This window comes from Mesorhizobium kowhaii, from assembly GCF_042431665.1.
GTDB lineage: Bacteria > Pseudomonadota > Alphaproteobacteria > Rhizobiales > Rhizobiaceae > Mesorhizobium > Mesorhizobium kowhaii.
Genome location: NZ_JBHLYT010000041.1, coordinates 1 through 57,671, shown reverse-complemented (window position 1 = coordinate 57,671; position 57,671 = coordinate 1). Strand labels below are relative to the sequence as shown.

Sequence of the window (57,671 nt, the reverse complement as noted above, 5' to 3'; positions counted from 1 at the left end):
TGGCGATATCATGCCGAGGACCATACGCGCGATCGTGCTTTTGCCCGCGCCATTCGGTCCCAGAAGGCCGAAGCACTCTCCCGGTGCAACGGTGAACGACAGCCCGTCGACAACGATTTTGTCGCCGTACGACTTCTTTACCCCGGTGAGTTCCATTGCAAATTTAGACATGCGCTTACGTCAGCCTTCGAAAAGCTATTCGGCCTGTGAGCTCCGCATGCTCGATGAGAAGCTCGGCTCGTCTGGGGTCAGAGCTTCTAGTCTTACTCGTCGCGGCAAATGCCGCCACACGTCGCCAGCCCCGCAGAGCATTGCGAAGGATCTTCCCTGTCAGTTGACCCAGTAATTGCGAGACGTGCTGTAGTCTTTGATACAGCAATCGTGATTTGCACGATGAATTGCCTGTTTCTCCTGTTTTGCACAGTGCCAATTTTGCGTGACAACCAATCACTATTGCTCAACGTACACAGCGCGTAGATTTTCACCGGAATTATCAGAAAGATTTGGATGAATGTGTGAAGAGCAAAGCCGAAAAATCGCAATTCACGTGCACGTAACGCTGCCACGCTGCAGCGAATCAATGTCATCGATGCGATCACCAGGACCGTCCACCACGGCATTTGGCCCGTGAGTGAGAGCTGCGCGATCCCTGTTAGTACTGAAACGGCGAGCAATAGCGGACCTAGATTCTGTCCGACCACGTCTAACGTGAGGTAGCCATTGAGGCTGGGCAGGAGGGGCAGCCCTAGCAGCGTGTCTCGAAAAGTGCTCCGCGCCCAGCGGAGTTGTTGGCGCAAATACGGCACCAGCCTGTCCGGAACGACTGTTGCGGCGATGGCGTCCGAAACGTATTCGGTTTGAAAGCCTGCTTTCAACATGAGGATCGTTAGATGACGATCCTCACCGAAGTCGCTCGGCTTCCCTCGAAACAGTTGCGTCTCGTACTGATCCAACAGGGAAACGAGCGCGGAGCGGCGGTACATAGCACATGGGCCGCAGCAACACATAACCGCACCGAAGCGAGCCTGTGCGGCGCGTTCCGTGTTGCAAGCCAGCCAATACTCCATATCGATCAATCGGGTCAACCAAGTGTCCATCCGGTTGCTGGCCGTCAACTGCCCCATGGCCGCCCCGATCACTGGATTTCGCATCTTTCGTGCAAGCTTGGTGATGACGTCGGATGCGATTGTCGTGTCCGAGTCGATGTTGAGCACCAAGTCTCCTGATGAGCGGCGTATCGCCGCAATCTGGGCCTTGCGCTTTCCGACATTTTTGGGAAGAAGAATGAAGTTGAATCTCGGGTCGCGCGCATAGGTATCGTGTACAGGTACGACGGCGTCGCAATTTGTAGAACCATCATCAACCACATAAACTTGCAGTTTTCCGGCGTATTGTTGGCTTGCGATGGAAGCTAGGCATGCCGAGAGCGTGCGCGGGTCCTCGTTGTAGCAGGGTACGATGACATCTACGCTCGGCCAAGGGTCGGGGCCGACCAGTTCGTCCGATGCTGACGAACCGTTTGTCCGCAGGGCATAAACCGCCTGCAAGCCTTCATATGCGGCCGAGAACAGCGCATAAAAAGACACGACGAAGGTACTGACTGGAGCTAGCAGGTCCATAGGATCTCATTGATCAGTGATGTTGTGGAAGGGAGCGAATTTCATATCCGCGGTCGTGTAACGCCGGAATCAAACGGGACAGCGCCGTTGTGGTCTGGTCACGCAGATAGGCGTAAGCGCCAAGAGTCAGCTCGTCGGGAGGGCACCCGTCGTGCAAGAGCACTATTGCGCCAGGACGGACTGAGGTGAGCACTGCATCGACGATTGCATCGACGCCGGGGCGAGACCAGTCTCGTGGGTCAACCGACCAATGAAGGGGGGTCAGCCCAGCGATCTCCGAGGCAGTGATCACCTCTTGGCTCCAGGCCCCGTATGGCGCGCGAAAGTAGCGCACCGAGGCCTGCGGGCACGCCATCATGATGGCCAGGTTCGCGTCAAATATCTCACGTTGTACTTCCTCGAATCCGCATCGGGACAGATCCGTATGGGTCATCGTGTGATTGCCTACCTCATGCCCCTCTGCGATCATTCGTTGGATCAGTTCCGGCTGCTCTGCGGCGTAGGCACCGATGACGAAGAAAGTCGCCGGCACCCGATGTTGCGCCAGCACGTCGAGGATCTGCGGTGTGAAAAGTAGGTTAGCACCGTCATCAAACGTCAAATAAACGCTGCGATCGCTAACGCGGTCGGCGAACTCAAACGGCACTTCGGACAGATAGTTGGGGTTCATAGCTCTGGCCCGTTCCTGTCAATTATTGCACCCGTCGGCCAATCGCTCATCGGCCGCGTAACCGGTAAGACCACAACGAGCACGTCCTCAAGGCGCGTCGGCGGGAGGTCGGGATATACCTCTGCTTGGGTCGACCGTACGCGAACGCCCGACACAATGGTCGCCAAGTCGTCTCTGAAGAATCTTACAATATGGTTTCGCAGCGCGTGCCGAACCGTGCCGAAAGCGAATGGAACGCCAAGCTCCTGCAGCACTGGATAGACGACTCGGAACGAAAGGCTGATTCCGAGTCCTTCAAGATCCGGACGCACCCCGTACAATCCGAGTTCGCCCACCAGTTGATCGACTTCGCCAACCTTAATGAAGCGGCGTAGTAAGCCCATATGAGCCGCTACACCGCCCGAGTCATAGCCGATTGCACGCAACTCGGGTCTTGCTCCGGCCCAACTCCGATTGCCTGCAAATGGCTTCGCATTGAAGGCCCCAGTCGGTCCATAAGTCTTTCGGAAGAAGTCGGCGAGTTCGATGTGGTCGGCCAGTTGCAACTCATTTTCCCAGCACAACCTCCATCGTAGCTGTGAGCGCATGGAAGCCTCATCTTGGTTACGGTTTCTCGAGCTAAGCGCCCACGCAATTAGCTTGTCGCGCCGAGCCGCCGCGACGTAGCTTGCGCAGATCACCGACAAATCTGGTCGCAATGGACATGCGACGCGCTTGATGTTCCGCCCACATCAGAAGGTTTAGGGCTTCCATCCTTGGATACCCTATGCAAGGTTCTGCAAAATCGGTACAATCGTTTGTTTAGATGAAGCGCATACACGCTTTGGATGGCTTAAGACATGCGTTTCAAGGGTCTTGATCTGAATCTGCTCGTGGTGCTTGACGCGCTGCTGACCGAACGCAAGCTCACGGAGGCGGCACGCCGCATCAACCTAAGTCAGCCGGCGATGAGTGCGGCCGTCGCCCGGCTGCGCGATTATTTCCATGATGACCTATTTATCCTGAGCGGCCGCGTACGTATTTTGACACCGCGTGCGCAAGCGCTCGCCCCCGCAGTCCGTGACGCACTCCTGCAAATCCAGCGCTCGATTATTTCCCAGGACCCGTTTATCCCAGCTCAATCCGATCGGCGCTTCAGGATCATTCTTTCCGATTTCATCACACTAGTATTTTTTGGGAAGGTCGTGGAGCGTGTTGCCCGGGAAGCACCCTCCGTCAGCTTCGAATTGCTGCATGTCGACGACGAGCCGGATGAGCTTCTCCGGCGCAGTGACATCGATTTTGTAATTCTTCCGGATTTGTACACGTCGAGCGCGCATTCAAGAGTGGCGTTGTTCGACGAGAGGCTCGTGTGCGTGGGCTGCCCTACGAACAAACAGCTACCACGGCAGGTTACACTCGAGAGATATTTGTCGATGAGGCACGTTGCGGTCAGGTTCGGGCGCGCGCTGAGGCCCTCTATCGACGAATGGTTTTTCCTTGAGCATGGTCTTAAGAGACGTGTCGAGGTCGCCGTGCAGGGCTTCAGCATGATTCCGCCCATGGTGTCAGGCACAGATCGTGTAGCGACCATGCCGTTACGGCTGGTTAAGCATTTCGAAAAAACGTTCCCCCTGAAGATCATTGAACTCCCGCTGCCGCTTCCCACATTCACCGAGACCGTCCAATGGCCCGCCTTTCACAACAGTGATCCGGCAAGCATCTGGATGCGGGAGATGATGGTGCAGCAGGCGTCCCGGATGGCTACTCCAACGTGAGATCACGGGAGGTCGCAGAGTTCCTGGGTCTACTGAGCGTCTCCCACCGACTCCCGGGTCATAGCCCATGTCGGATGAAACCGATGCTAGCGGCAAGTGCGCCCGCGAGGTCGTCTAGCGCCGAGTTTCCTCAGGAAGCCAATCATCTCCACCACGGTCGTCTCTGCCGTGGCCTGTCAGGCGCCAGGCCAAGGCCTTCCTTTAACCAGAGCCACTCCAGCGAGACCCGGGCCTTCGTTCCGAGTGCGTACGCCCCTTTTTCGAGTCCTGGAGCGGATGCCGTTATGGCGCAAAATGGGCAACTGCCAAGAATATCGTATTTTATCTGGGGAGAGACTCCTCAGCGTTGCGCCGGCGGCTTGACGTGCCGGAACTGCATAAGCAGCAAGATTTTGAGACCGACAAGAGAAATGTATTGACCTGATAGAATTCTATCAGAGCGCCGAGTATCCTTTCACAAATGAAAGGATAGCTCGATTGACTATCCTCCCTCGATCCGGTCACTTCGTCAACGTGCGGTTGCGCCTGACAGAAGCCGAGATGGCGGCCCCGCCTTAAGAGGAAAACCAAGACATGCGTCAGGCAATGCCCCGCTTGGCGGGCAATCGGATGGTGGCGCCCCAACTTCATGTCAGGGCCATTTTCGCGCTTGTCCGAAACGTCGCAGCTGCACCCTGCAACGGGCATTGTTTTCAAAGCGCGAGATCGAGGACGACATGCATCACAACATCGGCAAACCCGAACAAAGGGCCAGGAAGACGCCGTCGTGCGACAAGGACGCGCAAGGGGCTAACGCAAAGCCCGAGAAGAACGACGTGATCCCTGGTGTGCAGCCGTACGAAAGCGCGTTTACCGGGATCTCCGAAATATCGAAAGTACTCGCCGCTCCCTCCCGACTCGAAGTGGCTTTGGCCAAAACTCTCAAGCTGCTGCGCTCGTTTGTGCGGATGCAACACGGCATCATCTCTTCGTTCAACGGTGACGGCGTACTGGACATTGCCGTAAGCACCGAGTGGGACGAGAGCAGCGATGAGCGCTACCGCAGGCGCCTGCCGCGCAAGGCAATCGATCAGATTATGACGACCGATACGCCGCTCGTCGCCGAGAACATAGCGCTGCATTTGGCCTTCAGTGCCGCCGATATTGAAATGCTCGGGGCCTCAGACACCGTAGCAGTGTCGTTCATCGGCGTTCCCATTCGCGTGGATGCGAACGTCGTGGGCACCCTGACCATCGACCGCGCCCTGGACAATGGGCCAAGGTATCCGCCCGATTGTGATGTCCAGCTGCTCACCGTTGTCGCCACCCTGGTGGGACAGACCATTAAGTTGCATCGTTTGTCCCCCGGCGACCGCGCGCGACCGATGGCGGAGGGGGAACGGTTGCAAAAGCAGCCTGCGCGGGAGCGTAAGAAGGTTTACGTCAAGGGGATGATTGGCGACAGTCCAGCGCTAAACGCGCTGCTTGAGAAGATAGCGGTGGTTGCCAAGGCAAAGAGCACGGTTCTGATACGAGGCGAATCCGGTACCGGGAAGGAATTGGTTGCCAGGGCCCTTCACGAGTTGTCGCCGCGCGCCAAGCGACCCTTCGTCAAACTTAATTGCGCGGCATTGCCTGAAACAGTCCTGGAATCCGAATTGTTCGGCCATGAAAAGGGTGCCTTCACCAGCGCGTTCAATTCGCGCAAGGGACGGTTTGAGCTCGCTGACAAGGGAACGTTGTTCCTCGACGAAATCGGCGAGATCTCGGGGTCGTTTCAGGCAAAGCTCCTGCGCGTTCTCCAGGAGGAGGAGTTTGAGCGCGTCGGCAGCAACCAGACCGTTAAGGTCGATGTTCGCGTGATTGCCGCCACGAACAAGAACCTGGAAGAGGCGGTTGCAAGGAACGAGTTCCGCCGCGACCTCTACTATCGCATCAACGTGGTTCACCTGCAGGTGCCGGCGTTACGGGAAAGGCGCAGTGATATTCCGCTCCTCGCGGCTGAGTTTCTCAAGAATTTTAGTGATGAGAACGGCCGTACGCTGACCTTCGATCCGAGTGCGATTGAGGTACTGAAGAACTGTGAATTTCCCGGCAACATCCGTGAGCTCCAAAATTGCGTGCACCGGGCAGCGGTCTTGGCGGCGGGCCCATCTATCTTCAGAAAGGACCTTGCCTGCTGCGACGGTCAGTGCTTTGCCGCGGCGCTGTGGAAGGCCTCGCTGCAAGCTGGGCCGATCGTCCCGGTGCCAGTGAAGTCGAGCACGCCGCCGGCCGACGCCACCGGTTCGGCCGCCCTTGGGGTCCCGCCTCCCATAGGCGAGCTTGCGCCGTTAGCGCCTGCCGGCCCAGCCTACTTAAATGGCGCGAGGGTGACTGATGCCGATCGTGTCATTGCGGCTATGGAAAAATGTGGCTGGGTCCAGGCAAAGGCGGCGCGCCTGCTTGGGCTGACGCCGCGCCAGATTGGGTACGTGCTGAGGAAATATGGCATCGAGATCAAGCGTCTGTGAAAGGACTTTTAAGCGAAATCGACAAATCAAGCGTTGGTGGTTTGGGGAAGCCCGAGCCGCTCCATCGCGTGCATTTGAAAAGGTCTGCATGCTGAACCAATTGAGGGGTGCGCGTCATGATCGAGGGCGCCGCCACGGCACACCCGCATCCTTCAGGTCCTGCATAATCCGAGATATGCCGGCGCCTTCGTCTACGGTCGAACGCGTGGACGGCCCCGGGCCGGGCGGTGGCGTTTCGCAGATCAAGGTGGATATGGCTCGGTTCGTCATCCCCGACATGCATCCAGGTTATATCGCCTGGGAGTGCTTTAGGGCCAACTAGGAGCGTCTCACCACCAATGCACAAGCCTATGGAATGCAGCGCCGCGCCGGACCGGTGCGCGAAGGCAGCGCCTTGCTCCAGGGCCGCGTTCTCTGCGGCCCTGTGCGGCGAGCGCATGGGAGTTCATTATAGCCAAGAGCACGGCAAACCCGTCCCGACCTATATCTGCCAGGAGACCGCCACCCGTCGTGGCGGCAAGGTATGCCAGTCCGTGCCCGGCAAAGTCGTCGACCCCGCGGTGGGTGCATTGCTTGTCGAGCTGATGACGCCGATGACCCTTGACGTCACCCTGGAGCGGACGCGTCATGACGCCGAGCTCGCCCGGCGCAGCTACATGAAGGTCGATCCCGCCAATCGCCTCGTTGCCGACACTATCGAGGCCGAGTGGAACGAGAAGCTGCGGCTCCACACCGACGTCGTCGAAGACTATGAACAACGCGCGCCCGAGCAAGCCGCTGCCCTCGATGCCGAGACGCAGCAACGCGTCCGCGATCTTGCCGAGCAGCTCCCGCGGATCTGGAGCGATCCCCGCATCGACATGAGTGAGCGCAAGCGCATCCCGCGTCTGCTGGTGGCCGACGTCACCCTGGTCAAGGCCGAGAGGATTATCGCAAACGTGCGACTATCCGGCGGGGCGACCCGCACCTTGACGCTGGACCGGCCCTTGCCGATCGCCCAGATCCGCAAGTTCAAGCCTGAGCTCGTCGCCGACGTAGACCGCTTGCTCGACCGTCATTGCGATCGCGAGATCGCCGATATCTTCAATGAACGCGGTCTGCGAAGCTGGGAAGGCAAGCCGTTCAACTCAAGAAGATCGCCTTCATCCGTGGGGCCTACAACCTGCCCGGCCGTCGCCAGCGCCTGCGGGATTGTGGTCTGCTCATCACCCAGGAAGTGGCCGAACACTTCGCGATCGCCGAGACCACGGTGCATCAATGGGGGCGCCAGGGCTCATCACCAAAGTCTGCAGCGACAATCTCAACCGTGGTCTGCGGGATACTCCTTCCGGCCTCACGATTATCAAAGGCCGCCCGGGTCCGAACGCCGTTCCCGCCCGCCGTGCCTTAATTACCGCTCCATCAACCGGACAGGACTCATTATGAAACATTCAACCCAGCGCTATTTGCAGATGACGCCGGATCTCCTCGAGGCGGCCAGCGAGCGCTTTGCACCGTACGCGATGGAGGCCAACCATGACGGATAAAAACCTCCTTGGTCCGTGGATTCGTCGGTTTCTACTGGAACATCTTGTCGCAGAGCGCAATCTTTCCCGCAACACCCAAGCCAGCTACCGCGACACGCTGGCTCTGTTGCTGCCGTTCGCTAGCAAACAGGAAGGCTGTGCCATCGATTGCATGACCGTCGAAGAGCTGACGCCGGAAGTCGCCCGTAAGTTCCTGGACCATCTGGAACGTGATCGCCGATGCAGCGATGCAACCCGCAACCAACGGCTTGTGACCATTCATTCACTGGCTCGCTTCATCGGCATGCGGTCGCCGGTCCACCTGGCCTGGTGTTCCGAGATAAGGGCAATCCCATTCAAGAAGACCGCAAAGGCCGCGATCGGATATCTCGAAGAGGCCGAGATGGATGCGCTTCTCGGTCAACCCGACAGGCGTACGACTCTGGGGGCGCGCGACCATGCTCTGCTGCTATTCCTGTACAACAGCGGTGCTCGCGCGGATGAGGTAGCAAAATTGACGGTCGGCAATCTTCAACTGGGCGCGTTTCCTTCAGTGCGTCTTCATGGCAAGGGGAACAAGATCCGGATCTGCCCATTGTGGCCAGCGACGGCAACATCGCTGGCCCGCCTGGTGATCGATCGGGATAAAAGCGATGCAGTCTTTCTTGGGCGGATGAAGGAGCCTCTGACGCGGTTCGGAATACACCGCGTCGTGACGCAATATGCTGCCATGGCAAGCAAAGCCGTTCCGACCCTGACCAAGAAGCGCGTCAGCCCCCATACGATTCGGCACACGACAGCCGTCCACCTCCTGCGTGTAGGTGTCGATATCAACACGATCCGCGTTTGGCTGGGCCATGTGTCGTTGGACACCACGCACATCTAAGCCGAGGTGGATCTGCAAATGAAGGCCAAGGCGTTGGCCAAGGTTGATATCAGCAGCCTGAAAAAGCCCCCACGTCAACGATTCCCTGCCGTCATTGATGGCATTCCTGAAAGCATTTGTAGTGCAATCGCCATCGCCGTTCTTCTTTATGTGGCGGCTTGGGCCGAGGAAATCACCGAGAGCCTTGGCTCACCCCTGCAGCCGCAACATAAATCTGGCCGCAACATAACGACTGCAGCCATAGCCGCCGGGATGGACGGCGCGATACGGCGAGCATTAGCGTGCCCCGGCTTCTTCAGTTCCAGCGCCAGCCCCGCCCATTCGGCTCCGGAAGCCGCCGCAGGCCCTGCTTGAGCCCGCCCTGGCGAACAGCCGGCGCTCAAGCGCGTCGTCGGTCAGCTCGCCCGGCAGCGGCCAGTTCAACCCCGCCGCAGCTGCACGCTTCAGATTATTATCCTGCACGGTGCTGCGCGCTGTGCCGAGCCTCTGGGCGATCTCTCGGGCGCTCGTTCCGTCACCCGCAAGCCGCAGCATCTGTCGTAAATGTCTCATGGTCAGCCTTCTCTTTGCCGGCATTACGCGTCTCTTGTTCCAAAGGACCGTCATGCCAAAGTTGCTGACCCAGGTGCTCCTTCTCAGGCTTCAAAGTGGCCGGATATTAATCGGAATGGTGGCCAGCTTCACGTCGGAACGGCGGCCGGCTTCAAGCTAGAATGCCCGGCCGGATATGTCGGAATCTGCACGTAAACCTTTCCGTCGTCGGTGCGCTCGATGATGCCCCAATCGATCAGCCCGGACAGATCGTCATGCACGCGCTTCAGGTGCTCGATCAGCTCCCACCGCTTGGGGCTGATCACCGTGAACAGCTGCGAGGGCGAACTGAATGTGAAGGTTCCGAAGGGATACCCGTTCGCATGGCCTTCTTTGCGCGCTCGATGGACTCTACCAGAACGGCATCGGCATCGCTGCGGACCTGGATACGCGCTGTTTTCATGACTGCTATCGCCTCAAAGAAGCCGCTGAAGCCTTTGCCCGGGAAACAAAGTCAAACTAACAAATCCACATCTGTCCTGCCTTGCGGGTGGAGGAGTTTGACTGACCTTAACCGGGGGAATATTGAAGTGACCCGCAGGGACACATCGCGCATGGTCCAGCTTCGGGATGGACTGCTGTCGAGACTGATCAGCCCGGAGACGCCATCGCGAATCTGCGAGATAGATGCGACGCAGCCTGGCCGCCGAGCCCGATCATGTAGCGCGGCCGCCGACACTATCGCCGACGAGCACGCCAGGTCCAACGATCTCGTCGGCCTCAACCAGATGGAACGGTTGAGGCCGACAGCGGCCGACTTTACATCAGGTCCGGGACCCCCCTAGTGCGGTGGTATCGAGTTTTTCTTCGGGAATGTCGTCGAAGGATGCGTAGTTAAGATTGTAGAGTTTGGAATAGAACCCACCCATGGCCATCAGTTGGTCGTGGTTGCCGGTCTCAATGACCTGGCCATTCTGAAGTACAATGATGCGGTCGGCACCACGGATTGTTGCAAGGCGGTGGGCGATGACGAGGCCAGTGCGGTCTTCAAGAAGTTTTCTCAGAGCCTTCTGGATCAGGATTTCCGTGTAGCTGTCGATGTTGGCGGTGGCCTCATCAAGAACCAGGATCTTGGCGTCGGCAACGAGAGCGCGGGCGAAACTGATGAGCTGGCGCTGGCCGAGAGAAAGGTTGCCACCGCGTTCTCCGATTTCGGCTTCATAGCCGTTGGCAAGGCTCATGATGAAGTCGTGGGCGCAGACCGCCTTGGCGGCCTCGATGACCTTGTCGCGCGTGGCGTCGGTCTTATGGTAACGAATGTTATCGAAGACCGTCCCCGTGAATAAGAACGGCTCCTGCAGCACCATGGCGATTTGGCCGCCGAGCGATTCTTGGGTGAGATCGCGCACATCATGTCCGCCGACCAGCACCTGGCCCTGCTGAACATCATAGAGGCGGCGGACGAGGGCCATCGCACTCGATTTGCCAGAACCGGTTGGCCCGACCAAGGCGACCGTCTCGCCGGGATCGACCCGGAAGGAGACATTTTTCAGCACCGGATGGTTGGGTTCGTAGCCGAAGGTGACGTTCCTGAATTCGACCGAGCCGCCCATTTCCGGCGAAAGCACCCTGGCACCCGGTTTGTCCTGTACCTCGATCTTGACGTCGAGCACATCGGTCAGGCGCTTGCCGGAGGCCATGGCACGCTGCATGACCGAATATTGCAGGGTAAGTGAGCGAATTGGGTCAAAAAAGCGCTGGATGTAGAACAGGTAGGCGACCAATACGCCCACATCGATTCTACCATTCATGACCATGGAGCCGCCGACCGCGATCATGACGGCCATGGCCAGGCCGGTGAGGCCATCGACGATCGGGACCATGACCTGTGCACACCTGGCAGCGATCAGGTGAGCCCTGAGGTTGGCATGTGACTTATCGTCATAGAGCATGAAATTTACCTGCTGACGGTGCATGGACTGTATGGTACGCACGCCGTGAATGGCTTCGGCTAGCGCGCCATTGACGACCGAATTGGTCTCATGTGCGGCCATGAAGGCATGGCGGGCACGCGGCAACCAGACGATGCGGATGATCAACAAGGCCGGCAGGACAGAGAGCGTCAGGAGGCCGAGGCGGAAGTCGAGGTACAACATCACGAAAACAATGCCGAAGAGAAGCGCAAAATCGGCTACGGAATAGATTGAGGTTTCGAGGAATTCGTGGATGGCGTAGACGTCGCCTTGAAGGCGGGACATCAGGCGTCCGACCTCGGTCTTGTCCATGAAGGAGAGCGAAACCTTCTGCAGATGACCAAACATGGCGCGGCGGATATCGAAGAGGACGTTCTCGGTCATTTTCCCCACCGCGGTTTCCTGTGTGTAGGCGGCGCCGAAATTAACCACAATGGTGAGGCCGAACGCCTCGGCGGCCGCAAGCAGGGCGGAGCGATCAGCGCCAGCCGAAGTCATGGCGTGGTCGATCGCGTAACGGATGATAAGCGGCATGAGAAGCTGCGTACCGGTGAAGATCATCAATGCGGCGACGGAGATGATTACCATAGCGCGGTAGGGGCGGACGAAGGCCCAGATGCGCCGAACGATGTTGTTGTCGAAAGCCCGGCCGAACATCTCCTCCTCGATGCGATGGGAGCCGACGACCGCGCGCGGGGGGCGCCTGCCGTCATTGGTTTCGGTTTCGGGTTCGCTGACATGCCCCTTGGCCATCAGGTCACGCCTCCATTCGCGATCGCGATGTCATCACTGGCGCGCAACTGGAAATCGTGCAAGGCGCTATAGCGTCCTCGCTTGACCAAGAGCTCTTGATGGGTACCGCGCTCGACGATCTCGCCGTTGTCGACAAAAAGGATCTGGTCGGCGTGCGTGAGCAAACTCAGCCGGTGGGCGATGATGATCGTAACCCTATCCTTGGCGAAACGTCGTATCGCCGCGCGGATGCGCTGCTCGGTGGCCCCATCGATCGCGGCCGTTGAGTCGTCGAAAACGACGATTGATGGGCGCAGCATCATCGTGCGAGCTATCGTGAGACGCTGGCGCTGGCCGCCCGAGAGAGAGGCGCCGCGTTCGCCGACGACCGTCTCGTAGCCTGATGGCAGGCTAAGGATGTAGCTGTGCAGCTGGGCGGATTCGCTGGCGCGCTCGATCCGCTGTTCCCTCGCCCAGGGATCGCCGTAAGCGATGTTGTTCTCGATCGTCGTGGTGAAAAGGAATGCATCCTGCTGTGCGACGGCGACCATCTTGCGAAGCGTCGCGAGGGTGACCCCGCGGATGTCATGCCCGTCAAGCGTGATGGCGCCCCCGCTCACGTCGTAAAAGCGGGCAATCAGATGAGCCATTGTCGATTTGCCGGAACCCGGCGGACCGACGATCGCGATCGTCTCGCCCCTGCGGGCTTCAAAGCTGATATTCTTCAAAATGGCGCGGTTTTCGGTACCGGGATATGCAAACGAGACATTGTCGAACCGCAGAATGCCTTCACTGATCTCGAGCGGTCTGGCGCCGGGAGCATCCCTGATCGTGATATCCTGGTCGAGGAGAGCGAAGAGACGCGAACCGCAAGTCGAAGCGCGGGCGAAGGCATTGACCATCAGACCGATCTGGCGGACGGGCATTTGCAGGATCGTCATGAAGGTCAGGAACGTCGCCAGCGTCCCGACCGTGATATCGCCGGCGATGAGCTTGTTGCAACCGATCCAGAGCACCAACCCCATGGCGAAAAAAAAGGAGAGGGTCATTGCCGATGTGTTGGGCACGGAGACGTCAACCTGGTGGTGTGCGCGGTCGAGCGCGTTCTTCGAGGCGCGGTCGAACTTCAGCATCTCATAAGCCTGTGCCGAAAAGGCGCGGACGACCCGGATGCCTGCGAGATTTTCCTCCATCACGCGGCTCAGGACCGAAAGCCGCTCCTGCAGGTCTAGCCAGGTGGCGCGCAGCCTAAGGTGTGTGACCGACGAGCGCCAGGCGACGAAAGGTACGAAGCTCAGCGCGACCAGGCCGAGCACCGGGTCGGTTGAGATCATAGTGTAGGCGCCGATCCCGATCAGCATGCTGAGCAAGAGCACGCGAACCAGTGCGTTGGAAAAATACGTCCGCACGCCGTCAAGATCGAGAATGCCGAGCATGATCAGATCACCTGAATGCACGCGATCGTGATAGGAAAAGCTGAGACGCTGGATCTTGTCGTAACAAGCGAGCCGCAGTTCGTACGCGACTTGATGCCCGACGGCTTCGGCAAAATAGTTCTGCGCCATCGTGAAGAGGCCGCGTAGCGCGCTGACACCGAGCAGCAGCAGAGCCGGGGTCCAGAGCGCTTGTTCTGCCGTGGTCCCCGTGACACCGTCCCCGATCGCTATCTGGGTCTGGTCGACAGCCCGCCCGAGAAGCTGGGGAATGAGCAACTGGAGGATTACTGCTCCGATCGTGGAACCGAAAGCGAAGGTGACCTGCCGAGGGTGCCGCAAGTTCATACGCGTAATGCGCAGCAGCGTATTCAAGCCTCGCCCCCGGCGGGTCGCCTCCGCATGGGTGGCCGAATTCAGAGCGTTCGTTGCTGTGCCAATGGCATTGCTCACGGGTGTGTTCCCGACTGAATTTTGCCCCCTTGACGGCAAGCCGGACGGCTTTCCATATCAAAGGCGTCCGCGAAGTTGATCCTGGCCATCTGCTGCAGTGCGCGCTCCGACAAGCCGAGCCACCGCTTCGCTTGCTGACATATCGATCACCGTGATTCCGCTTGCCGCCAGAAAACGGGCTTCGTTTCTGGTCAGCGTTTGCGCATCCATTACCGTGCAATGTGGGCCTATGGAGCGCTTCAAGATCTGCCTGGCATAGGTGCGCAGCATCTGATCATTGAAGCGGCAGCCGAAAAAGAAAAGACCCCGATCGTTGCGCCGTTCCTTCACCGCGTCTGGGATCGGGGTCTGAATATCGATTTCGGTAAGGACTTCGACATAGTCGGAATCCGCCACTAGGAAATTTGCCGCCGGCCTAATGCTGCCGTGAGGTGTATAGAGGACCGTCTTTGCCACCGATCCGGATTCGAGTTCGTTGCCGGACAAATCATACGTTTTCGTCCAAATGTCACCGAATTCGTTCGCCCGAGTTACGCCTTGTATCTCGACGACGTCCGTTCGGCCGGCATCTGCGAGGGCCGCCCGCATGGCGCCGTCGTACCAGCTGTCGATGATGAGGGAGAGCGGCAGCGTTGCGAGCCAGGCGTGGAGGACAGTCGGCGCCGCCGGCGCTGCGAAGATCTCGGCCATCCATGTTTGAAGTGTGCGGCGGTGCCGGCGCTGTTCAATAAACTGCGCGACCGACCACATATTGGTGCGGATCTTGGAAGGTGCTGGCATCCTCGTGTTGAGCGCCGCGGCGACGGCTTCCGAGGTAAACGGTACAGTCGGCTCCGCGGAGCTCAGCCGGAGAAGGCCCGGACCGAGATACGGGATCACCTGATCGGCGGCTAGCGCTTGCTTCGCAAGCTCAAGCAGCTTTTCGGCAAAGCTGTCCCGGACAATGACGAGGTGCCTCGAGGGTGGGATCGTGTTCATGCTCGCTTCCTCTGGTCGCGCTCTCTATCAATCCGCGGCATTAGTCCTCGTCGGAGATCTTCCTTGCCTCGACGGTGATCGGCAAAGGCGTATCGCGTGGAAGGTCGGGTAAAACGAATCGCCAGCCGTTTTTGAGCGTCACGGCCCCGCCCCACAACGCTTCCTTCTCGAGTTTGACGATCGGCTCTTCGAGATCCTTCTTGGGGATATACGCCGACAAGCCAGCGCCGGTCCTGCGGATCATTACTTTCATCTGGCCGTTCCTTCATTCACAGTGCTGTCGGTCCTGCTCGGAGCCTCGACCTTGTCGAGGCTCATCAGTTCACGCGCTCGCATGCCGACCACCGTGCCACGATCGATCCACTCGACCGCGTAGATGAAGAACTGCTGGAGAAAGGTGCCAACATCGCGCACATAGCCCTCGTCGCCCTTCCGCACGAGGTTTTCGCCGATCTGCCTGCCAGGAAAGGTGCCGTCATTCTTTATGTGGCGCGTGGCACGGACCCGCTCACCCGGCTCAAATCGTGGAGGTTGGTGGATTTCGACCTCCTGTTCGCGTCCGAGCCCCATGGCCGTTCCTTCCTTCTTGAGGTGTCAGTTTGTTGATAAAGGCGTTTCAGGCCACCGGATATCAAGCAGGAACGCAGGTCTTCGGCATAGGGCACACCGAGGCGCATTGCTGCGTATCGAAGGCCCCCTCGCATTCGGTGCACTTGTCCCGCTCGATCACGTAGCTCTCGCCCTTGAATTCGATCGCGCCTGAGGGACATTCGAACTCGCAAGCGCCGCATTGAGTGCATTGGGATGCGATGATCTTAAAACTCATTGTAACTCCTGGTTCGGTTGGGAATGAGACGGCTCAGGCCGTCGCCGCCAGCGGTTGGACGCTAAGCTCGGCGGCGTAAAGCGCGCTGATTGCCGTCTCGATGTAGTCATGCCCGTAAGCGTCGCTCGCTCGGATTCCAGCTTCCGCGAGTTGATCCTTTGGACAATCTCCGATCTTGGCGCACAGCACGATGTCTATGCCCCCCAGAGCAGCGATGATTGCTGCGAGGGTGCCTTTTTCGCCCCAGCCGCCGAGGCAATACTGCTCGACCTTGCGATGCCCGACGAAGGTGATCCCGCGCGGCGAGGCTTCATAAATCTGGAATTCCTTCGCATGGCCGAAATGATCGTTGACACGGCCGCCGCCCTTGGTCGCAACTGCCACAAGAAGGGACTTGCCGGAACCTGCTGCCTTGAGCATTCCGATCGCCTTGCTTCTGGCCGCCATGTGATCGCGGCGCTCGTGCGCGACCACCTCGCGATAGGCCTCGCGCTTGCTGGCGTCGTAGGTGACCTCGGTGGGAATTCGGTCGAGTGTGAATTCCTGGCCATCATCCTCGCCGATCAGGCCGACGGCATCGGCCCGGCATTGCCGGCAATGGCGCATCAACTTGGCGCCGCCTTCGAGACGATCCTGGAGGGCCTTGAGCTCCGTTGCATTGGGGCCGCGTTGCCCGGTCAGGCCGTAATGCGTACCGTGCGCGGGGTCGGAAATCAGGGGCATGACATTGTGCAGGAACGCCCCGCGCTCCTTGACCCATTTATTTACCTCGATCAGATGCTCGTCGTTGACGGCGGGGATCACCACCGAGTTGATCTTGGTCAGGATGCCGCGCGCGCTCAGCATTTCCAGACCCAGCATCTGCCGCTCGTGCAGGATCCGGGCGGCTTCGATGCCGGTGTATCGGCGGTGGCCGTGAAAGATCCAAGGATAGATCTTTGCACCGACTTCCGGATCGACCATGTTGATGGTGATCGTCACGTGATCGACATTCATGTCGGCAAGCTCGGCGACGCGATCCGGTAGCGCGAGTCCATTGGTCGATATGCACAGCTTGACGTCGGGGATCTCTCTGGCGACTCGCTCGAACGTTGCCTTTGTCTTCTTCCAGTCGTAACAGGCGTCGCCCGGTCCGGCGATGCCGAGTACCGAAAGCTGCGGCACTTCGTTGGCAACCGCGATCACCTTGCGTAGCGCCTGGTCGGGAGTGAGCTTTTCCGAGACGACTCCGGGCCGGCTTTCGTTGGCGCAGTCATATTTGCGATTGCAATAGTTGCACTGGACATTGCAAGCCGGCGCGACCGCAACGTGCATGCGCGCAAAATAATGGTGGGCTTCTTCTGAAAAGCAGGGATGATCCTTGATTCTCTCCCAGACAACCGGATCCAAGTCGTCTGGCTTCTCCGACGAGCCGCAGGATGGCGATGTGCAGCCAGCCGATTTCGCCGTCGCCAGCAATTGGTCGAAAGTCGTCGTGCTGGTCAGGGCCTCAAGCGAAACGATCGGTGCGGGCATCGAACGGCTCCGTTGCTGGTGGACGTCGCAGCTGGAAGCGCAAGAGCCATGCCAGCTCAAAGAGCGGTTTTAATTCACGAATTGGCTTTCCGTGTCGAATTCTGTCGTTTTGTTCGGACAGCGTTTTGTCGGCATTCCGACAGGCGGACAAGCGGATCGGGGCCGCGAAGGCAAGCGTGTCTGAGCCACAGTTCAGCAGCGCTGATGCAGCCCGCCATTGCAGGTCATCTGATCTCTGGAATTTCTTCACCTTGATGCCATACCGGCGCAGAGCGTAGCCGATTTGCCGCGGCGTGAGGTCGAGGATACGGGCGGCCTTTGCCTGAACCCAGCCCACCTTCTCCATAGTGTCGATCAGCCGGTCGCGCTCTGTCAGACGCAGGGCTGTCGCTGGGCAAGCAGGGACGATACCTTGTCGTGTGGAGTGCCGATGCGGCTGGCCAGCAGCCCTGATCCAGCCGGCAAAATGTTGCTGCGTGACAGCCCGTCGATTGCATTGGCGCCATGCGAACTCTCGGCTGCTTTCCACAGGAGCGAAGAAAGGCATTGACTATTCGTGCAGGCGAAGTCCGACGAAGTGATTGTCCATGACCGAGCAAGTGTAGCCGTCCATTGCACGCAGTTTTCCAGCTCGCGCACAGCAGTGTCCAGGACAACCACTGCTGCGTGGCGCATTTGCAGAAAGGACGGGAGGACCTTCACAACGTTGGCGAGCGTAATCTCCAGCGGAGCTGGCGCAGTCAGAACCTTCGATATCTCATAAATTCCCTGAGTGAGAGATCGGCTTTGTGCATGGTTTTGAGGGCCGGTTCCGGCCCGATGTCCGGAGGACCTCCTTCATCGAACCGATCCCGCAGCATATGGGCCATCGAAACACCTCAGCGGTTATCCAGGATACTCCTCCCAAGCGCGCCTTGGTCGTTTGAACTCCAGTATTCATTTGAACAGTGCGGGCGCCGCCGATCATCCGAACTTGAAGAGGACACCGAAGCCGCCGCGCGGATAGTTCCACTCGATCTCACCGCTGGCCTCGCACAAAATCCGGCAGGTGCCGCACTCCATGCAGCCATCGGGGGTGATCTCCACTTGGCCTGCGTCGTTCAACTCATAGCATTTGGCCGGGCACACGCGGGTCAGGGCGAGAAGGTTCGGGCTCGGCTTCTCGTGCGGTCGCACTTTGATATGCGGGCGGCCAGGATCGACCAAGTAGCGGTTGTGGTAAAGCTTGTCCTCGACGCGTAACTTGGTCACTGCCATCGTCATCTCTCCCTCAGCGCCACGCGCATGCTAGGCGGACCGCGTCGCTGACCAGCCCCCAGCGCGAACGAGCCTTGACGAAGGCGGCCGTGGTCGCTTTTTCCTTGTCGATCTTAGGGGTGCCGTCGACGCGCAGGAAGTTCTGCGCGGCCTTGGACAGCAATTGCGGATATGTGGTGAAGAAATTGCACGAATTGGTATGAAGCAAGGCTGGCATGTCCTTGTATTTGCGCAGATCTTTGACCACGAATGAATTGTCAAGCATGATCTTGTAAAGAGATAGGTTCCGTTTAGTCATTGGATGACTGCGCCTCTTGAGCTGAACGATTGCCTCAGCCGCGATACGGCCGGAGGTCATGGCGAGGTTCGAACCCTCGCGATGGATGGCGTTGTTCAACTGCGCGGCATCGCCGACCACCACCCAGCCGTCGCCAAAGAGCTGCGGAATCGCCTTGTAGCCACCTTCGGGAATGAGATGCGCGGCATATTCTTTGACCTCGGAGCCGGCGATCAGCGGCCGGATCGAAGGATGGTTTTTGAAGGCGTCAAGGAGAGCGTAAGGGCTCTCCATCGCTGCGGCGAAATCGGAAACGAGGCAGCCGACGCCCAATGAGATTGACTCCTTGTTGGTATAGAGGAAGCCGAGCCCGGCCATGCCGTGGGAGATCGTGCCCACCGCCTCGATCACACAGCCTTCATCGCCGTTGAGGCCGAACCGCTGCTCGATGACCTCTTCGGGCAGGAAATGCATCTCCTTGACGGCGAGCGCCACGGTTTCTGGTTTGGGCATCGATCGCAGGCCGGCCCGGGTGCCAAGCAGCCCGCACACACCTTCTGCGAGAACGACCACGTCCGCGCCTATTATTCCGCCGCTCCGATCTGTGCGGACGCCGATCACCCTATCCCTGCCATCTCGGACGAGCTCCGTCACGGTCGTCTCACAAAGAACCGTCGCGCCAGCCTCGCGCACCTTGCGCGAAAACCATTTATCGAACTGTGCGCGGATGATCGTATAGCGGTTCGGCTTCGCCTCATTGAAGTGGTCCGACCGGTGGTGAATCCCGGTGTGGGAGGTGTCGTCCATCACCCAAAGCCGCTGTTCGACCAGATGCCGCTCGAGAGGCGCATCGTCCCGGAAGTCCGGGATGATCTTCTCCAGCATGTTCGCGTACATGATGGCACCCTGGACATTCTTGGAACCCGGATATTCGCCGCGCTCCAACTGCAGCACCTTCAGGCCGTGGCTTGCCATGGTGTAAGCAGCCGCGTTACCGGACATGCCGGCCCCGATGACAATGGCGTCGAATTCTTCCTCGATCATGTCCATCTTCCTTAACTCGCTAGCTTGTCGCGACTATGCGGCGACAGCCGCCGGGTGAAGGCTTCCGTCAGTGCGGGCAGGAAGCGGATCGCATCAGTGACGATTCCAAGGTGGGCAAAATCGAAAATCGGCGCGTTCGGATCGGTGTTGATGGCGACAATGAGATCGGCGCCCTCGACGCCAACGCGATGCTGGATGGCGCCGGAAATCCCGGCCGCGATGTAAAGCTTCGGCCGGATGGTCTTGCCGGTTTGGCCGATCTGCCGATCAGCCGGCATCCAGCCCTTCTGGACCAGCGGGCGCGAACAGCCATGTTCGGCGCCGATCGCGCGCGCGAGATTCTTCACAAGCTGCAGATTCTCCGCGCCGCCGAGACCAAGGCCTCCCGCAACCACGACATCGGCATAGGCGAGATTTGCCTTTGCCGACTGGCTATCCGGCAGGAACCCGAGGACCTTGGTGACGATCTCATCCTCGGCTAACCACAGCTTGTGCTCGATGACACGACCTACCGGCCTTTCGGCGCGCTGCGGCATGGGCATGACCCTGGGACGCACTGTCGCCATCTGCGGCCGGCAATTGAGCGTATAGATCGTGCATAGCAAGGAACCGCCGAAAGTCGGACGGGTCGCGGCGAGCGATCCGTCTGTATCCACGTCCAGTTCGGTGCAGTCGGCCGTGAGCCCCGTATGTAAAGTCGTCGCCACGGAGCCGGCAAGATCCCTGCCGAGCGTGGTCGCGCCCAGCAGAAGGATCTCCGGTTTGTGGGTATCGACCAGATCCGTCATCGCCTTGGCGAAAGGCTCGTTCCGATAGTCGGCCAGCAACGGTGCCTCGACGAGGTAGACCATGTCGGCTCCATAAGCGAAGGCCTCGGCAACGGCGTTGCGGGTGGCTTCTTCAGGCGGTCCGAGCACGACGCCCGCAAGCTGGACGCCAAGCTTGTCTGCTAGCTTGCGGCCTTCGCCGAGCAGTTCCACGGATACGGGATGAACCTGGCCGCGTTCGAGCTCAATGAAAACCCAGACATGCCGATGGTCCTTGAAACGGTCAGGCAGTTCCTTCTTTATGCCGGCACGGCCGGCGGCAGGGCGAGGGGTTTCTCGGTTCGGGGTCGACATCGTCTGCTCCTTGCCCTCACGCGTCGTTGTTGAAGGCGAGTTCGTGTGCCAATTCCGGCTGCCGGGTGAAGAGTGCGGCGACGAGTTCGTCAGCGAGATCGCGCGGCGTCTTCTCCGCGGTTTCGATACGCTCCGCCTTTTCCGCCCGTGGGGTCGGGGCGAAAACACGCTTGACGACCGTCGGCGAGCCGCGCAGGCCGCATCTGGTGAGGTCCTCAATGCCGGCCTCGGCCGCACTCCACTTCACGACTTGGCTGCGCGCTGCGCACAGGGCGTCCTGAAGCGAACCCCGGCGGATCTCGTTGGTGCCTTCCAGCATGGCGACAAGGCAAGGAAGTCTGCTCTTAAGCAACTGCATGCCGCCTTCGCAGCGGCGCTCGACATTGATCTCGCGCGCAGCGAGATCAATGGAGGCGATCTTCGCGACATAGGTGAGTTGCAAGAGACCGAGGCGCTTGGCGATGCCGGGTCCGACCTGGGCGGTGTCACCATCGATCGTCTGCTTGCCGGTGAAGACGATGTCTGGCGTGCCGAACGTCTCGCCAACCTTGGCGATTGCTTGGGAAAGAGCGAAGGAGGTCGCCAACGTGTCGGAGCCGGCAAAATAGCGGTCGGTCAAGAGCACCGCGCGGTCGGCCCCATAACTGAGCGCCTTGCGCAGCGCGTTCTCTGCCATTGGCGGACCCATACTGAGCACTGTGACCTCGCCGCCATAAGCGTCGCGTAGCCTGAGCGCTTCTTCGAGGGCGAACAGGTCGTATGGGTTGATGATGGTCGGCACACCCTGACGCATGATCGTATTCGTCACCGGATGGACGCGTATCTGTGCCGAGTCCGGCACCTGCTTGATGCAGATTACGATGTGCATTGGCGGTTTCTCTAGGCTCCTGTCCGGATGCGGGCTTTGCGGTCGTCTCCTTCGCGCATCATTCATGCCAATCATTTGCGCGCCGCTCTTGCCGGAAATTCGGTTGGTTGCTTCTGAAGGCTTCGTCGTGATGACCCCCATTTGTCGACTTGGCGACATTGTTGCGTCGCATCCGTGTCGCGCTCATTCCTTCCCGAACCGTTTCAGCATGGACTCGAACGGGACGAAGGTGCGGCCCGGCGTAGCAGGTTTGTCCGGATCGTGGTCTTTGAGCACCTTGAACACCCTGTGCGTGAGCGGCGAGGAAATCGCGAAGTCCTGGTAGGCGCGCTCCAGCGTGCCGCGGACCCGCGCAGCGATCACCGAGTCGGGCAGTTCGGAGAGATCTTCGCTCGCAAGGTATTGGCCCATCCGCCTCATGATATGGAGCCGCGAGACATTGAGCACCTTGGGGTCATAGGAAACGCCAAGGATGGCGAAGAATTCCTCCGCAGCCGACAGGCCTTTCAGCCGCGCGAGGATATCCGTGAGATCGAAGGGACGGCCGTCAGCGGAACAACTCATTGCATTCTCCAAGGTCGGAAATTGTGTGCGATGGCGGAGCGGCTTTTTGCGCCGCAAGCCGCGGCTGCTATCCTGGCGGAACGGATGGCGAGGAAAAACGACATCGTCCGCCTCAGTGGAATGCAAGGCTTCGGCCAGCCGTCTCGCTGCGCAGTCTATCGTAGGGCTCGACCAGTTGAGCTGCGGTGACGGTCGATTTGATCTCGGCTGCCATGCGGCGGACACGGGCAACCATCGCGGCTGCCAGATCCGGGTCGAGATCGCGGCCGCTTTCGCCCAGCACATGAGCAATCGCGGTGGCGCCGGAATGCTTACCGATGACGATACGCCGGCAGCGGCCCACGAGAGCCGGATCCAGTCCCTGATAGGTACGCGGGTCCTTCAGCATCCCGGCGACGTGAATGCCGGATTCGTGAGTGAAAACATCGGCGCCGACAACCGGCTTGATGGCTGCTGTCGTCCGCCGGGCGACCTGCGTCACCTGGGCCGCCAAGGCGGGCAATGCGGCCAGCTCTAGGCCCGTGTCTGGGCCGCCGAGGACCGCCATCGCGGTAGCCACCTCTTCCAGCGCGGCATTGCCGACGCGCTCGCCGAGCCCGAGAACGGTGACGGAGGCATGGCGCGCGCCGGCGCGTATCGCGGCCAGCGTGTTGGCGGCAGCGAGGCCGAGATCGTTGTGCCCATGAAATTCTATATCGATAGGAGACTGCGCCGCGACCTGGGCGACAGTTCGAAAATCGAAAACGGATCGAGAACGCCGACTGTGTCGGCCAGCCTGACACGGCTGGCGCCGGCGCGCGCGGCTGTTTCGACAACGCGAGCGAGATGATCCCGATCGGCCCGCGAGGCATCCTCGCAGCCCACGGCGACGAAGAAACCGCCGGCGGCTGCGCGTCCGACCATATACTCGATGACCTGAAGCGCTCCTGCATGATCGAGACCTAGCTTTGTGGCGAGTTGGATGTCCGATGCAGGCAGCGACAGATCGATGGCGGAGACGCCGCTCTCGATCGCTGCATCGAGATCCTGCGACGTTATCCGGCACCATGCCGTTAGCCGAACCGGGAGACTCCGCGCAACCGCGGCGCGAATTGCTTCGATCTCGTCGGCGCCCATGACGGGCGTGCCGATCTCGATTTCTGGGACGCCGGCTGCGGCGAGAGAATCGGCAAGCTCCAGCTTTTCCGCCTGTCGTGAAGGCGACGCCGGGTGCCTGCTCACCATCGCGCAATGTCGTATCGCTGAGAAAGATCCGACGGTTCATGAGCTGCCGGTTCTCGTGCTGCCCAGGCATAGACCGGATTGACGGTCTTCAGCGCTTCGCCTGCCGGGCCCACGCAGCCTTTCCACGATTGCGGGCACGACCTCGAGCACCCGATCGACGTCCGCTTCGCCATTCTGGCGCCCGAAGGAGAAGCGGACTGTTGCGTATGGCATTTTCATCGCCCGCAAGACATGGCTCGGCTCCAGCGATCCAGAGGTGCAGGCAGAGCCGGAGGAACAGGCGATGCCGAGGCGGCCGAGAAGAAGTGGGATTGCATCGCCTTCGATATCTTGGAAGGCAATGTTAGCGGTGTTCGGCAACCGTTCAAGCGAATCGCCAGCGACGAAGCTGTTTGGGATATGCTGGAGGATCCCGTCCTCGAGGCGGTCGCGGAGCGACTTTACCCGCGTAGCCTCGTCCTCCATGAATTTCAAGGCAAGTTCGGCCGCCATCCCCAGCCCGACGATGCCCGGCGTGTTCTCGGTGCCCGCGCGCCGGTCGCGCTCTTGGTGCCCCCCCTTGATCAATGAGCAGAAGGCCACGCCGCGCCTTACATAAAGCGCGCCGATCCCTTTCGGCCCATACAGCTTGTGGCCGGAGAGCGACAGCATGTCGACTGCCGTCGATTTCAGCTCTATCGGGAGTCTGCCCACCGTCTGCACGGCATCGGTATGGAAAAGGGCGCCGACTTCCTTGGCCAAGTCGGCAAGCTCGGCCACTGGAAAGATCGTACCAGTCTCATTGTTCGCCCACATGATCGAGACGATTGCGACTTTTGGCGTGAGGGCGACCCTGTAGGCGTCCAGGTCGAGCCGGCCACGGCGATCCACGGGGATTGTGTGCACCTTGACGCCGCGCGTCCTCTCAAGGTGTGCACACAGCGTCAGCACGGCCGGATGCTCGACGGCAGAAGTCACGATCTCTGCTCGATTGGGCATCACTTCGAGCGCCGAAAGAATCGCGGCATTGTCGCTTTCCGTCCCGCCAGAGGTGAAGATGACCTCATCGTCGAACTCCGCGCCGATCAGCGCTTGTACCTGCCGACGCGCCTTTCCAACCGCTGCACCGACCGAGGCGCCAAGACTGTGCATCGACGAAGGGTTGCCAAATTGCTCCGAAAAGAACGGCAGCATCGTTCGAACGACATCAGGGTCGACCCGCGTCGTTGCGTTGTTGTCGAGATAGACAGTCCTCATGCGCACGATCCACAGTCGATCGGAATGATGCGAAGCGCGAGCCACGTCGCATTGAGCTTCTGGCACACGTGGTTGATGCTGACGGCGAACCGGCCGCCGCTGCCGGTGCCCGTCAGTTTGTAAATGGCTTTGACCTTACACAGTGCAGTGGCTGTTTCCAGAATGCCGGCATTCTTCGGGACGAAAAAGCATCCCTTGACCTTGTCGCTAAAGCATCCCTTGACCTTGTCGCTATAGTCCAACATGCCTCTTTTCCTTCTCTGGGGCGATCAGCCGAAGGACTTGCCGCAGCCACACTTGTCCCGCGCGTTGGGATTATCGAAGACAAAACCGGAGGATTCGATCTCCGTAACGAAGTCGACGGTCATACCGGCGACGTGGGGTTGGGAGCCTACGTCCACGAACACCTTGACCCCATCCGCCGTTATAATGGCATCGCCTTCGCGCTCGACGCTCTCCAGGCCCATCAGGTATTGGAAGCCGGCGCAACCGCCGGCCTGGACCATGATGCGAAAGCCTTCAACCGGCTCGCTGGCGCGGGAAAGTGCGGCCTTGACGGCGGCAACGGCGTTGTCGGTGAGCGTAATCATGGTTCGATCTCTCCTCAGTCCGTGACGTACTGCGGATCATCATGCATGGACCGTGCCAAAGGAAAAAAACCGCTTCAAACAGTGCGATATCCCTGACTCTGCCGTGAATCTCGCGCGCCATCGTTGGGACGACGTTGGGTAACCGACAGGTCCCCGTCAGGTGTGTCGAGTAAGGCACACAGCGATGTTCGGCTTCAGATCCGGCTGCGCTTGCACGTAAGCCATTGACGAGCATGCCGAAGATCCGTCCTGCGCCTGCTTCCGCGCAATTGGCACGACTTTTGAATCTGCCCTTTCGGCGAGGCCCAAGACTGGTCGACGGATATTCATCTCTTGGGTAGCCTCGTGATCGATGCCAGGAAGGAAAGCAACATGTCAGGTCCGAACCAGCTCCGCCTTCAATGGGAATGCAGCACCGTCCGTAGAATCCGAACCCCTGATCGGCCAATTGGCGTCGGCATCCACAATCGCTCACCACCGGCTAGTGGCCGTCGACTGAAGTGAGATGGGACCGGCATGTGCCTGTCGGCCATCGTCCGCAGTTCAGTTGGTACGCGCGCGCGTTTCGAGGGGTGCCGGACGGCTCTCCAGCAACACTCTGTTCTCGGCGAGCACGAGACCGGGTCGAGCATCAAGGCGCGCCCCGTCGGCTGCAGATCAGCCGGCAGGGCATCGATGATCAAAACGTCTATGGAAGCAGGGGATAGGACATGGAGCAGCGCGAGAAGCCCTCGCCCGAGCAAATCCGGCGTGCACGCAAAGACAGTCCGAAAATCCGCGAGCCCGATCTCGCCGCCCAATTGGGGATTTCGGAAGCCGAACTGGTTGCCGCCGATTGTGGTTTCGACGCGGTTCGCATCGAGCCGCGCGTCAACGACCTGTTGACCGGCCTCGAAGCGGTTGGCGAGGTGATGGCGCAGACCCGCAATGAAAGCGCCGTGCACGAGAAGATCGGCATCTACGACAAGGTGGTAACCGGCAACCACCATGCCATGGTGCTTGGCGATGAGATCAACCTGCGCATCTTCCCGAAGGTGTGGGAGCACGGTTTTGCCGTCGAAAAGCGCGATGGCGGCGACATCCACCGCAGCCTGCAATTCTTCGATGCCGACGGCAAGGCGGTGCACAAGGTGCACGTCAGGCCGGCCTCCAACCTCTATGCCTATCAGAAGCTGGTGGCGCAGCTCGAATCCTCAAACCAGGAGCCGATCGTGTCGGCTAAGGCGAGCGAAGCTGACGATGCTGAGATTCCGGACCAAGCCGCCACGGTCGAGGATCTACGCGACCACTGGAGTCGGCTGACCGACGTGCATCAGTTCTTCGATATGCTGAAGACGCTGAAGCTCAGCCGCTGCGAGGCGATGCGGATGGTCGGCCAGGAATACGCCTGGCTGCTCGACAATGCTGCCATTGGCGCCATGTTCCAGTGCGCGGCCGAAGACGAGATGCCGATCATGTGCTTCGTCGGAAATCGTGGTTGCATTCAGATTCATTCCGGTCCGGTCAAGTCGGTCAAGCCGATCGGCCCGTGGATCAATGTGCTCGACGCGACCTTCCACCTGCATCTGAGAACCCATCACATCCGCGAAGTCTGGGCCGTGCGCAAGCCGACCAGGGACGGTCATATCACGTCGCTCGAAGCCTATGGCGCCGACGGCAGAATGATCATCCAGTTCTTCGGGCAGCGCTATGAAGGCGACCGCGAACGCGGTGACTGGCGGTTTCTGGCCGAGAACCTGCCACGTATCCCAACCCCCGTCAGCAGCGTGAGATAACGACCATGTGTGTTGCCTTCCCTTTACGCTCCCTGCTCGCGCTGATGCTCGGCCTCCTGCTGGCCGCCGCGTTGCCTGCTGAGCGCAGTCAGGGCGCAGCTGTCTTTTCCGATCCGCTGCGGATCACCTCGATCGGCGGCTCTGTCACCGAGATCATCTATGCGCTTGGCGAGGAGCGCCCCCTCGTGGCTCGCGATTCGACCAGCTACGACCCGAACGCTTCACTGAAGCGGCACATTGTCGGCAACGTGCAACGGCTGTTGGCGGAGGGTGCTCCGTCCGTCGGTCGGTCCGGCGTTCTGGCCGTCCACGGCAGCCGCCGAGAGGACGCGATCGATGCAAAGTGGCGTACATACTTTGATCAAGCTGCCAGAGGACGGTCGCAACAAAGGTATCCTCGAATGATATACGTCGTCGGCAAGGAAAGGCCGGGAAACTGCCCGCCTCCGGCAGCTGCATGACACCGCCTGCGGCGGCATCATGCAGCTGTCGTCCGGCGACGACGAGGCGGAAATCAGCAGCTATCTCGACGATGCCTGCGTCCAGCGCTAGCAGCCTGAAGCGCTGCATCAGCGCCGCGACAGAGCCAGCACGGCAATCTGCTGCGCAAAACCCCGAAGCAGCAGGACCTATCGTCCAGTCTGTGCATGACAACCTGCGCATCGGCCGGCTGGATCGCGTGATTGATGGCCTGCAGACGATGCAATATCTGAACCGGGTCAGAGCCCGATTGAGACCAGTTCGGGATTCCGACATAAAACGTCCCTGGCCTTCATCGCTGTTGATATGGCGGGAACGCAGCGCTCATCTTACTACTCGGCCGCGCTGGCACGAAGGGTGCTCGGTAGCTGCAAGAGAACTCGCTGGGCCGGAGAATTCACCATGAACGCTTTCGTCACCCGCGACGGTTCCGGATGGATGCCGCAATATCTGACCGCTATCGACGGCACGACCTGCATCGGGTGCGGCCGCTGTTTCAAAGTCTGCTCGCGCGAGGTCATGCACCTTTACGGCGTCGATGACGAGGGTGAGATCCTTGGCATCTGTGACGGCGAGGACGATGACTTCGACGGCGAGCTCAATCGCATGATCATGGTGGTCGACCATGCCGGCCGCTGTATCGGATGCGGCGCCTGCGCTCGCGTCTGCCCGAAGAACTGTCAGACGCATGTCGCGGCCGACCAGGTCGCCCCATAATCTGACGCAACAGACTGGGAGAACGGCACCATGTTTGCCCATCACCACGGTTGCCGCGGCACTGGCCAATGGCCGTGGGCTGAGATAGGCACGGGGTTCGACCAGCATGTGCTTGCCTGCATCTTCGCGCGGGCGCTCAAGGAGGTTGAGGCCGGCGGCACGACGGCCACCGAGGCAACCGGCCTTTCGCGCGCCGAGTTGCAGGATGTCCTGGCCCGCGATTTCCCCGCAACTGCTATCAACACTTTCGCCTTGGAAGAGGCGAGCGACCCCGAGCCGAGCCTGGAGGAAGAACTTCTGCGCGATCTCTTGCTCGCGCATGCCCGGCCAGGAGACCCGTCGGGCGCCCGTTTCGCCAAGATCATCGCACGGCGTGCCATGCGCAACGACCATCTCTGGCAAGACCTTGGCCTTTTCAATCGTGCCGAGCTCAGCCGCTTGCTTGCCACGCATTTTCCGCGGCTGGCGGCCGGAAACACCCAAAACATGAAATGGAAAAAGTACTTTTACCGCAAGCTCTGCGAGGCCGAAGGCTTTTCGCTGTGCACCGCGCCCAGTTGCGGACAATGCAATGATTTCGAAAATTGTTTCGGCGCTGAGGAAGGCGAAAGCCGCGGATAAGGCCCGGGATCGATTTCCGTTTAGGGAGCGCTACCGTCATGGGTACGAGGCGGCAAGGGTTTATCGCCATTAAGCGATAAGCGCTTTTCCCGCCGCCGCTGCACGGAGGAGGGGATGTTCATCGCTTCGCGATATTTTGTGACTGTGCGTCGCGCGACGTCGACACCGGTTTCCTTGAGCCGGAGAACGATGTCCTCGTCAGAAAGTACGTCTTTGGGCGATTCCAGCGCGATGATCGCCTTGATCCGGTGACGAACCGCCTCGGCGGAGTGCGCGTCGCCGCCTTGCGAGGAGGCGATCGGGACAGTAAAAAAATACTTCAGTTCGAACACGCCGCGCGGCGTAAGCATGTATTTGTTCGACGTCACTCGACTTACCGTCGACTCATGCAGTTTGATCGCGTCAGCGACAGTCTTCAGAGTGAGAGGCCGCAGGTGATCGACGCCATGTTCCAAGAAGCCATCCTGCTGGCGGACGATTTCAGCCGCAACCTTCAGGATCGTCTTGGCGCGCTGATCGAGGCTTCTGATTAGCCAGTTCGCGCTTTCGAGGCACTCGTTGAGAAATGCTTGATCTTTCGAACCTTTGGCGGTCAGGCGTGAGACTTCGGCGAAATAGGTCTGATTAATCAACACTTTGGGCAGCGTCTCTGGATCAAGTTCTATATGCCATCCACCTCCGGGCGAGGGCATGACCCAGACGTCGGGTATGATGGATTGGGGCTCTCCGGATTGGAATCGGTTTCCAGGCTTGGGGTCGAGCGCACGGATTTCATGCAACATCTCGAGCAGGTCGTCCTCATCAACGCCGCAACGCTGCTTCAAGGTCTGAAAATCACGTCGCGCAAGCTTGTCAAGATTGGCAACCAAAGCTGCCATCGCGGGGTCGAACCGGTCTCGCTGGCGCAACTGTATTTCCAGGCATTCGCTGAGAGTTCTCGCAAAAATCCCGGGTGGATCAAACTGTTGCAAGGTTCCGAGAACCCGTTCCACATCAGCCTCCCGGATGTTTAGGCTGCCGGCCAGATCCGAGAGGTCTACCCGGAGGTAGCCAGTGTCTTCCAGATCAGCTGCAAGCAGGCCAGCAATCAGCCGCTCCTGCGGTGTAAATGCGGTGAGGGCGATCTGACGAGCGACATGGTCATGCAAGGTTTCGGTGAGGGCGACAAATTCCTCGGGGGCAGGGCGACTTCCCGTCGCATCGTTCGTCGTGTTGCGCTGTGATTTCCGTTGCCCGACCCGATCCGGGGAACCGGCCCTGATCGGACCGTCGACGTTGTTGTTGCCTGCGCCGACCTGCGGATCCCTCTCCGAATTCGAGGAAGCGTCGCCGACAGGCCCCTCGTCGTCCGACGCTGTTTCCAACAGCGGGTTCTTCTCGAGTTCCCGCTCCACGTACTGATGCAGTTCGGCATGCGCCAGTTGCAGCAAGCGTATCGACTCAATGAGTTGAGGCGATGCCACCATGGATTGCTGCTGGCGCTGAAGCAGGCTTGCTGTGGGTTGCATGGTTAGCGCGAATCCTCTCGAGGGAACCCTTGGGCATTGAAACGTCGACCCCTCTAAAGCGCATCGCGGCTGGAGGGCCTCAGGCGAGGCGCTTTAGAGTCTTGTGTCTTTGCATGTCCCCGCTGCGCACTTTGGGCGACATGCACAAGGTTCATGCGGCGGCCTTCAGCGTTTCAAGAACGTTCTGCGGGGACGAGACGCCATAGGGGTCGGTCTCGCAGTTGTCCGAGAAGCCTTCCTCCTCGAACCACTTCTCCACCACGCCATTCTCGATCAGGGCCGCGTAGCGCCAGGAGCGCATGCCGAAGCCCAGATTGTCCTTGGCGACCAGCATACCCATCTTGCGCGTGAACTCGCCTTTGCCGTCCGGGATAAGCTCGACCTTCTCCAGTCCCAAGGACTTCGCCCACGCATTCATGACGAAGGCGTCGTTGACGGAGACGCAGTAGACGGCGTTAATCCCCTCCTTCTGAAACTCGTCATAGAGCTCTTCGAAATTGGGCAGTTGGTAGGTCGAGCAGGTCGGGGTGAAGGCACCAGGAAGCGAGAACAGGATGACGCGCTTGCCGCTGAAATAGTCGTCGGATGTCTTGTCTTCCCAGCGGTATGGATTTGGCCCCTCGATCGACTTGTCGCGAACACGCGTGCGAAAGGTGACGAAGGGAACCTTCTTTTTAACGGTCATCTATGTTTCTCCTCTAATTGAAGGGTGGCGCATTGTTTCTCGGTTGGCTGACGCGACACCGGGCTAGGGCTGGCTCGCCGATCATTCGGTCTATCGGTTGCGTGTTGGCTATTCGTCTCGCCGGCGCTCACACGCCGAGCAGGGCTGGCAAACCGCGATTGGGCGAGCGCCATGCCTTGGCCTGTCGGCCTCGAAGCACTCATGTGCAAAGTAGCCACCGACCATCGATGTCTGGAGGGGACGGCGTCCCGATGTGGGCCCGGAATCGGTACGATCTCCTGGGGCGCTTGTATGGAGCTTCGCGTCTCAGCCATGGTTCGTTGTTGCCTTCTTGGTGCCTTGATGGGCTCTAACGACGAAGAGCAAGCGCCATGCCAACCCCTCGAAGGCAGTGAATCTGACGAGTTTTGCGAAGACCTTTTTGGGCTTGTGCGGGAGCGCCGTGCGTAGCCGACAGGCGCGGAACAATCGACTGGTCACCCGGATCGGGCAAGACTGCAGTATCGTTGGATAATCGGCAGTTCTGCGCCGGTTCGGGAAAGACCAACCGTTTCCGGACAGCCGGACCGATGCCTTACCGTACACCAGCGGGGACTGCAGCGACCGCGCGAGTCTATTTCTCTATTGTGTTCCTGCATGCGCGGCGTTCTGCGAAGACACCTGTCAGCATCTAAGATCGCGCGCTGTTGCTATTCCCTACCCGCATCGAAGAGGTCTTTGCCGCCCTCCAGCTCTAGCTAGTGCCCAAGGGCCGGGACGCGCGGGCTCGCGTCGCGGTGATCGAGATATCTTCATTTGCGCTGCCGTGCGTGTCTGACCGCACATGTTCTTGTGTCCGAAGTCGGACAAGAATGTAGCAAGGCGACCAAGGGTCGCCAAGCCCGCAACGCGGTGCAAGCGGTGCAACGCAAACGGTACGCTAATCGGCACGCAACTTGCTCCGATGATCTTGTCAGAGTGGTCATCAGCAGGGCTTCGCAGCTCAGCGGGGTTTGACCAGTCTGTCAGCTAAACGCGAGTAGGCGGCTGAGGTGCTTTATGGACCAAGGACGACGTGGACACCCTGCCTGCATGAGTTCGCAACCAATCTCATCCGCGCTTGCGCGCAGGCGCTGCATCGCGAAACGGAAATCTCGAGGCACTGAGCCGGGACGTGCAACATGCTGCTGATCGACCTTATGACCAGCCGTGCGATCTCGACCGAGCGGAAGAACGCCTGACGTTTCAGGAGAAGTCAAAATGGCCCCCAACCCAGTTCCAGATCATGTCCCGCCCGAAATGGTGAGGGACTTCAGTCTGTTCACGTCGCCTGGCATGCTGCCGACGCCCAATGGGGATCCGCACGCAGCGGTCGCTTGCGTTCACGAAGGACCGCCGATCTTTTATTCTCCCTACAATACGCGCGATGGCCAGGGCACCTGGGTCATCACTCGCGCCAAAGATCAGCGCCGGGTGCTGCAGGATGCCGAAACCTTTTCCAGCCATCGCAGCATCTTCGCCTCCGCGCTGGGCGAAAACTGGCCGATGATCCCACTTGAACTCGATCCGCCGGCCCATGGCGTGTTCCGCTCACTACTTAGTCCGCTGCTTTCGCCCAAGCGGGTGCTGGTGCTGGAACCGGCTGTTCGCGAACGAGCGATCGCGCTGATCCAGAGGATCGTCGCATCCGGCACAAGCTGCGACGTCATGAAGGATTTTGCCGTTCCTTTCACGGTCAGCATCTTTCTTAGCTTTCTTGGGCTACCCGATCACCGACTCGATACATTCGTGGCCTGGGGCAAAGATCTGCTGCACGGCGACGATGAGAAAAGACAGGTGGCAGCCCGCACAATTGTGGCGTTCATCGACGAACTTGCAGCCGTTCGCCGTAAGGAACCGGCCGACGATTTCATGACCTTTGTCGTTCAGGCCAAGGTCGAGGGCCGACCGCTGACCCATGAGCAAGTCCGTGGCGTGGGCGTGCTTCTGTTCGTCGCGGGGGCTGACACAGTTGCAGCAGCCTTAGGCTTTGACCTCGCCTATCTGGCGCGCAACCTCAAAGAGCAGGAATGGCTGCGCAGCGAACCGGACCGGATCGCGCCCGCGGCCGAAGAATTGCTGCGCGCCTATCCAACGGTGCAGATCATCCGCGTGGCGAAGAAAGATATCGACTTCGAGGGCGCGCCCATCCGCAAGGGGGATTATGTTTCCTGTGCCACGATGATCGCCAATCGTGACCCGACGGAATTCGAACGCCCCAACACGATCGATCTGGCGAGACAGGAAAATCGTCACGCCGCGTTCGGCTACGGTCCCCACCGCTGCCTCGGCTCACACCTTGCCCGGCGGGAGATTGTCATTGGTCTGGAGGAGTGGCTGTCGCGCATCCCGGCCTTTCGGATCAAGGAAAGTACGGCGCCCATCGCCCATGGCGGCCATTTGTTCGGAATCGAAAATCTGATCCTGGACTGGTCCTGAGCAAAGCCGCCCCGAGACGCGGCGCAGACAATGGAGACAGCACCATGCGCATCATCGTCCATACTGCCAAATGCCAGGGTCACGCGCGCTGCTGGGCGCAAGCGCCCGGCATCTTTAAGCTTGACGATGAAGGCTCCATCCTGCCCGGTGACATCGAGGTTGCGGAGGCGGAGCAACTGCTTGCGTTACGAGCCGCGAGGTCCTGCCCAGAACGTGCGCTGGAAGTCGACCACGCTCCGGCTGCGCAGGTCGAACTGGACGCCGTCCAACCGACAGCCCGGCAAGTTTAGATGCGCGGAGCGATGGGACCGCACACTGGAAAAGGCTGGCGCGGCCTGTCCCACCGCTGTCCGCGTGCAACCGCGCAAGGGGCATATCTGCGACATCGAGGTGCTCCACTGCCCAAACGCCAGCAGGGTGGCGAAACGCCTCTTCCAATCTCAGGATTCGCAACAGAGCCGATGGACCAGGAAAAAATAATCGAACTCACCGACCGTGAGGCAATCCGCGACTGCCTCTACCGGTACTGCCGCGGGATAGACCGCGCCGATGAGGCGGCGCTGCGCAGTTCGTACTGGCCCGATGCGCAAGACAATCACGGGGCCTATTGCGGCTCGGCCGACGGCTTCATTCGGTTTGCGCTCGCGGTGTTCGAGACCGGACCGCGCAATATCCATCAGATCGCGAACATCCTGATCGAATTCACTAGTCGGGCAGAGGCCACGGTCGAGAGCTATTTTACTGCCCTGCAACGGGGACCGGACAACGACGGAGAAATACGCCAGACGCTGCTGTGCGGCCGTTACTGCGATCTGTTTCAGAAGAGGGAAGGTCAGTGGCGGATTGCGGAACGGACGGTCGTCTACGATTGGTGCGAGGAGCAGACCCCACCAGCGGTTGCCGAGGCAGAACGGTTCGGCCCGCGGCGGCCGATTGGAGCACCGTATCCGCACGATCCGGTCTATGCGCTCGGAAAGCATGGCGTCCATGTTGCCGTCTGAGATTTCGAACCGGAGATCCGCATCAGCAGTGGGGACAACCTTGCAATGCCATAGCCATCCCGGCGAAAGCCCGCCCCGTGAAAATACCGCTGCCGGAAAGCGCGACGTCTATCTGGGCCGCAACTGGCCGTCATCGGGACGTGACCCGGCCGGTTGTACCACCCAACGTTGATGGGCTGAGATCACTGAGGGCTGTCGCGGAGAAGTGCGCATGAAGCAGGCAGGACGCATCGTCATCATTACAGGCGCCGCCGGCGGCATCGGTCGTGCCTTGGTCGATCTTCTTGCGCGCGAGGGAGAGACTGTTGTTGCGGTGGACCTTCCGGGCAGCGGCGTGGTTGAACTTGCCCGTAGCCTCGGCTGCCCGCATCTCGGCCTCGAATGCGATGTCTCGCGAGAGGGGGATGTCCTCGCCCTTTATGGCCGGATCGAAGCACAGTTCGGGCAGATCGGCGTTCTCATCAATAACGCCGCGGTTGGACCCGCCATGGCTGCGACTGTCGACACCGGTGTCGATGCCTTCCGGCGCGACCTGGCAGTAAACTTGATAGGGCCGTTCGTCATGGCTCGCGAAGCGGCAAGGCGCATGAGGCCGGGCGGTGTCATCGTCAACTTAGCTTCCATGGCGGGCGTGGTCGGCAACCCCAAGCGCAACGCCTACGCAGCCTCGAAAGCGGGCTTGATCTCGTTGACGAAGTCGCTTGCATGCGAATGGGCTCCTCGCGGCATCCGCGTGACGGCTGTCGCGCCGGGCTACGTGCGCACGCCGATGGTCGCGGAACTGGAACGCGCAGGCAAGATCGACCTTGCGGCGGTGCGTCGCCGCGTGCCTATGGGACGCTTGGCGCGCCCGGTCGAGATCGCCCTCGCCGTGCGTTTTCTAATCAGCAGGGAGGCGCGCTACATCACGGGATCGGTGCTGGCGGTCGACGGCGGTTGGATGTCATTCAACCAGCCAGGGGATGCGCATGCACCGGTGGATGGGACGCCTCCAGCCGAACTCTCCTGTCCGGCCGAACGCACCGACGCGCGAATCGTGCTCGTCACCGGGGGCGCCAATGGCATAGGCGCGGCCGTCGTTCGCCGCTTTGCCTCGAACGGTGACACCGTCGTGATTGCCGATAGAGATCGCGATGCGGCGACGGTGCTCGCTGCATCGCTCGACAGCAAGAACCTGGCGAAATCCGTGGATGTGGCCGTCGAAAGCGAAGTGGTGGCGCTGTTCGAGGAGCTGCGGGCACGCTTCGGGCGCGTCGATGTCCTTGTAAACGGTGCTGCCGTCGCCGACACTTTTGCGGCGGGTATCGAACAAATCCCGGCAGATATTGAACACGTCCTTGGTGTAAACCTTACCGGCGCCTTCACCTGCGCGCGCGAGGCGATCAAGGCGATGGGCGCTGGCGGCGTGATCCTCAACCTCGGATCGATCAACAGCTTTCTCCCTGTCGCGCCGCGCCATGCTTACGGCGCCTCGAAGGCCGGGATGGACATGCTGACCCGATGCATGGCGGCCGAACTCGGGCCGGTCGGCATTCGGACAGTAACCGTCGCTCCTGGCTACATCCGCACGCCTGGCGTTGCCCAGTTGGCCAAGGCTGGCCGCATCGACTCCAAAGCGATCGGACGACGCATACCGATGGGCAGGATGGGGCGGCCGGAAGACATCGCACACGCGGCGTTTTTCCTTGCTTCGTCCGACGCCTCATACATCAACGGCTCGGTCCTCTATGTGGACGGCGGCTGGACCTCGTTCGGTGATGCGGGAAACGCCAGCGAACTCTATGACGAATGTTTTGCGGAGGTCGGGCATTGATTGTCGATCATTCGCCAGGCAACGCGCTGCGGCTCATCGAAGCCGAGGGCGTCCAAGCCTTCACGCCCATTCAGCGCGTCGCGCCCGCGACGCTGTCTGCGATCGAAGATGTCATCGCCGCCGAACCGGTCGATGCAGTCCCAACCGCTCCAGGCGCGCCTGCCGCCGCCCACTGGCAAGCGGGTTGGCGCAAGACTACGCCGCCGACAAGGGCTTGGATCAACCGCGGCCAACGCCTTGTTTGCACATTTCGAGCGACCGTTATCGGCCAAACCGCCCCTCTGCAGACAAAGGAAACACCATGGAATTCGCGACCTTCATCCTGGCCGCCCAGCGCGGCTATCATCAATCATCCGACAGCGTCATCCGCAACTCAATCGAACAGGTCGTCCTTTCGGAACAGGCTGGCTTCGACACCTCCTGGTTCGCCGAACACCACTTCAACAATTACAGCCTGATCCCCTCGCCCTTGATGATGGTGGCGCACTGCGCCGGCTTGACGGACACCATTCGCCTCGGCACCGCCGTCTGCGTGCTCCCCCTCTATCAACCCCAGCGCCTGCTTTCCGAGATCGGCTTCGCCGATATCGTTGCGAGCGGTCGTCTCGAACTCGGCGTCGGCCTGGGATACCAGCAGTTCGAGTTCGAGCGTTTCGGCGTGAATATCGATGAGGCGCCGGCGGTCTTTTCGGAATATCTGGACATCCTTCTGAAGGGCCTCAACCAAAAAATCTTCGAGCACGACGGCCGGTATGAGAAGATACCGCCGACGGCGATTTCGGTGCGCACCGTCCAGAAGCCGACTCCGCCGATCTGGATCGCTGGCGGGTCCGAGAGGATGGCCCGGGCCTATCGTGAGGGACATAATTTTTTTGTCACAGCATTCCATAACGGCTTGGAGACTTTGAGCACTCTGCGCGATTCGATCGAGAAGGCGGCGGCTTCCGAGGGCAAGAATGTCACGGACGCCAAGATATCGTTGCTGCGCTGCTGCTACGCCAGCGACGACGAAGCGGAGATCGACTGTTACCTCGACAATGCCCGCTTCCAGCGCCGGTTGTCTGAAGCACTGCATCAGCGCCGCCAGCAGAGCCAGGACGGCTATCTGCTGGAGGAAACGCCGACGCAGCAGGATCTGTCGTTCAAGACCATGCGCGAGAACCTGCCGATCGGCAGCGTCAATCGCGTGATTGATCGGCTGTTGGAGGAGATGGAGGTCTTGAAACCGGACCAGATCGCAATTCAGACTCAGTTGGGGGATTTCGATCAAAAGACGATGCTACGCCAGATCGAGCTCTGGGGAGACAAGATCATCCCGGCGGTCAACAAGTCGCTCGGCCCCTCGGAGGCTGGCAGCTTGCAAGTTCGCAACGACTTGAATTGAATTGCTGCCATTGGCTTGCCCTGGCCGGCATCGGGCAGCACTGCCCAACGGCGGACACCGCTGGCCGCCATGCATTTGCACATTACGAGCATCTTCAGCACCGTCGAAGGTCCATCGGAACGCCTCACAGCCATCATGCACCACAACCCAAATTGGCGGACACCCATCCGCATGTGCGATTCAGCAGCGAGAGCGTGCTGCAAGGCTCCAAAACCAATTAGAAGACAACCACGATCGAGCGGTCACCGCTGTCCCGTCAGCTTACTGAAAATTCAAACCCTACTCTCCACACGAGGCCCGTATGACGACCAACATCAAGATCAACGGTACTGTTCACACGGTCGATGCCGATGGTGATACCCCATTGCTGTGGGTCTTGCGCGATGTCCTCGGCATGACCGGTACCAAGTTCGGATGCGGTGCCGGTTTATGCGGTGCTTGCACGGTGCATCTCGACGGACAGGCTGTGCGCGCCTGTCAGACCCCGATCGACAGCGTCGGGGAGAGTTCCATCACAACAATCGAGGCCATAGGCGAGACGCCGCAGGGTAAAGCGCTCCAGCAGTCCTGGATCGATCTCGACGTGCCGCAATGCGGCTATTGCCAGTCCGGCCAGATCATGTCGGCTGCCGCTCTCCTTGCAGCCACACCGAAGCCCACCGACGCTGATATCGACGCTGCGATGTCCGGCAATGTCTGCCGCTGCGGCACCTATCAGCGCATTCGTGCTGCCATCCATCGTGCGACCGCTTGAGGATAGAGGCTAATGTTCGACAGGTCGCTCCGTCTAAACCGCCGCAACTTTCTCGCTGCCGGGGGAGGTCTCGTAGTCGCGCTTTCTCTGCCGTCGTCGCCTCGAAGGGCTGCGGCTCAAGCCTCACCAGGCTTCGCGCCGAATGCCTTCATTCGTATCGATCGCCAGGGCATCGTCACGATGGTGATGCCCATGGCCGAGATGGGGCAGGGGATACACACCGCGCACGCCATGCTGCTCGCAGAGGAGCTTGACGTCGGCCTTGATCAGGTTCGCCTCGAACTGTCGCCCGCGAGCGACGCGCTATACGGCAATCCTCTGTTTGGGCCTCAGAGCACCGGCGGGTCGACTTCGATCCGCGCTTTCTGGATGCCGCTGCGCCAGGCAGGCGCGGTTGCCCGCACTCTCTTGCTAGAAGCCGCGGCCCAAAAATGGGGCGTCGATCCCAAGACCTGTCGCGCCGAGAGCGGCTCGGTTTTCGAAACATCTGGATCCCGCCATCTCGCCTATGGCCAGCTTGTCGATGCCGCAGGCACCCTGCCGGCACCCGCACCCGAAAGCGTAGCCCTCAAGGATCGGAAGGACTTCAAAATCATCGGCAAGCCTCACAGGCGGCTCGACACACCCGGGAAGGTCAATGGAACAACTGTCTTCGGGATCGACACTAAAATTCCCGGGATGAAGATCGCCGCAATCGCCATCTCGCCGGTATTTGGCGGCAAACCGAAATCGGTCGACGAAAAAGCGGCTCTGGCTGTCAGAGGTGTCCATCAGGTCGTCCTGACCGATCAGGCTGTGGCGGTTGTCGCCGACCATATGGGCGCTGCCAAGAAAGGCCTCGATGCGGCTGCGATCCAGTGGGACGAGGGGCCGAACGCCACTGTCAACAGTGCCGACATCATACGCCAGCTCAAGGAGGCTTCGAAGACACCCGGAGCTGTAGCGCGCAGTGAAGGTGACGTCGAGAAAGCGCTGGCTGGTGCGACCCGGCGCTTGGAAGCTGTCTATCAGTTGCCGTTCCTCGCGCACGCGACCATGGAGCCGATGAATTGCACCGTGCATGTGAAGAAGGATGCTTGCGACGTCTGGGTCGGTACGCAAGTGCCCACCATGGCGCAGACGACCGCAGCGCAGCTCACCGGCTTGCCTGTCGAAGCCGTCACCATCCACAATCATCTGATCGGCGGCGGCTTCGGCCGTCGGTTGGAGGTGGACGGCATTGAGCATGCCGTTAAGGTGGCGCAGCAGGTGGACGGGCCAGTCAAAGTTATCTGGAGCCGCGAGGAAGACATCCAGCACGACATGTATCGGCCTTACTATTATGACCGGCTGTCGGCCGGGCTTGACGCATCTGGCAAGCTGGTTGCCTGGACTCACCGCGTTTCCGGATCGTCGGTGACGGCGCGTTATTTTCCTGCTGGCATGCAGAATGGTGTCGATCCGGACGGCGTCGAGGGAGCGGATCAACCGCCTTATGCATTTCCTGCCATTCATGTTGAATTCAAGAGGGTCGAGCCGCCGGCCGTTCCCACCGCCTGGTGGCGTGGCGTTGGTGCGACCCATAATATCTTCGTGGTCGAAAGCTTCATCGATGAGCTGGCAGCGGCGGCGAAGGCTGATCCTGTCGAGTTTCGCAAGGCCTTGCTCAGCCACAATCCGCGTGCGCTTGGCGTGCTGACGCTGGCCACGCAGAAGGCGGGTTGGGGAGCACCGATGCCCCAGAGGCAGGGTCGGGGCGTTTCGGTGCAATTCGCCTTCGGCACATACATGGCGACCGTGGCGGAGGTCGAGGTGGGCACCGACGGCACGGTCAAGGTTCATCGGCTCGTCTGTGCGGTCGATTGCGGGCTGCAGGTCAATCCCGACACGATTGCGGCTCAAATGGAAGGCGGTTGCATCTTCGGCCTGACGGCTGCCTCGCACGGCGCCATCACGCTGAAGGACGGGCGGGTGGAGCAGGGCAATTTCGACACTTATCTTCCGATGCGAATGGATGAAGTGCCCGTAGTGGAGACACACTTCGTCAACAGTGCCGAAGCGCCTGGGGGGATGGGCGAGGCTGGAACCGCGGCGGTATTTCCAGCCCTAACGAATGCGATCTTCGCGGCGACGGGCAAGCGCATCCGCACGCTGCCCGTAGACACCAAACTCCTCAAATCTATCTGACCGCTTTCAGGGTATAGGGTTAATTGGAGAAGCTCTGCGGGTCGAGATCCCAGGCAACCTTGGCCTCCAGCGCCTTCTGCCGCTTCTTCATCGTCTCGAGATTGTGCCGCTGCCACACCCCGCGCACCCCGGAGGCGAGACCGAGTGGCCGCGTTTCCTCGCCAGCCTTATGGCATGCGGATCTGACCTAAGGCCAGCAGCTCCAGCGACAATTCGAGAATGATCGTCTCCACCTCCGGAGCGTCGGTGGGCAGCAGCGGCTTTCTTGCGCGTCATCTCCTGCAGAGTCAGCTCCCGCCCGTCTCCTACGCTGTCGTACGAATAACCCATCATCTTGCAGGTTTGGCTGACATTGCCGGGCTGTTTGGCGAGCTACAACAGCCCCACCTTGGCGCGGATGATCTTTTGGTCCTTGGTCATTTCGGAATCTTTCACGCCGAGGCCGGGCGCTGCGAACCCTGACCACTCCGCGCCCGGCCTCGGCTCTCGGTTCAGCTTTATGACACCGTCTGTCAGATTAAGTCTAAACTTTTGCCCTTTGCGATGGGCTATGAGGATATAGAAATCAGGTTTATCGATCATCAAGATCCTGCAATAACGAGGCAGCCAGGGCCTCCTCGGCGATGGCCACGCGATGCTGAAGCATGGCCAGCGTCAGCGCTCCGTCCCATGCTGCTTCGACCGCCTTTCCTCCAAGCGGGTGGGCCAGGCTCGGAGCTGTTCGCACGGCGGCTATATAGTCGACGGCGCCAAAGCGCCATGGCTCGGCACCATGTTCGCGCATGATGTGGTTGCCGATGCGCAATCCGGGCCAGTCAAAATCGCCGTGATAGTAGAGGCGCGCGCCCGCCTGCGCGAGTTGGGCCAGAAGGCATCGTTGGGCAGCCGCTGGCATACCATCGGTGCAGACCAGCGGGGCGCAGCCAGCTCCCCATCGGTCAGCGGCGATGGCGAGCAGGTTGGGATTTTCGCACACGTAGACGTTACGGCCCGTTGCATCCCATCGGGGCGGCGAGCGCAGCAGCGATCGCAGCGATGCATAGGCTGGCTCTCCCAAGCGCCAACGATCGCTTTCTGTCCCGCTTGTCGGCAGGTTCAGGGACAGGGCAGGGCGTGCCAGCTCATTGACCAGAACCCCTGCTCTGGCCCACGTCTCGCGGGCTCGCTCCGCACCGCCGGCCGGGATCAGATCGATGTCCTCGCTCGATTTCCGTATCGTCTTGCCATCTTCGTTGGCAACGGGTGCGGCCGGGTCATCAGCGGGCGTGGCGGTCTGGCGCCAGACTGCCAACACGAGTGTCGCGACCCCGCGGCCGTTGTCAAGCGCATGGGCATCGCCCAGAACGTCCGCAGCCAATTGCGAACGCGTGATGCCTTTCGCCGGCAGATACCGCAGCACCTCTTCGGCGCGTCGGCAAAGCTCCGATGCAGCGATCGCATCCCGCCGAGCGATCCGCTTGAGCAGGCCGATGCCCTCCGGTGTCAGCAGCAAGCTGGCCAAGCCGGAATGCCTGCAACCCTCGATTACACCGGACCACACTGTTTGCAGATGGAGGCGCATCCCGGCGAGATGAACGATGGGGCCGTCGAGCTTTTCCAACGCATCGCGCAGGGACGTGGCGATGCCGGAGTGCAGCAGGTCGGCATCGACCTGGCGGACGTTGATTTGTAGGGACTTGGAGCGGCGCTGCGGGCGACCGAGCAGCGAGGCCAGTGTTGCGTGTTCTTCCGCGCTAAGCCCGGCGACGCGAATAGGATCGACAGTGCCGCCGAGCGGAGCGCGCTCGAAGCGTTGGCGCAGCCGCTTGCGCAGCAAGGCGAGGTGCTCACCGCCGAGCAGGCGTTGAAGTCGCGGGTCGGCCTGGTCGTTCATGCTGGCGCAAAGCGGCGATCGGGATCGGCCTCGGACGTCTTTTCCCGGCCGTCCCAGCTCCATCGCGACACGAACACGGCGTCGATACCTTCGCGCCGCTGCAACTGGCAGATGGCGACGCCCGGCAGTTCAGCATAACACGCCCACTCGCGCTCGCTGGTGATGACGAAGTCCAGATCGAACTCGCGGATCAGACCCATGCAATGCGCGCGTGCTGTGTCATCGATGCCGGCGAAGGCTTCGTCGAGCAGCATCAACCGCGGGGCTAGGACGTGGCTGCCCTGGCTGTAGAAGCTGGCGACCGCAGCAAACAGCGGCACCGTCAGACCGAGCGCCCGCTCGCCGCTCGAGGCGGGTCCGGAAAGCTTGCGCCAATGTCCCTCCTGCCAGCGTTCGACGCGGAAGCGGTGCCAGTGGCGATAATCCAGGGCGCGGGCCAGCTGGTCGAGCAAGGTCCCGCCGCTGTCTTTTCCACCGCTGGAATCAGCGCGCTCCCGCTCGGCGGAGATGCGCTGTTGCAGCATCGCACCGACGACGCTCCGGTCGCCTGACGACCAAAGGTCCGCGCTGGTGTTGAGCAGGCGCTTGCGCGCCACGTCGAGGCCCACCGGCGCTCCTTCCTCTTCTAGCAGTGGCTGCCACAACAGGCGATAGCGTACGCCGGTGGAGGTAGGGCGTTTGTGCAACTCGCCGTTGATGGCGTCGACTTGACGTTCGGCGCCCTGCAACAGGCGCTGGATTTCCGCGGCGATTTCAGCCTGCAGATGGTTCTCCAGAACAGCCCGTTCGTTGGCGGTGAGCAGTTCGCTGCGCTGGGCGATCTCTTCGGCGAGGCGCGTGGCAAGGCGGTCGGGCCGTTCGCGCCGGTTCTGATAGACGATATCCACCCTGAAACCCCAATCGCTGGGGTCGGCCTGGGCCTGGTGGCCGAGCGCGCCAAGCGCGCGCTGCAGCTCGGTCAGTTCTTCAGCTGTCTGCCGCTGGACGCGCGCCCACGCCTCGTCGTCGTCCTTGAGGTTCGACAGATCCTGTTCGGCGCGGCGGGCCAGCGTCAACGCCGGGTCGATCGTCCACTGAACGCTCATGTCGGGCATTTCAACATGCGGCAGGGCGGCCGACAGCAGGCCCGTGCCCGAGAATTGCTGCAATGTGGAGATCGCCTTGGCGCGGGCCTCGCCGCGCTGCTGAAGAACGAGGTTCGCCGTCTCAGCCTGCTGGCCGGCAACCGCACGCGCCTCACTTGCCTTGCGCCAGGCTTCGCCGGCGAGCTTCAGGGCGGCTTCACCGGCTTCGACCACACGGCGCGCATCGGTCAGTTGCCGCTGCAATTCCTCGACCTTGGCGCCGACCGTTTCGCGCAGCACGTCGAGCCGAGCAGAGGCGTCTTCCGCTTCAACACGGGCTGTCGCGAGTTCCTCTTCGCGCTGCCGCACATCGTGGCGTGCCTCACTCTCGCGGGCACGCTGACGTTGCCGCTCCGGCAGTGCCAGACGGACCTCATGGGCCACTTGTTCGAGCCGGACGTGCGCATCGCGATAATGATCGAGCGCTGCTTGGATGGCAGGCAGCGCTTCGGGTATTTCGGGCAGGCGCTGGTCAACGGCATCCGCGGCAAGCTGCTCGCGCACTGCCGTGAGCGCCTGTTCGGCCTCGCGACACCGTGTGTCTGCTTCGGCCAGCTTTTCGCTGGCGAGACGCGCGGCTTGGGCGCTAGCGGTGGCGGTCAAATGAGCGACCCGCAACGCCTCGTCGGCGGGCGCAAGCCGCCACTCTTCGTCGGCCTGTTCCCGATACAGCGCGAGCTGCTCCACCTTGGCTCGCACATCCGTCAACTCAACGGAGAGTTGGGCGAGGCGGCCAGCAATCTCGGCCAACCGCCGCCCGCGGGCTGCGGCGCGGGCCGCGTGGCCGATGTAGACTGCCTCTGGCTTGCCCCACGCACCGGACAATGCGCCGAGGCGGAAGCGGCCGTCGGGGGCGATCCAGGCCTCGCTGTCGATCGGATCGTCGTCCGCGCAGGCGATGCCCGACAGCACGCGCTCGATGATGTTGGCTGGCACGACGCAGCCGGCCGAGACGGTGGCTTCCAGCCAGTCAACGAGCGATGGAGAGTGCTTTTGTCGTTCCACAGCCTGCGTATCGTAAGGTAGGGTGCCGCCATCGCCGGCTTGGAGGCGTCCGTCAGGCGCTATCCAGGCGTCCAGCAACCCGGCGGCTTCGAGCGCGGCTTCAAGGCCGCCGCGTTGCGGGGCAGCCACCGTGCCGCGAAAATCGACCACTTGCCAGAGCGGCGCGCCCTGACGTGCATCGCGGACAGAGGCATCGCGCGTATAGGGCAGGGGCGGCGCCATTTCGTCGCCGGCTTCCAGGCGTCCGCGTTCGTCTTTCAGGGTGTCGTATTCCATCTCCAGCGCCTGCCTTTGGCCGTCGAGCGCTACGCGACGCTGAGTCAGCGAAAGGCTGGCCCCTTGATATGCCGCTTGCAGAAGCCGGAGGGTGGGGTTGTCACCTTGGAGCGTTATTGTCCATTCCGCCAGGGCCGTCAATGCCGCGGATCTGCCGTCGGGATCGACCAGCAATTGTTTTAGGCCGATAAAATAGCGGTCCCAGCTCTCCACCAGAGCACGGCCTTGCTGTTCGAACTTAGTGTCGGCTTGGGTCCGACTTTCGGCAGCCTCTTCAGCTGCGATGCGCCTTTCATCTTGGACTTCGCAGCGCCGCGCATAGGCGGCCTCGGCCCGCGCGACTTCGTCGTGGCGGCGACGCAACTGGGCAATCTGCTCACGCCGGCCGACAACGAGGTTGCGGAGCTCGCCGCAGGCCCCGTCGAAAGCATGCTGCGTCAGCTCGATCAGCGCGGAAGCTTGCGATGTGGCGAGGGGATTTCCAGCATGCTGGCCAGCGATGCCCGCCGCATCGGCGTGCGTCGCACTTTCCAGGCGCAGATGGGCCAATGCGCGTTCGGCCTGGTCCGCGCGCTGGATTGCGCGTCCGGCTTCTTGCGTGCTGAGTCCCAGCCGTCGGCCCGCCTCTTCGACGGCCGCCGTGGCCTTCTGCATCGCCTGCAGTCGTGCAGCCCTGTCTCTTTCGGCGGTTTCGAGGCGGTTGGCGTCCTGCATCGTCGGGTCGGAACGCAAAGTGTCGAGACGCGCGCGCCCTCGCGTCAGCACGATCTCCGCATCATCGTGGGTCGTTCGTGCCAGCGTTTCTTGCGCTTGGGCTTCGTCAAACCGGACCTGGGCTTCGCCTCGTGTCCGGCTGGCGTTGTCAAACTCGGTCTGGGCCTGGCGCAACAAGCGTGCCTGCCGGCGGGTCTGTGTGCCGGCGTAGATGCGATAACGCTCTTCGAAACGGCCGACGGCCTTGACCAGGGCCTGATACTCGTCGAGCTGACGACGGTCTTCCTCCAACTGTCCAAGCGCTTCGGCAACGTCGCCGAGTAATTCGGGCGCCAGCGGCGGCAGGGCCTCGGTCAGGGCATTCGAAAGCGCGGTCTCGTCCGGCTTTCTGGAAAGCTGCGGCTGGCGAAGCTGGATCAGCGTGTCCATCAACGCGTCGTAGCGCTTGGCGCCCAAATGGAACAGGCGCTCGTCGACGGCGCGGCGGTAGCCGGCTGCAGTGTCGAACACCTGGCCACGACCATCGAGCGCGTCGCGCAGGCGCTCCTTGGTCAGTACGACACGCTGCGCGCTCGTCAACCACAGATCCTGGTTGATGCGCGGCGCCGTCGGTGTCTTCCAACAGGAAGAACCAGCTATCGACCTGCGGACGGGCCGCCGTTGCCGAAAGGCCGGCGCCGAGCGAGAGAAAACGTGGCGTGCCGTCTTCCGCGACGCGGCCAAACTCGATCCACGTATAGCCGATGCGCCGGTCATAGCTGTTCATCAGCAGGTTCCAGGCCATCTTCTTGCTGCCGTCCCCGTCGGGCTCGATGCGCGAAGACTTGAGCTGCGCGTCGAGCAGCAGTGGCAGCGTCAGCGACAGCACCTTGGACTTGCCGGTGCCGTTGTTGCCCCGCAGCAGCAGGTGGCCGTCGCGGAACCAGAATTCCTCGCTGTCGTAGTGGAAGAGCTCCACCAGACCCAGGCGCAGAGGCTGCCAGCGCTGCCGCGTCGGCATCGGCAAGGCGGGTTTTTCCGGAGGCAAGGCGAACAGGTTCATGTCGATTCCAATCGAAGGCCGGCTGCCCTGGTCGAGGCGCCGCGGCTTTCGCGAATCTCAGCCTCGCCCAGCGCGAAGCGCGCGAGCGCCGGCAGGGGCTGTATGAAGCCCGCCATCCGCACGGCAAGTCGCAGCTTTTCCAATCGATCGATCGCAATGGTGGCGAGCTCGCGCTCGGCGCCGGGCTCGCGCGCCGATTTGCGCCAGTAGCGGCCATACCGGCCCTTGGCCTCATGCAGGAAGTCGGCAATGTCGTGCTCCCGCATGCCGGTGGCCGGTGCCGTGCCGGCCCCATCCGTCCGGCGCTGCCTTTGGCCGGTGGCTAGGTGTTCGGCAACCAGCAGCGTTACGTGGGCGTCGGTGCCCTCGGCCGGCATGGCGACGTCGGTCAGCACACCGGCTTCATCGACCAGCGCCAGCCCTTCGGCGCGCTGCTCGGCCACCAGGCCGGCGGCCTCGCACAGGCGAGCCGCCATTGCGCCGCGCTGATTGAAGAAGTAGGCTCGGGCTTCCGTGTCCAGCGTCTCGACATAGACCACCGGATCATCGAGAAGCCGGCGCGCGAGTTGGTGGCGCAGCGCCGTGCGCCGACCTTCCTCGCTGTCCGCTACATGTTCGCCGACAAGGGCGCGTAGCCGCTCTTCGAGCGTTTTGGGCGCTTCTTCCGGTGACCAAGTGGACGGGCCACGCACAGCCGCCAGCATGCCGGCGAGCATGCGGCGTTGCACGTCGTAGAGCGCATCCGCCTGATCGCCTCCGGCCTGCACGAACGTTTCTTCGTCGCCGGCCACGCGGTGCAACACCCCGAGGCTCAGCAAGGTGCGGCACACCGAAACCAGTTCGCGCCGCTCGTGTTGCGCCTCGAGAACGAAGGTGAAGTCGAGCATCGGCTCGGCGGCGAGCTCCAGCAGCCTCTCTCCTAGCAGGCGCAAAGTGATCTGCGGGTCGGCACGTTCGAGCACCGCGCAGGCGAGGCTAAGCAGCACGTAGCGCCGGCGATCGTAGCCGGGGAGGCCGCGCATGGCGTCGGTCACGTCTCCTGGCCGCTTGTAGAGGCGCGCGCCCTCGCGCTCGACTTGTAATATCCAGCCCGTCTCGCGAGAAAACCATTCGCGCAATGATTCGGCCTGGCGGCGTATGACGGCGAAATCCTCATGTGCCGGGCCTATCAACGGCGTCATCAGCAGGGCGCGCACGCAGGCGCGGAACTCCTCGCGCCGGAAGCGCTGCTGCAGCAGGCCAATTCCGCGACTGTCGTTGGAGCCGTTCGTCGCTGTCATCGACTGTCCTGCAAGGGCGTGATGGTGATCAGATGGTCGCGCCCTGCAAAGACGCCATGCGGCGTGTTTATCGTGGCGCGGCTGTCGGGGGCAAGCGGCTTCAAGTGGATGTGCAGTAAGCCATCGCCCGTCTGGCGTTCCACCTGCGTGTCCGGTCCGGCTTGTTCGCTTAGCGCCTCCCCGAGCAGGCCCAGAAACAGACCAAAGGCATGTATGTCGAGTTCCCCCAGATCCGAAAGCCGCGCCGGGCGGCTGGTGGCGAGGCGCTTGCGCGCCGCTTCGACCTGCAGCGATTCCTCCGCGAGCTGAAGTGCCAGGAACGCTCGCTCTTCGGCGCGGTCTCGCACGCGCGGCAGCGGTCCGCGCGGGGCCGCTTCGCCGTATTCGCGCAAACGCGGGTGAATCTTGAGCGGCGCGGCGTCGGCCCAGGAGGTGCTGGCCGGCAGCTCGGCGTCCGCGTTGGCGTTGAGCGAGAAATGCCGCGCCGGATTGAGGGCGAAGGCGGCCCGCGCAAGGCGGTGCGCCTCGCCGTTGTCTGCGCAGGCGGCAAACCAGCCGGCGAGCATGCGGAAGTCGGCAGAGCGATCGCTGCGGCCGCTGCGCCGCTCATTCAGCGCGGCGATAGCAGCCAGAAGCTGGGGGATGGCCGATCGTGCCCGCGCCCGCAACAGCTCGGCTTGCGGGGGCTCGTGGCCGGTGCTGAGAAACCAACCGCGCAGCCCCTTCCAGCGTTCTCGCCAGGCTTGCAGGTAATCTTTCCGCGCCTCGACCTGATCCCGTGCGCCGCCGGGAGCCGCGTCACGCGATTCGCGCTCGGCCACCTGTCCAAGCAGGGCATCGATGCCCGGCTCCAAAGCCAGGATGAGGCGTGCGATGGTGTCGGAACGGCGCACCAGATCACCCATGAAGCGCTCCAGATAGTCGATCAGCCGCTTCTTGTAGTTTGCGACCACCCCTGCTTCGGCTTGCTGCAGCTCGATGCTGCGCGCGACGCCGGCCATGAACGCCTGGGCGTTCTCGGCCAGACTTTCGAAGACACGCACGAGATCCCGTAGCGTTTCGTGGATCTTGGCCGCGTCAGGTTCGGTTGCTTCGGCCAGCGCCTGAAGTGCCTGCAGTCGGCTCGCTATGTCCTCGAGCGCCACCGTTTGCAGCTCAGCGCGGCGCTGCAAGGTCTGTACGAACACTGCCAAGGCGGATTCCACGGCCTCGCCGCCCTGCGAAAGGCGATAGAGAAAGCGTGCACGGTAGAAGTCGCTAAGGCTGGCAACCCGCGCGGTGTCGGGATGCGATTCAAGATTGCCCCATTCCGTAAGCTGAGTGAGCGCCGTATTCACGTCCTCAATGCGCGGCGGCCCGTCCGGCCATCGGGCTTCGGCAAGCACTTCGTCGGGCCGCAACTGCAAACGATATTGCCGCTTCGCCGCTGCGAAGACGTCCATGATGCAGCGGTAGAATGCGGCCTTCTCGGCGCTAACGTGACGAAATAGGTCCGCCGGGTCATTTGCAATGTGCACAGGCAATCGCTGCCTCCCCAAATCCACTTTGAATGTTTTTGCTTTGTTCTCACGTTCAGTCAAGACCACTCGTATCATTGCCATCGCTTCCGCCCACACATCCACCCATTCCCGGACGGCAATGGCCGTGTGTCACCACTGTCGCATGCGATGGCGCTGAAAGCAGGCATCGGGGACTTGGCTTATGGTCGATCTCCAGAGGCCTTGCCCGCAGCCTTGAGGATCGAGGCGAATACAAACGGATGATGGACCATGCAGACAGCCCTCGTCGCGGGGACCTCAATGGCCGAGGCGATCTCTCGGAAGCAGCCCTCAAGGAGTTCTGCGAGTGGTTCCTTACCGGGGCACTCGATCAAATACGCTTCTCCGCAGCGATTTTCGACCTTGATCGCTTGGAGGATCGGTACCGCTTCCTGGTCAAGGACATCAGCGACGACAAACGCGCGCCCGCTCTCTTAGCGGCGGTCCTCAAGCACGAATCACTCGAGCGCGGTGATGTTCACCTTGTGCTCAAGACATCGGAAAGAACGGCACGGAACACGATGTCCGCCCTGGTTAGACAAGGGCTCCTAAAGTCCCAAACGCCCAAAAAGCCACTGTCCGTATAGCCTTACCACTGGACTATCGCGAGAGGCTCTTCCCGAATCGGTTCACCGATGCCGAACTGACTAGACCCTATGAGCCGCCCCGGGTTTGCCGGAGGCCGTTTCGTTTGAGTCACGCGGCCATGGCTGGTTCTTCCAGCATGGCATGGTAGCGCTCCTCGGCTTCGGCCGGCGGGATGTTGCCGATGGGCTCCAGCAACTGGCGATTGTTGAACCAGTCCACCATTCCAACGCCGCGAACTCGACGGCCTCGGATGAGCGCTATCAGCCCATGACGATAAATGTTAGCACCGTTGCTCTGTTCGCAACGTCCCTGTGTGGTCAGCATCAATCAATCGCGAGATAACGCCTCGACGGGCTTCAAATGCGCCGCCTTTTTCGCAGGGAAAAAGCCAAAGATCGCACCGATCATAACAGCCATGACGCAAGCGACGCTGACTGCGTGCAATGAGATCACCATCGGAATGGTTGTTTCGATGGAGCCGGCGAGCGCGCCAAGGCCGAAGGCGAGGGCGACGCCCGCGCAACTCCCCATGATAGTGATGGCAAGGGACTCGATCAGAAACTGCAACATAATATCGCTCGCCCGGGCTCCTACAGCCATCCGCAAGCCGATTTCGTTGGTGCGTTCGGTGATCGAAACCAGCATAATATTCATCACGCCGATACCTCCGACCAACAGAGCGACAGCTCCGATGGAAACCAAGAGCATCGAGAAAGTTCGCGTCGTCTTCTGGAGCAACCGCCGTAGCTGATCGCTATTGTATGTGAAGAAATCCCGCGTTCCGTGACGCTTCTCCAAGAACGCTATCATGGCTTTCTCGGCAACGTTTGTATCAACGCTCCCATTGATTCGGACGTCTATCTCGCGCAGCCGTTGCGAGCCCGAAATGCGGGAAAACACGCTGAGGTGTGGAATGAACACTTGCGGCTGCCCATCCTGCTCTCCAACGGCACCGACAATCACGAAGGGCACACCCTTGATGACCAGGATCTCACCAATCGGGGTCCTTGAATTGCCGAAGAACGTTCGTCGGGTGTTGCTATCGATGATCGCCTCCGGCAGAGTGGCATTCCCACCGTCGGTGAATCGGTTGCCTTGCGTTATGGGACGGTGCGCGACGTCGAAATAGGCGTTGCTCACGCCCATGATTTCTCCGTCAGCGGTCCTGCTCTCGAACATGAGCTGCCCTGAATCCATGGTCACCGGACTGACACTATTTACGTAGGATTGCTCTGTCAGGGCGGCCGCGTCGTCGCGAGTGAGGCTGTCGGCATGTCGGCGGTTTCGGTCATCCCAGCCGGTGCCAGGGAAGATGCGGATCGAGTTTGCGCCAAGGCTGTTGATCTGGTCGAGAACGATCGTCTGGCCACCCTCACCGAGACCAACGACGGCAATCACCGACATGATGCCGGCGACGATTCCGAGCAGTGTAAGAGCGCTACGCAGCCGATGTGCGGCAACTGATCGCAATGCGATACTGGCAGCCTCGGACGTTCTTCTGAGGAAGCTCGTCAGGAAACCGACATTTTCCGCAACATCAACCAGGTCGCGCAAGGGAGGCGCTCCACTCGCGGCGCTGCGTCGATCAGAGACGATCTGTCCGTCATTGATCTCGACGATCCGATCGGCGTGTCGAGCGACGCACATGTCGTGTGTAACTATGATGATGGTGTGTCCCTCCGCATGAAGGGTCTTCAGGAGGTCCAGAACAAGCTCCCCGTTCTTTGAATCGAGCGCCCCTGTCGGCTCATCTGCAAGAATGATTTCTCCACCGTTCATCAATGCTCGGGCGATCGATACGCGCTGCTGCTGCCCCCCCGACATTTCCATTGGGCGATGATGGAGCCGATCTCCCAGACCGAGTTGGGTCAGCAATCGCCTGGCTCGGGCTTGGCGCGTCGACTTCGACACGCCGCTATAGATAGCCGGCACCTCGACGTTCGATATTGCGCTCAGCGAGTTCAGGAGGTGATACCGCTGAAACACAAAGCCGAAATGCCTGCGCCTGAGTTCTGCGAGCCCGTCCTGACCAAGGGCCGAGACATCCTGCCCGGCCAAACGGTAAGTGCCGGCTGTCGGGGCATCCAAGCACCCCAGGATATTCATGAGCGTCGATTTGCCGGACCCGCTCGCGCCCACAAGCGCCACGAATTCGCCGCGCTGTACATTGAGATTGATTCTTTCGAGTGCCTCGACGGTTTCTCTGCCCAGGCTGAACGACCGGCCAAGATCGCGGAGCTCTATCAGATGGTTCATCATTCAGCTCGTTGTGTTTGGCTCGGATACGCCGAGCAATACGGTCTCTCCTTGACGAAGGCCTTCAAGCACCTGAGCGTGGATCCTGTCCGTATAGCCAATCCGAACAGGTCGCTCTGCTACCTTGCCGCCTGTGTCCTTCACGTTGACTAGGTATGATCCGTCCGCCTGTCGCAGCGAAAGAGCGGCCCACGGCACAAGTAAGACATCATCCGCACGTCCCATAGAAATGTGCACTTGAGCGGTCATCTTGGGTCGCAGCTTTTCTTCAGGATTCTTCACCCTAAGCACGCCGTGGTAATAGATTGCGCTGTCTTCCGCTTTCTCCGCGGAGCGATAGTTCGCCGGCTCGTCGGCGATGGACGGCGGTGCATATTCAACCGCCTCAAGCGTGGTCTGGTAGCGAGTCTGTGGATCTCCGATGATCGTGAACCACGCGTTTTGACCAGGCCTTGTACGCCAGACGTCGACCTCGGAAATCCGGATCTTTACCGTCATCTCGTCAAGGTTCGCGAGCACGGCGACCGTTGGCGAAGTCTGCGCAGAATTGAGCGTCTGTCCCGGCTCGATCGGGATCGCCAAGATCTTGCCGTTCATGGGCGCTGTGATCCGCGTATGTGCAAGAGCGGCTTGCGCGGACTCAACCTCGACCTCGCTTTGCCGAATCTTGGCTTCCTGCGAGACCAGATCGGCCAATAGCGTCTGGTATGTTTTTTCAGCCTCTTCCAACTCCTTGGTAGTGACTGCATTATGCTTGCTGAGGCTACGCTGTCTGCGGTAGTCGAATTCCGCGAACCGTATTTCTATTTGCTTCAAGTCCCTCTGGGCCTTCATGTCCTCTACCTTGGCCCTCGCAGTTCTAAGGGTGTTTTGCTCTGTCACGGCGTCGACCTCCGCCAGAAGGTCTCCAGGCATGACGGTCTGGCCGACGCGAACATGGATTGCCTTAATCTGGCCCGTTACCTGGGTGCCAACCCGGACCATCGAAGTCGGCTCGAGAGTGCCCAGGGCTAATACGACTTCTTCAACTGAACCTCGCGTAACAATCCCCGTCATTTCGTCGCCTCGCGAGCTTTCCGCGGAGTTCATCGAAAAAAAAGACAGATACGCTGCACATAAAATTATAGCCGCGACCGCCACTAGGACATATATCGATTTTTTTCCCATATGAGATCCATGACACTCGCTATTTACATGCGTACAGAGCAGATAAATTTCTAGAGGTTTCTATTAAGCGACTGGTTTATCGGAAAGTTTGTTCAGATATTAATATGAACAAAAATATAGCCTATATACATAACTATAAACATGAATTGTAGCTGATGTAGATGGCATGTATGGCCGTGTGATGAGAATCCAGGAAGATTATTAATTGGTCAAAATCAAACAAGTTAGCAGAAGATCTAGTTAGGACATTTGCGGAACTGTGATGCGCTTATGGAGTGCTCCGCCGATAGCTTGCGCTGCTCAAAAGGACGCATCGGCCGGCACCTTTCGAAAACGGATCTCTTCGAAGCACCTCAAAGGTTTCAATGCTTGTCACCATCACTAGCCCTTCATGACTGTCCTGCAATGCGCGTGCCAACCTTCTATGTCTGCAACGCCACAATCTGGGATCTTCGGTAAGCGGTGTTCTCAGGCCACGGCCTTGAGTTCGTGCGCGGTGATGTAGGCCCAGGGCAGCAACTCGTCGATTTGGCCGTTGGGGTGTCCGTTGACGATCCTGGTGAGGACGTCGGCGAGATAGCGGAGCGGCTCGACGCCGTTGAGCTTGCAGGTTTCGATCAGTGAGGCGACGACAGCCCAGTGCTCGGCGCCGCCATCGGAGCCGGCGAAGAGGGCATTCTTGCGATTGAGCGCGATCGGACGGATGGAACGCTCGACCGTGTTGCTGTCTATCTCGATGCGGCCGTCATTCAGGAAGCGCGCGAGGCCTTCCCAGCGTGAGAGCGCGTAGCGGATTGCCTCGGCGAGCTTGGTCTTCTGGCTGATCAGGCCGAGCTTCTCGCGCAGCCAAGGTTCAAGATCGGCGATGATCGCAACGGTCTTTTCCTGGCGCACGACACGACGTTCATCGGCTGGTCGGCCGCGGATGCCGTCCTCGATCTTGTAGAGTTCGGCGATCCGTTTGAGCGCCTCGCTGGCGATCGGCGCGGGGCCGGCAGCGGCCAGTTCATAGAAGCGGCGGCGCACGTGATGGCATGGACGCCCCCTTCCGCTTCCGCCCTGTGGCGAGGAGTATGGGGCGTGGTCAAACAAAGGATATTGCCATGCCAGATGAAGTTCACGTGGTCGGTCTCGACATAGCCAAATCAGTCTTTCAGGTTCACGGGGCTGACGAGCATGGGAGAGCAATTGTCCGACGGAAGCTCAGGCGCGATGACGTGGAGCAGTTCTTTCGCGTCCTTCCGAGCTGCTTGGTTGGGCTGGAAGCTTGCCCGGGTGCACATTTCTGGGGTCGGCTGCTGCGCAGTATGGGGCACGAGGTCCGCTTGATCCCGGCGCAATACGTTCGGCCCTACGTAAAGACCAATAAGAATGATGCCGCCGATGCGGAGGCGATCTGCGAAGCAGTCACGCGACCGACGATGCGTTTCGTTCCCATCAAGGAAGAGATGCAGCAGGAGATCCTGGTCATCCACCGAGTTCGAGAGATGTTGGTTCGTCAGCGGACCCAGTTGATCAACGCGATCCGCGGTCACCTGGCGGAATTCGGCGTGATCGGTCCGAACCGGGCACACAACATCGGCCTTCTGACCGTTCTGATCGAAGATGAATCGGAAGCGCGTATTCCGCCTGTGGCGCGGCATGCGCTACGTTATCTCGTCGAACAGCTAAGAGAGGTGAAGACCAAACTCGCCCGGATCGACAGCGACCTGGTTGCCGTCGCGAGAGGTTCCAGCGCCTGCCGACGATTGATGACGATACCCGGGGTCGGCGTTGTCACCGCGAGTGCCCTGGTCTCGTCGATGCGGGATCCGGCCGACTTCAAATCCGGCCGTCATTTTTCCGCGTGGCTCGGGCTGGTGCCCAAGCAGCCATTCCACGGGCGGCAAGGAGCATCTCGGCTCGATCAGCAAACGAGGGAACGGCTATCTGCGCAAGCTGCTGATTCACGGTAGCCGTTCGATCATGCGCTGGCGAGGACGCACCTGGATTTGGCTCGCTAAATTGAGGGACCGGCGGCCTGCCAATGTTGCGGTCGTGGCGATCGCAAACAAGACGGCACGAGTTGTGTGGGCATTGCTGCGATACGGTGGAACCTACGGCGCACTGGCGCGTGAAGCGGCATGATCTTCGCCGCCATTCTAATCGGCCCGGCTTCGGGCTGATGCGGTTGCGAGGGTAAGTAAGCAGGTGATGGCAAGACCGGGCGTACCGGGACCGGGTGAACCCGTTGGGCGCATCGAGCCTCGAGCTCGCGCAACGTGATTGGGGGCCGGTTCGCGGATATTCCATCAAGGCCCGTGGCGCAGGGTGCTCCACATCGTAGAGGCCGAATAGATGACTGCAGCCGCAGGCATTGCCGAAGCCGCGCATAAAGTCCTTGCAAAGTCGGGGGCGTCCATAGATGTGCCCAGCAGAATGCGAGCGTTACCCCGCTCTTGTCGGCGAGCACGCGATAGCCGCCATAGCCATCAACCTGCAGGATGCCGGTGAAGCCTGCGAGATGGGCGATCGGCCGCTCCGCCTTGCGGTCGGGCGCGTAGACATAGGCGACGCCGGGCGGATCGGCTCCGTCCCATGCCCTACACAGCGGCGTTGGGGCCATCAGGCAGGCAAAACGACATCATTCTGGTCTACCGAAACTGAACAAGTGATTGCCCACGACGGATGAGATCGACAAGCGTTATTTTGTGACGAGCCCTGGAACCTCCCCGAGTATGTTCTTTGGTTCGACCGCGTCGCTGGTGTTCTTCCGTCCCGATCGCCCCATTTCACAGCCGCCGGGCGCAGGAGCAGTCGAGGGTGGCCGCGTTTTACGCGGCCACCGCAAGGCTTGGCCTTGATCGGCCCGAGCACGGCGGCATGCTCGATCGGATCGGGGGTGCAAAGCGCCGAGGGCTGGCGCAACTGGAAATACCCGCCGCAGTCAGCTATTGTCGTCCAGCGCGGGCGACCTCGTGGCGAAGCGTGGTGCACCGGCTGAAAGCGCCGCCGGGCCGCCTTATTCGAGCCTTGCCGGACTGAGGCGCCCGCGCCCTTTCCTTTGGCGGGCGCGGGCGCCAAGCCTCGACGAAGTGTTCGTAACCCTCCTGGGCCCGCTCGGCGACACGCATCTCTTGATTCCAAAGTTCCTTGACATTGTAAGCATAGGTCGGACCGCGGCGGTTGCCTTTCTTATGCGGCTTGACGGCCTGCAGCTCCATGTTGCGCATCTTGTGGGCGACCAGACTGGATCGCGCCCAGAGGTAGTCCTCTTGCTGCGTCAGCATATGCCGGCAAAGAACCGCCAATTTTCGTGCCACGTCGACGGCAGCAATCTGAGGGCCACGCTTGGCCCGGATTCGCGCTCACGGCTCAACCGGGCGAGTCGCGGAGGCGGCCAGCTACTAACACGAGCTCGCAGCTCATCGTGTGCATCGGCCTGCCCCCACCTTCGTGCTCCCGGTGCCTCCGTCCCGGATGGTCGCACCATACGCCGCGCATCAGAAAAGCGTAGCCGGACATCGGCACCAAGAATCTCATACCGGTTACAAACGAGATGGAAGTCTATTCCTCACCAAGGAATCCTGCCTGAGCTCCAAGCCTTTCGATCCTGCCCCCCGCATACCCAGCGCTGAACGGCCTCAGCTGCCCACTTACGTTGGTCTTGGCGGTTTGGCGCGGATGGCTTTAACCAAGGTTGCGGCCTACCTTGCTGGGTCTTTCGACTTGTAACCTAAGCTGCCGAGCAGGCGATAGCCGCCTCAAGCAAGAGCAAGGCGACGGCGCTCTGTTTCTTTTCGCCGGCAACACCTGGGCACCTCGAACTACGGCATTTCCGAGACCTGTGGGGCGGCAAAGCGGTTCGGCCCGGGCTGATGGCGGGAAGTGGCTTCGGTTTTGGTCGTTGAGGTTGA

At 60.8% G+C, this 57,671-nt stretch carries 47 protein-coding genes and 7 pseudogenes (1 of these 54 running past the window's edge); 18 read left to right on the top strand and 36 right to left on the bottom strand.

The features are described 5' to 3' along the window. The 4 genes from nodI to ACFFNA_RS23550 form a co-directional block, all read right to left on the bottom strand. Positions 1-171 carry the 5' portion of a nodulation factor ABC transporter ATP-binding protein NodI gene (gene nodI, locus ACFFNA_RS23565; RefSeq protein ID WP_095082098.1) on the bottom strand. It extends 744 nt beyond the left edge of the window, so 171 of the gene's 915 nt are visible here — the first part of the coding sequence; its start codon is at positions 169-171; its stop codon lies off the left edge, out of view. Between the two features lie 92 nt (positions 172-263). Further along, positions 264-1,619 carry a chitooligosaccharide synthase NodC gene (nodC, locus tag ACFFNA_RS23560; protein WP_095082096.1) on the bottom strand — a complete coding sequence of 452 codons (1,356 nt, stop codon included), beginning with the start codon at positions 1,617-1,619 and terminating at the stop codon, positions 264-266. Positions 1,620-1,632: 13 nt separating this feature from the next. Beyond that, positions 1,633-2,289 carry a chitooligosaccharide deacetylase NodB gene (gene nodB, locus ACFFNA_RS23555; RefSeq protein ID WP_095082094.1) on the bottom strand — a complete coding sequence of 219 codons (657 nt, stop codon included), beginning with the start codon at positions 2,287-2,289 and terminating at the stop codon, positions 1,633-1,635. Next, a complete protein-coding gene (locus tag ACFFNA_RS23550) occupies positions 2,286-2,876 on the bottom strand; it encodes a NodA family N-acyltransferase (RefSeq protein WP_095084247.1) in 591 nt (196 codons plus the stop codon). Before ACFFNA_RS23550 ends, nodB begins: the two co-directional genes overlap by 4 nt. 252 nt (positions 2,877-3,128) lie before the next feature. Here ACFFNA_RS23550 and ACFFNA_RS23545 point away from each other — a divergent pair, with 252 nt between their 5' ends. The 5 genes from ACFFNA_RS23545 (at position 3,129) to ACFFNA_RS23525 (ending at position 9,283) form a co-directional block, all read left to right on the top strand. Continuing rightward, positions 3,129-4,046, top strand: a complete 918-nt coding sequence (locus ACFFNA_RS23545) for a LysR family transcriptional regulator (protein WP_095082092.1) — start codon at positions 3,129-3,131, stop codon at positions 4,044-4,046. 716 nt (positions 4,047-4,762) lie between these two features. Then, positions 4,763-6,538: a nif-specific transcriptional activator NifA gene (gene nifA, locus ACFFNA_RS23540; RefSeq protein ID WP_095084246.1), complete on the top strand. Its 1,776-nt coding sequence runs from the start codon at positions 4,763-4,765 to the stop codon at positions 6,536-6,538. Between the two features lie 338 nt (positions 6,539-6,876). Next, the gene (locus ACFFNA_RS23535; RefSeq protein ID WP_378921990.1) at positions 6,877-8,064 is read left to right on the top strand and encodes a hypothetical protein; all 1,188 of its coding nucleotides are present in this window, start codon (positions 6,877-6,879) and stop codon (positions 8,062-8,064) included. Beyond that, on the top strand, positions 8,054-8,929 hold the full coding sequence (locus ACFFNA_RS23530; RefSeq protein WP_378921988.1) for a tyrosine-type recombinase/integrase: 876 nt from the start codon (positions 8,054-8,056) through the stop codon (positions 8,927-8,929). The genes ACFFNA_RS23535 and ACFFNA_RS23530 overlap by 11 nt, the downstream gene beginning before the upstream one ends. Before the next feature lie 18 nt (positions 8,930-8,947). Further along, positions 8,948-9,283 (top strand): hypothetical protein, encoded by a 336-nt coding sequence (locus ACFFNA_RS23525; RefSeq protein ID WP_378922014.1) that lies wholly within the window; start codon positions 8,948-8,950, stop codon positions 9,281-9,283. Here ACFFNA_RS23525 and ACFFNA_RS23520 read toward each other — a convergent pair. The 19 genes and pseudogenes from ACFFNA_RS23520 to ACFFNA_RS23430 all read right to left on the bottom strand — a co-directional run bounded on the left by ACFFNA_RS23520 (position 9,206) and on the right by ACFFNA_RS23430 (position 25,551). Beyond that, positions 9,206-9,505, bottom strand: coding sequence for a helix-turn-helix domain-containing protein (locus ACFFNA_RS23520; protein WP_378921986.1), 300 nt, complete (start codon positions 9,503-9,505; stop codon positions 9,206-9,208). The two genes, ACFFNA_RS23525 and ACFFNA_RS23520, sit on opposite strands and share 78 nt — an antisense overlap. 104 nt (positions 9,506-9,609) lie before the next feature. Beyond that, positions 9,610-9,786 (bottom strand): HVO_A0114 family putative DNA-binding protein, encoded by a 177-nt coding sequence (locus ACFFNA_RS23515; protein ID WP_245331018.1) that lies wholly within the window; start codon positions 9,784-9,786, stop codon positions 9,610-9,612. Between the two features lie 498 nt (positions 9,787-10,284). Then, the gene (locus tag ACFFNA_RS23510) at positions 10,285-12,186 is read right to left on the bottom strand and encodes an ABC transporter ATP-binding protein (protein WP_378921984.1); all 1,902 of its coding nucleotides are present in this window, start codon (positions 12,184-12,186) and stop codon (positions 10,285-10,287) included. Then, the gene (locus ACFFNA_RS23505) at positions 12,186-14,039 is read right to left on the bottom strand and encodes an ABC transporter ATP-binding protein (RefSeq protein WP_245331070.1); all 1,854 of its coding nucleotides are present in this window, start codon (positions 14,037-14,039) and stop codon (positions 12,186-12,188) included. Before ACFFNA_RS23505 ends, ACFFNA_RS23510 begins: the two co-directional genes overlap by 1 nt. 69 nt (positions 14,040-14,108) lie before the next feature. Then, positions 14,109-15,029 carry an SIR2 family NAD-dependent protein deacylase gene (locus ACFFNA_RS23500; RefSeq protein ID WP_095082084.1) on the bottom strand — a complete coding sequence of 307 codons (921 nt, stop codon included), beginning with the start codon at positions 15,027-15,029 and terminating at the stop codon, positions 14,109-14,111. Positions 15,030-15,069: 40 nt separating this feature from the next. After that, positions 15,070-15,282: a putative nitrogen fixation protein NifT gene (gene nifT, locus ACFFNA_RS23495; protein ID WP_095082082.1), complete on the bottom strand. Its 213-nt coding sequence runs from the start codon at positions 15,280-15,282 to the stop codon at positions 15,070-15,072. Further along, positions 15,279-15,599 (bottom strand): nitrogen fixation protein NifZ, encoded by a 321-nt coding sequence (locus ACFFNA_RS23490; protein WP_095082080.1) that lies wholly within the window; start codon positions 15,597-15,599, stop codon positions 15,279-15,281. Before ACFFNA_RS23490 ends, nifT begins: the two co-directional genes overlap by 4 nt. A gap of 61 nt (positions 15,600-15,660) precedes the next feature. Then, the gene (locus tag ACFFNA_RS23485; RefSeq protein ID WP_095082078.1) at positions 15,661-15,855 is read right to left on the bottom strand and encodes a 4Fe-4S dicluster domain-containing protein; all 195 of its coding nucleotides are present in this window, start codon (positions 15,853-15,855) and stop codon (positions 15,661-15,663) included. Between the two features lie 33 nt (positions 15,856-15,888). Next, positions 15,889-17,370 carry a nitrogenase cofactor biosynthesis protein NifB gene (gene nifB, locus ACFFNA_RS23480; protein ID WP_095082076.1) on the bottom strand — a complete coding sequence of 494 codons (1,482 nt, stop codon included), beginning with the start codon at positions 17,368-17,370 and terminating at the stop codon, positions 15,889-15,891. Between the two features lie 238 nt (positions 17,371-17,608). Then, positions 17,609-18,009: pseudogene (locus tag ACFFNA_RS23475) on the bottom strand (helix-turn-helix domain-containing protein); the annotation flags it as partial. 324 nt (positions 18,010-18,333) lie between these two features. After that, positions 18,334-18,633: a ferredoxin family protein gene (locus tag ACFFNA_RS23470; protein ID WP_095082074.1), complete on the bottom strand. Its 300-nt coding sequence runs from the start codon at positions 18,631-18,633 to the stop codon at positions 18,334-18,336. 7 nt (positions 18,634-18,640) lie between these two features. Continuing rightward, on the bottom strand, positions 18,641-19,948 hold the full coding sequence (locus ACFFNA_RS23465; protein ID WP_095084245.1) for an FAD-binding protein: 1,308 nt from the start codon (positions 19,946-19,948) through the stop codon (positions 18,641-18,643). 11 nt (positions 19,949-19,959) lie between these two features. Next, on the bottom strand, positions 19,960-21,069 hold the full coding sequence (locus ACFFNA_RS23460) for an electron transfer flavoprotein subunit alpha/FixB family protein (protein ID WP_378921980.1): 1,110 nt from the start codon (positions 21,067-21,069) through the stop codon (positions 19,960-19,962). A gap of 16 nt (positions 21,070-21,085) precedes the next feature. Beyond that, a complete protein-coding gene (locus ACFFNA_RS23455) occupies positions 21,086-21,937 on the bottom strand; it encodes an electron transfer flavoprotein subunit beta/FixA family protein (protein WP_095082070.1) in 852 nt (283 codons plus the stop codon). 183 nt (positions 21,938-22,120) lie between these two features. After that, a complete protein-coding gene (gene nifW / locus ACFFNA_RS23450) occupies positions 22,121-22,501 on the bottom strand; it encodes a nitrogenase stabilizing/protective protein NifW (protein ID WP_095082068.1) in 381 nt (126 codons plus the stop codon). Between the two features lie 112 nt (positions 22,502-22,613). Continuing rightward, a pseudogene (locus ACFFNA_RS23445) lies at positions 22,614-23,765 on the bottom strand (hydroxymethylglutaryl-CoA lyase-like TIM-barrel protein). After that, the gene (gene nifS / locus ACFFNA_RS23440) at positions 23,762-24,961 is read right to left on the bottom strand and encodes a cysteine desulfurase NifS (RefSeq protein WP_095082066.1); all 1,200 of its coding nucleotides are present in this window, start codon (positions 24,959-24,961) and stop codon (positions 23,762-23,764) included. The pseudogene ACFFNA_RS23445 and the gene nifS overlap by 4 nt, the downstream one beginning before the upstream one ends. Further along, on the bottom strand, positions 24,958-25,206 hold the full coding sequence (locus ACFFNA_RS23435) for a hypothetical protein (protein WP_378921977.1): 249 nt from the start codon (positions 25,204-25,206) through the stop codon (positions 24,958-24,960). Before ACFFNA_RS23435 ends, nifS begins: the two co-directional genes overlap by 4 nt. Before the next feature lie 24 nt (positions 25,207-25,230). Then, positions 25,231-25,551 carry an iron-sulfur cluster assembly accessory protein gene (locus ACFFNA_RS23430; RefSeq protein WP_095082060.1) on the bottom strand — a complete coding sequence of 107 codons (321 nt, stop codon included), beginning with the start codon at positions 25,549-25,551 and terminating at the stop codon, positions 25,231-25,233. Between the two features lie 710 nt (positions 25,552-26,261). On the opposite strand from ACFFNA_RS23430, the gene ACFFNA_RS23425 reads away from it, so the two are divergent. The 4 genes from ACFFNA_RS23425 to ACFFNA_RS23410 all read left to right on the top strand — a co-directional run bounded on the left by ACFFNA_RS23425 (position 26,262) and on the right by ACFFNA_RS23410 (position 29,144). Beyond that, entirely contained in the window at positions 26,262-27,326 is a 1,065-nt protein-coding gene (locus tag ACFFNA_RS23425) for a hemin-degrading factor (protein ID WP_095082058.1), read from the top strand. A 5-nt stretch (positions 27,327-27,331) separates the two neighbouring features. Continuing rightward, positions 27,332-27,787 (top strand): TroA family protein, encoded by a 456-nt coding sequence (locus ACFFNA_RS23420; RefSeq protein WP_378921975.1) that lies wholly within the window; start codon positions 27,332-27,334, stop codon positions 27,785-27,787. A gap of 421 nt (positions 27,788-28,208) precedes the next feature. Further along, on the top strand, positions 28,209-28,523 hold the full coding sequence (gene fdxB / locus ACFFNA_RS23415; RefSeq protein WP_095082054.1) for a ferredoxin III, nif-specific: 315 nt from the start codon (positions 28,209-28,211) through the stop codon (positions 28,521-28,523). A 30-nt stretch (positions 28,524-28,553) separates the two neighbouring features. Beyond that, positions 28,554-29,144 carry a nitrogen fixation protein NifQ gene (locus tag ACFFNA_RS23410; protein ID WP_378921972.1) on the top strand — a complete coding sequence of 197 codons (591 nt, stop codon included), beginning with the start codon at positions 28,554-28,556 and terminating at the stop codon, positions 29,142-29,144. A 20-nt stretch (positions 29,145-29,164) separates the two neighbouring features. Here ACFFNA_RS23410 and rpoN read toward each other — a convergent pair whose 3' ends face one another. Together rpoN and ACFFNA_RS23400 are read right to left on the bottom strand one after the other, a co-directional pair. Further along, complete coding sequence (gene rpoN, locus ACFFNA_RS23405; protein ID WP_378921970.1) at positions 29,165-30,652, bottom strand: RNA polymerase factor sigma-54; 1,488 nt, start codon at positions 30,650-30,652, stop codon at positions 29,165-29,167. Positions 30,653-30,803: 151 nt separating this feature from the next. After that, positions 30,804-31,337, bottom strand: coding sequence for a peroxiredoxin (locus tag ACFFNA_RS23400; protein WP_095082048.1), 534 nt, complete (start codon positions 31,335-31,337; stop codon positions 30,804-30,806). Positions 31,338-32,576: 1,239 nt separating this feature from the next. Here ACFFNA_RS23400 and ACFFNA_RS23395 point away from each other — a divergent pair. From ACFFNA_RS23395 to ACFFNA_RS23365, 7 genes are all read left to right on the top strand, one after another. Next, entirely contained in the window at positions 32,577-33,794 is a 1,218-nt protein-coding gene (locus tag ACFFNA_RS23395) for a cytochrome P450 (protein WP_378921968.1), read from the top strand. 44 nt (positions 33,795-33,838) lie between these two features. Further along, on the top strand, positions 33,839-34,084 hold the full coding sequence (locus tag ACFFNA_RS23390) for a ferredoxin (RefSeq protein WP_378921966.1): 246 nt from the start codon (positions 33,839-33,841) through the stop codon (positions 34,082-34,084). A 171-nt stretch (positions 34,085-34,255) separates the two neighbouring features. Beyond that, positions 34,256-34,795, top strand: coding sequence for a nuclear transport factor 2 family protein (locus ACFFNA_RS23385; protein ID WP_378921964.1), 540 nt, complete (start codon positions 34,256-34,258; stop codon positions 34,793-34,795). Between the two features lie 211 nt (positions 34,796-35,006). Next, positions 35,007-36,608, top strand: coding sequence for an SDR family oxidoreductase (locus ACFFNA_RS23380; RefSeq protein WP_095082040.1), 1,602 nt, complete (start codon positions 35,007-35,009; stop codon positions 36,606-36,608). Positions 36,609-36,909: 301 nt separating this feature from the next. After that, positions 36,910-37,992 (top strand): LLM class flavin-dependent oxidoreductase, encoded by a 1,083-nt coding sequence (locus ACFFNA_RS23375; RefSeq protein ID WP_378922008.1) that lies wholly within the window; start codon positions 36,910-36,912, stop codon positions 37,990-37,992. A gap of 301 nt (positions 37,993-38,293) precedes the next feature. Beyond that, positions 38,294-38,746, top strand: a complete 453-nt coding sequence (locus ACFFNA_RS23370; protein WP_095082034.1) for a (2Fe-2S)-binding protein — start codon at positions 38,294-38,296, stop codon at positions 38,744-38,746. Positions 38,747-38,758: 12 nt separating this feature from the next. Further along, positions 38,759-40,912, top strand: a complete 2,154-nt coding sequence (locus tag ACFFNA_RS23365; protein ID WP_378921961.1) for a xanthine dehydrogenase family protein molybdopterin-binding subunit — start codon at positions 38,759-38,761, stop codon at positions 40,910-40,912. Between the two features lie 52 nt (positions 40,913-40,964). On the opposite strand, the pseudogene ACFFNA_RS23360 reads toward ACFFNA_RS23365, so the two are convergent. The 9 genes and pseudogenes from ACFFNA_RS23360 to tnpC form a co-directional block, all read right to left on the bottom strand. Then, a pseudogene (locus ACFFNA_RS23360) lies at positions 40,965-41,332 on the bottom strand (IS481 family transposase); the annotation flags it as partial. Positions 41,333-41,483: 151 nt separating this feature from the next. Further along, positions 41,484-42,785 (bottom strand): TIGR02679 family protein, encoded by a 1,302-nt coding sequence (locus ACFFNA_RS23355; protein WP_378921959.1) that lies wholly within the window; start codon positions 42,783-42,785, stop codon positions 41,484-41,486. Next, positions 42,782-46,483 (bottom strand): TIGR02680 family protein, encoded by a 3,702-nt coding sequence (locus ACFFNA_RS23350; protein ID WP_378921957.1) that lies wholly within the window; start codon positions 46,481-46,483, stop codon positions 42,782-42,784. The genes ACFFNA_RS23355 and ACFFNA_RS23350 overlap by 4 nt, the downstream gene beginning before the upstream one ends. 459 nt (positions 46,484-46,942) lie before the next feature. Then, positions 46,943-48,226 (bottom strand): TIGR02678 family protein, encoded by a 1,284-nt coding sequence (locus ACFFNA_RS23345; RefSeq protein WP_378921955.1) that lies wholly within the window; start codon positions 48,224-48,226, stop codon positions 46,943-46,945. Then, on the bottom strand, positions 48,223-49,806 hold the full coding sequence (locus ACFFNA_RS23340) for a TIGR02677 family protein (protein WP_378921953.1): 1,584 nt from the start codon (positions 49,804-49,806) through the stop codon (positions 48,223-48,225). The genes ACFFNA_RS23345 and ACFFNA_RS23340 overlap by 4 nt, the downstream gene beginning before the upstream one ends. Positions 49,807-50,460: 654 nt before the next feature. Next, positions 50,461-50,609: pseudogene (locus ACFFNA_RS23335) on the bottom strand (IS3 family transposase); the annotation flags it as partial. Between the two features lie 70 nt (positions 50,610-50,679). Further along, positions 50,680-52,608, bottom strand: coding sequence for an ATP-binding cassette domain-containing protein (locus tag ACFFNA_RS23330; protein WP_095084244.1), 1,929 nt, complete (start codon positions 52,606-52,608; stop codon positions 50,680-50,682). A gap of 3 nt (positions 52,609-52,611) precedes the next feature. After that, positions 52,612-53,664, bottom strand: coding sequence for an efflux RND transporter periplasmic adaptor subunit (locus ACFFNA_RS23325; RefSeq protein ID WP_378921951.1), 1,053 nt, complete (start codon positions 53,662-53,664; stop codon positions 52,612-52,614). A 579-nt stretch (positions 53,665-54,243) separates the two neighbouring features. After that, positions 54,244-54,804: pseudogene (gene tnpC / locus ACFFNA_RS23320) on the bottom strand (IS66 family transposase); the annotation flags it as partial. A 5-nt stretch (positions 54,805-54,809) separates the two neighbouring features. On the opposite strand from tnpC, the gene ACFFNA_RS23315 reads away from it, so the two are divergent. Both ACFFNA_RS23315 and ACFFNA_RS41395 read left to right on the top strand, forming a co-directional pair. Next, entirely contained in the window at positions 54,810-55,730 is a 921-nt protein-coding gene (locus ACFFNA_RS23315) for an IS110 family RNA-guided transposase (RefSeq protein WP_514132023.1), read from the top strand. Further along, positions 55,612-55,902, top strand: a complete 291-nt coding sequence (locus tag ACFFNA_RS41395; protein WP_514132022.1) for a transposase — start codon at positions 55,612-55,614, stop codon at positions 55,900-55,902. The genes ACFFNA_RS23315 and ACFFNA_RS41395 overlap by 119 nt, the downstream gene beginning before the upstream one ends. A 274-nt stretch (positions 55,903-56,176) precedes the next feature. Here ACFFNA_RS41395 and ACFFNA_RS23310 read toward each other — a convergent pair. Further along, positions 56,177-56,359, bottom strand: a pseudogene (locus ACFFNA_RS23310) (IS66 family transposase); the annotation flags it as partial. 417 nt (positions 56,360-56,776) lie between these two features. Next, positions 56,777-57,119: pseudogene (locus ACFFNA_RS41290) on the bottom strand (IS110 family RNA-guided transposase); the annotation flags it as partial. Between the last annotated feature and the right edge of the window lie 552 nt (positions 57,120-57,671).

Excerpts from the sequence above, each read along its gene's own strand:
- ACFFNA_RS23485 (WP_095082078.1), bottom strand. The coding sequence starts at position 15,855 with ATGAGTTTTAAGATCATCGCATCCCAATGCACTCAATGCGGCGCTTGC.
- ACFFNA_RS23380 (WP_095082040.1), top strand. The coding sequence starts at position 35,007 with ATGAAGCAGGCAGGACGCATCGTCATCATTACAGGCGCCGCCGGCGGC.
- ACFFNA_RS23465 (WP_095084245.1), bottom strand. The coding sequence starts at position 19,948 with ATGATCGAGGAAGAATTCGACGCCATTGTCATCGGGGCCGGCATGTCC.
- ACFFNA_RS23525 (WP_378922014.1), top strand. The coding sequence starts at position 8,948 with ATGAAGGCCAAGGCGTTGGCCAAGGTTGATATCAGCAGCCTGAAAAAG.
- ACFFNA_RS23410 (WP_378921972.1), top strand. The coding sequence starts at position 28,554 with ATGTTTGCCCATCACCACGGTTGCCGCGGCACTGGCCAATGGCCGTGG.
- ACFFNA_RS23535 (WP_378921990.1), top strand. The coding sequence starts at position 6,877 with ATGCACAAGCCTATGGAATGCAGCGCCGCGCCGGACCGGTGCGCGAAG.
- rpoN (WP_378921970.1), bottom strand. The coding sequence starts at position 30,652 with ATGCAACCCACAGCAAGCCTGCTTCAGCGCCAGCAGCAATCCATGGTG.
- ACFFNA_RS23375 (WP_378922008.1), top strand. The coding sequence starts at position 36,910 with ATGGAATTCGCGACCTTCATCCTGGCCGCCCAGCGCGGCTATCATCAA.
- ACFFNA_RS23455 (WP_095082070.1), bottom strand. The coding sequence starts at position 21,937 with ATGCACATCGTAATCTGCATCAAGCAGGTGCCGGACTCGGCACAGATA.
- nifT (WP_095082082.1), bottom strand. The coding sequence starts at position 15,282 with ATGAAAGTAATGATCCGCAGGACCGGCGCTGGCTTGTCGGCGTATATC.
- ACFFNA_RS23500 (WP_095082084.1), bottom strand. The coding sequence starts at position 15,029 with ATGAACACGATCCCACCCTCGAGGCACCTCGTCATTGTCCGGGACAGC.
- ACFFNA_RS23530 (WP_378921988.1), top strand. The coding sequence starts at position 8,054 with ATGACGGATAAAAACCTCCTTGGTCCGTGGATTCGTCGGTTTCTACTG.
- ACFFNA_RS23365 (WP_378921961.1), top strand. The coding sequence starts at position 38,759 with ATGTTCGACAGGTCGCTCCGTCTAAACCGCCGCAACTTTCTCGCTGCC.
- ACFFNA_RS23470 (WP_095082074.1), bottom strand. The coding sequence starts at position 18,633 with ATGACGATGGCAGTGACCAAGTTACGCGTCGAGGACAAGCTTTACCAC.
- nifB (WP_095082076.1), bottom strand. The coding sequence starts at position 17,370 with ATGCCCGCACCGATCGTTTCGCTTGAGGCCCTGACCAGCACGACGACT.
- ACFFNA_RS23345 (WP_378921955.1), bottom strand. The coding sequence starts at position 48,226 with ATGACAGCGACGAACGGCTCCAACGACAGTCGCGGAATTGGCCTGCTG.
- ACFFNA_RS23460 (WP_378921980.1), bottom strand. The coding sequence starts at position 21,069 with ATGTCGACCCCGAACCGAGAAACCCCTCGCCCTGCCGCCGGCCGTGCC.
- ACFFNA_RS23390 (WP_378921966.1), top strand. The coding sequence starts at position 33,839 with ATGCGCATCATCGTCCATACTGCCAAATGCCAGGGTCACGCGCGCTGC.
- ACFFNA_RS23325 (WP_378921951.1), bottom strand. The coding sequence starts at position 53,664 with ATGACGGGGATTGTTACGCGAGGTTCAGTTGAAGAAGTCGTATTAGCC.
- ACFFNA_RS23395 (WP_378921968.1), top strand. The coding sequence starts at position 32,577 with ATGGCCCCCAACCCAGTTCCAGATCATGTCCCGCCCGAAATGGTGAGG.
- nodC (WP_095082096.1), bottom strand. The coding sequence starts at position 1,619 with ATGGACCTGCTAGCTCCAGTCAGTACCTTCGTCGTGTCTTTTTATGCG.
- ACFFNA_RS23435 (WP_378921977.1), bottom strand. The coding sequence starts at position 25,206 with ATGTTGGACTATAGCGACAAGGTCAAGGGATGCTTTAGCGACAAGGTC.
- ACFFNA_RS23330 (WP_095084244.1), bottom strand. The coding sequence starts at position 52,608 with ATGAACCATCTGATAGAGCTCCGCGATCTTGGCCGGTCGTTCAGCCTG.
- ACFFNA_RS23315 (WP_514132023.1), top strand. The coding sequence starts at position 54,810 with ATGGACGCCCCCTTCCGCTTCCGCCCTGTGGCGAGGAGTATGGGGCGT.
- fdxB (WP_095082054.1), top strand. The coding sequence starts at position 28,209 with ATGAACGCTTTCGTCACCCGCGACGGTTCCGGATGGATGCCGCAATAT.
- nodB (WP_095082094.1), bottom strand. The coding sequence starts at position 2,289 with ATGAACCCCAACTATCTGTCCGAAGTGCCGTTTGAGTTCGCCGACCGC.
- ACFFNA_RS23490 (WP_095082080.1), bottom strand. The coding sequence starts at position 15,599 with ATGGGGCTCGGACGCGAACAGGAGGTCGAAATCCACCAACCTCCACGA.
- ACFFNA_RS23510 (WP_378921984.1), bottom strand. The coding sequence starts at position 12,186 with ATGGCCAAGGGGCATGTCAGCGAACCCGAAACCGAAACCAATGACGGC.
- ACFFNA_RS23430 (WP_095082060.1), bottom strand. The coding sequence starts at position 25,551 with ATGATTACGCTCACCGACAACGCCGTTGCCGCCGTCAAGGCCGCACTT.
- ACFFNA_RS23425 (WP_095082058.1), top strand. The coding sequence starts at position 26,262 with ATGGAGCAGCGCGAGAAGCCCTCGCCCGAGCAAATCCGGCGTGCACGC.
- ACFFNA_RS23355 (WP_378921959.1), bottom strand. The coding sequence starts at position 42,785 with ATGAACGACCAGGCCGACCCGCGACTTCAACGCCTGCTCGGCGGTGAG.
- ACFFNA_RS23520 (WP_378921986.1), bottom strand. The coding sequence starts at position 9,505 with ATGCCGGCAAAGAGAAGGCTGACCATGAGACATTTACGACAGATGCTG.
- ACFFNA_RS23420 (WP_378921975.1), top strand. The coding sequence starts at position 27,332 with ATGTGTGTTGCCTTCCCTTTACGCTCCCTGCTCGCGCTGATGCTCGGC.
- ACFFNA_RS23550 (WP_095084247.1), bottom strand. The coding sequence starts at position 2,876 with ATGCGCTCACAGCTACGATGGAGGTTGTGCTGGGAAAATGAGTTGCAA.
- ACFFNA_RS23400 (WP_095082048.1), bottom strand. The coding sequence starts at position 31,337 with ATGACCGTTAAAAAGAAGGTTCCCTTCGTCACCTTTCGCACGCGTGTT.
- nifA (WP_095084246.1), top strand. The coding sequence starts at position 4,763 with ATGCATCACAACATCGGCAAACCCGAACAAAGGGCCAGGAAGACGCCG.
- nifS (WP_095082066.1), bottom strand. The coding sequence starts at position 24,961 with ATGAGGACTGTCTATCTCGACAACAACGCAACGACGCGGGTCGACCCT.
- nifW (WP_095082068.1), bottom strand. The coding sequence starts at position 22,501 with ATGAGTTGTTCCGCTGACGGCCGTCCCTTCGATCTCACGGATATCCTC.
- ACFFNA_RS23385 (WP_378921964.1), top strand. The coding sequence starts at position 34,256 with ATGGACCAGGAAAAAATAATCGAACTCACCGACCGTGAGGCAATCCGC.
- ACFFNA_RS23545 (WP_095082092.1), top strand. The coding sequence starts at position 3,129 with ATGCGTTTCAAGGGTCTTGATCTGAATCTGCTCGTGGTGCTTGACGCG.
- ACFFNA_RS23370 (WP_095082034.1), top strand. The coding sequence starts at position 38,294 with ATGACGACCAACATCAAGATCAACGGTACTGTTCACACGGTCGATGCC.